This window comes from Sphingomonas sp. UNC305MFCol5.2 (assembly GCF_000712135.1).
Lineage (GTDB): Bacteria > Pseudomonadota > Alphaproteobacteria > Sphingomonadales > Sphingomonadaceae > Sphingomonas.
The window spans coordinates 615900-670390 of record NZ_JOOE01000003.1 but is presented as its reverse complement, the minus strand read 5'-3'; the positions used below and the strand labels follow the sequence as shown (position 1 = coordinate 670390).

59 protein-coding genes and 1 tRNA gene (2 of these 60 cut by a window edge) are annotated in these 54491 nt (G+C 67.1%); 26 read left to right on the top strand and 34 right to left on the bottom strand.

What is annotated here, in order from left to right:
- The 3 genes in view from BR78_RS0114975 to rpmF are tightly spaced (at most 29 nt apart) and all read right to left on the bottom strand, a layout consistent with a single transcriptional unit that may run on beyond the window.
- On the bottom strand, window positions 1–346 hold the start of the coding sequence (locus BR78_RS0114975; RefSeq protein ID WP_029936898.1) for a beta-ketoacyl-ACP synthase III. It extends 626 nt beyond the left edge of the window; only the first 346 of its 972 coding nucleotides appear in the window; it begins with the start codon at window positions 344–346; its stop codon lies off the left edge, out of view.
- Window positions 343–1371 carry a phosphate acyltransferase PlsX gene (gene plsX / locus BR78_RS0114970; RefSeq protein ID WP_029936897.1) on the bottom strand — a complete coding sequence of 343 codons (1029 nt, stop codon included), beginning with the start codon at window positions 1369–1371 and terminating at the stop codon, window positions 343–345. The genes BR78_RS0114975 and plsX overlap by 4 nt, the downstream gene beginning before the upstream one ends.
- A gap of 29 nt (window positions 1372–1400) precedes the next feature.
- On the bottom strand, window positions 1401–1580 hold the full coding sequence (gene rpmF / locus BR78_RS0114965) for a 50S ribosomal protein L32 (RefSeq protein WP_029936896.1): 180 nt from the start codon (window positions 1578–1580) through the stop codon (window positions 1401–1403).
- A gap of 193 nt (window positions 1581–1773) precedes the next feature.
- On the opposite strand from rpmF, the gene BR78_RS0114960 reads away from it, so the two are divergent.
- Complete coding sequence (locus tag BR78_RS0114960; protein ID WP_029936895.1) at window positions 1774–2175, top strand: MAPEG family protein; 402 nt, start codon at window positions 1774–1776, stop codon at window positions 2173–2175.
- Here BR78_RS0114960 and BR78_RS0114955 read toward each other — a convergent pair.
- Window positions 2159–2824, bottom strand: coding sequence for an MBL fold metallo-hydrolase (locus BR78_RS0114955; RefSeq protein ID WP_029936894.1), 666 nt, complete (start codon window positions 2822–2824; stop codon window positions 2159–2161). The two genes, BR78_RS0114960 and BR78_RS0114955, sit on opposite strands and share 17 nt — an antisense overlap.
- 66 nt (window positions 2825–2890) lie before the next feature.
- On the opposite strand from BR78_RS0114955, the gene pabB reads away from it, so the two are divergent.
- Genes pabB through msrA form a run of 3 tightly spaced genes read left to right on the top strand, consistent with a single transcriptional unit; the run spans window position 2891 to window position 6587 of the window.
- Window positions 2891–4669: an aminodeoxychorismate synthase component I gene (gene pabB / locus BR78_RS0114950; protein WP_231478271.1), complete on the top strand. Its 1779-nt coding sequence runs from the start codon at window positions 2891–2893 to the stop codon at window positions 4667–4669.
- 35 nt (window positions 4670–4704) lie between these two features.
- Window positions 4705–5904: a pyridoxal phosphate-dependent aminotransferase gene (locus BR78_RS0114945; protein ID WP_029936892.1), complete on the top strand. Its 1200-nt coding sequence runs from the start codon at window positions 4705–4707 to the stop codon at window positions 5902–5904.
- A 26-nt stretch (window positions 5905–5930) separates the two neighbouring features.
- Complete coding sequence (gene msrA, locus BR78_RS0114940) at window positions 5931–6587, top strand: peptide-methionine (S)-S-oxide reductase MsrA (protein ID WP_029936891.1); 657 nt, start codon at window positions 5931–5933, stop codon at window positions 6585–6587.
- A gap of 43 nt (window positions 6588–6630) precedes the next feature.
- Here the strand turns inward: msrA and BR78_RS0114935 are convergent, their stop codons facing one another.
- Complete coding sequence (locus BR78_RS0114935; RefSeq protein ID WP_029936890.1) at window positions 6631–7032, bottom strand: DUF1489 family protein; 402 nt, start codon at window positions 7030–7032, stop codon at window positions 6631–6633.
- Window positions 7033–7246: 214 nt separating this feature from the next.
- Window positions 7247–8650: a magnesium transporter gene (gene mgtE / locus BR78_RS0114930; protein ID WP_029936889.1), complete on the bottom strand. Its 1404-nt coding sequence runs from the start codon at window positions 8648–8650 to the stop codon at window positions 7247–7249.
- A gap of 132 nt (window positions 8651–8782) precedes the next feature.
- On the opposite strand from mgtE, the gene BR78_RS0114925 reads away from it, so the two are divergent.
- Entirely contained in the window at window positions 8783–9238 is a 456-nt protein-coding gene (locus tag BR78_RS0114925) for a peptidylprolyl isomerase (protein WP_029936888.1), read from the top strand.
- A 37-nt stretch (window positions 9239–9275) separates the two neighbouring features.
- Here the strand turns inward: BR78_RS0114925 and BR78_RS0114920 are convergent, their stop codons facing one another.
- Window positions 9276–10166: a LysR substrate-binding domain-containing protein gene (locus BR78_RS0114920; protein ID WP_029936887.1), complete on the bottom strand. Its 891-nt coding sequence runs from the start codon at window positions 10164–10166 to the stop codon at window positions 9276–9278.
- A gap of 300 nt (window positions 10167–10466) precedes the next feature.
- On the opposite strand from BR78_RS0114920, the gene BR78_RS0114915 reads away from it, so the two are divergent.
- The gene (locus BR78_RS0114915) at window positions 10467–12755 is read left to right on the top strand and encodes a CDC48 family AAA ATPase (protein WP_029936886.1); all 2289 of its coding nucleotides are present in this window, start codon (window positions 10467–10469) and stop codon (window positions 12753–12755) included.
- Here the strand turns inward: BR78_RS0114915 and BR78_RS0114910 are convergent.
- Together BR78_RS0114910 and BR78_RS0114905 are read right to left on the bottom strand one after the other, a co-directional pair.
- On the bottom strand, window positions 12706–14070 hold the full coding sequence (locus BR78_RS0114910; RefSeq protein WP_231478270.1) for an MFS transporter: 1365 nt from the start codon (window positions 14068–14070) through the stop codon (window positions 12706–12708). The genes BR78_RS0114915 and BR78_RS0114910 overlap by 50 nt on opposite strands.
- Entirely contained in the window at window positions 14013–14333 is a 321-nt protein-coding gene (locus tag BR78_RS0114905) for an antibiotic biosynthesis monooxygenase family protein (protein WP_029936884.1), read from the bottom strand. Before BR78_RS0114905 ends, BR78_RS0114910 begins: the two co-directional genes overlap by 58 nt.
- Before the next feature lie 72 nt (window positions 14334–14405).
- Between BR78_RS0114905 and BR78_RS0114900 the strand changes: the two genes are divergently transcribed.
- Window positions 14406–15158: a sulfite exporter TauE/SafE family protein gene (locus tag BR78_RS0114900; protein WP_029936883.1), complete on the top strand. Its 753-nt coding sequence runs from the start codon at window positions 14406–14408 to the stop codon at window positions 15156–15158.
- Window positions 15159–15162: 4 nt separating this feature from the next.
- On the opposite strand, the gene BR78_RS0114895 is transcribed toward BR78_RS0114900, so the two are convergent.
- A complete protein-coding gene (locus BR78_RS0114895; protein WP_029936882.1) occupies window positions 15163–16098 on the bottom strand; it encodes a ribose-phosphate pyrophosphokinase in 936 nt (311 codons plus the stop codon).
- Window positions 16099–16203: 105 nt separating this feature from the next.
- Between BR78_RS0114895 and gltX the strand changes: the two genes are divergently transcribed.
- From gltX to BR78_RS0114855, 8 genes are all read left to right on the top strand, one after another.
- Window positions 16204–17538 (top strand): glutamate--tRNA ligase, encoded by a 1335-nt coding sequence (gene gltX / locus BR78_RS0114890; protein WP_029936881.1) that lies wholly within the window; start codon window positions 16204–16206, stop codon window positions 17536–17538.
- An 83-nt stretch (window positions 17539–17621) separates the two neighbouring features.
- Window positions 17622–18287 carry an energy transducer TonB gene (locus tag BR78_RS0114885; protein WP_029936880.1) on the top strand — a complete coding sequence of 222 codons (666 nt, stop codon included), beginning with the start codon at window positions 17622–17624 and terminating at the stop codon, window positions 18285–18287.
- An 80-nt stretch (window positions 18288–18367) separates the two neighbouring features.
- Window positions 18368–18715 (top strand): hypothetical protein, encoded by a 348-nt coding sequence (locus BR78_RS0114880; protein ID WP_029936879.1) that lies wholly within the window; start codon window positions 18368–18370, stop codon window positions 18713–18715.
- A 14-nt stretch (window positions 18716–18729) separates the two neighbouring features.
- Window positions 18730–19656, top strand: a complete 927-nt coding sequence (gene ribD / locus BR78_RS0114875) for a bifunctional diaminohydroxyphosphoribosylaminopyrimidine deaminase/5-amino-6-(5-phosphoribosylamino)uracil reductase RibD (protein ID WP_029936878.1) — start codon at window positions 18730–18732, stop codon at window positions 19654–19656.
- Window positions 19656–20264 carry a riboflavin synthase gene (locus BR78_RS0114870; RefSeq protein ID WP_029936877.1) on the top strand — a complete coding sequence of 203 codons (609 nt, stop codon included), beginning with the start codon at window positions 19656–19658 and terminating at the stop codon, window positions 20262–20264. Before ribD ends, BR78_RS0114870 begins: the two co-directional genes overlap by 1 nt.
- Window positions 20251–21399 carry a 3,4-dihydroxy-2-butanone-4-phosphate synthase gene (gene ribB, locus BR78_RS0114865; RefSeq protein WP_029936876.1) on the top strand — a complete coding sequence of 383 codons (1149 nt, stop codon included), beginning with the start codon at window positions 20251–20253 and terminating at the stop codon, window positions 21397–21399. Before BR78_RS0114870 ends, ribB begins: the two co-directional genes overlap by 14 nt.
- Complete coding sequence (gene ribH, locus BR78_RS0114860) at window positions 21399–21818, top strand: 6,7-dimethyl-8-ribityllumazine synthase (protein WP_029936875.1); 420 nt, start codon at window positions 21399–21401, stop codon at window positions 21816–21818. The genes ribB and ribH overlap by 1 nt, the downstream gene beginning before the upstream one ends.
- Before the next feature lie 2 nt (window positions 21819–21820).
- Entirely contained in the window at window positions 21821–22282 is a 462-nt protein-coding gene (locus BR78_RS0114855) for a hypothetical protein (RefSeq protein WP_231478269.1), read from the top strand.
- Here BR78_RS0114855 and BR78_RS0114850 read toward each other — a convergent pair.
- Window positions 22270–23379 carry an alkene reductase gene (locus BR78_RS0114850; RefSeq protein WP_029936873.1) on the bottom strand — a complete coding sequence of 370 codons (1110 nt, stop codon included), beginning with the start codon at window positions 23377–23379 and terminating at the stop codon, window positions 22270–22272. The two genes, BR78_RS0114855 and BR78_RS0114850, sit on opposite strands and share 13 nt — an antisense overlap.
- 53 nt (window positions 23380–23432) lie before the next feature.
- Here BR78_RS0114850 and BR78_RS0114845 point away from each other — a divergent pair, with 53 nt between their 5' ends.
- From BR78_RS0114845 to feoB, 4 genes are read left to right on the top strand one after another with little or no spacing between them, the layout of a single operon-like run.
- Window positions 23433–24368, top strand: coding sequence for a DMT family transporter (locus tag BR78_RS0114845; RefSeq protein ID WP_051683349.1), 936 nt, complete (start codon window positions 23433–23435; stop codon window positions 24366–24368).
- Window positions 24368–25024 carry a COQ9 family protein gene (locus BR78_RS0114840; RefSeq protein WP_037566744.1) on the top strand — a complete coding sequence of 219 codons (657 nt, stop codon included), beginning with the start codon at window positions 24368–24370 and terminating at the stop codon, window positions 25022–25024. The genes BR78_RS0114845 and BR78_RS0114840 overlap by 1 nt, the downstream gene beginning before the upstream one ends.
- A gap of 46 nt (window positions 25025–25070) precedes the next feature.
- Entirely contained in the window at window positions 25071–25358 is a 288-nt protein-coding gene (locus BR78_RS0114835) for a FeoA family protein (RefSeq protein WP_443027680.1), read from the top strand.
- Window positions 25355–27211, top strand: coding sequence for a ferrous iron transport protein B (gene feoB / locus BR78_RS0114830; RefSeq protein ID WP_029936869.1), 1857 nt, complete (start codon window positions 25355–25357; stop codon window positions 27209–27211). Before BR78_RS0114835 ends, feoB begins: the two co-directional genes overlap by 4 nt.
- On the opposite strand, the gene BR78_RS21395 is transcribed toward feoB, so the two are convergent.
- Window positions 27208–27381: a DUF4169 family protein gene (locus tag BR78_RS21395; RefSeq protein ID WP_081855798.1), complete on the bottom strand. Its 174-nt coding sequence runs from the start codon at window positions 27379–27381 to the stop codon at window positions 27208–27210. The two genes, feoB and BR78_RS21395, sit on opposite strands and share 4 nt — an antisense overlap.
- 55 nt (window positions 27382–27436) lie before the next feature.
- Between BR78_RS21395 and ssb the strand changes: the two genes are divergently transcribed.
- Together ssb and BR78_RS0114815 are read left to right on the top strand one after the other, a co-directional pair.
- Window positions 27437–27982 carry a single-stranded DNA-binding protein gene (ssb, locus tag BR78_RS0114820; RefSeq protein ID WP_029936868.1) on the top strand — a complete coding sequence of 182 codons (546 nt, stop codon included), beginning with the start codon at window positions 27437–27439 and terminating at the stop codon, window positions 27980–27982.
- Window positions 27983–28017: 35 nt separating this feature from the next.
- Window positions 28018–28464, top strand: coding sequence for a hypothetical protein (locus BR78_RS0114815; protein ID WP_029936867.1), 447 nt, complete (start codon window positions 28018–28020; stop codon window positions 28462–28464).
- On the opposite strand, the gene BR78_RS0114810 is transcribed toward BR78_RS0114815, so the two are convergent.
- The 5 genes from BR78_RS0114810 to BR78_RS0114790 all read right to left on the bottom strand — a co-directional run bounded on the left by BR78_RS0114810 (window position 28461) and on the right by BR78_RS0114790 (window position 33434).
- A complete protein-coding gene (locus tag BR78_RS0114810; protein ID WP_029936866.1) occupies window positions 28461–29321 on the bottom strand; it encodes a pirin family protein in 861 nt (286 codons plus the stop codon). The genes BR78_RS0114815 and BR78_RS0114810 overlap by 4 nt on opposite strands.
- A complete protein-coding gene (gene metW / locus BR78_RS0114805) occupies window positions 29318–29911 on the bottom strand; it encodes a methionine biosynthesis protein MetW (protein ID WP_029936865.1) in 594 nt (197 codons plus the stop codon). The genes BR78_RS0114810 and metW overlap by 4 nt, the downstream gene beginning before the upstream one ends.
- Window positions 29908–30327, bottom strand: coding sequence for a GNAT family N-acetyltransferase (locus BR78_RS0114800; protein WP_029936864.1), 420 nt, complete (start codon window positions 30325–30327; stop codon window positions 29908–29910). Before BR78_RS0114800 ends, metW begins: the two co-directional genes overlap by 4 nt.
- Window positions 30324–31445, bottom strand: coding sequence for a homoserine O-acetyltransferase MetX (gene metX / locus BR78_RS0114795; protein ID WP_029936863.1), 1122 nt, complete (start codon window positions 31443–31445; stop codon window positions 30324–30326). Before metX ends, BR78_RS0114800 begins: the two co-directional genes overlap by 4 nt.
- A 423-nt stretch (window positions 31446–31868) precedes the next feature.
- The gene (locus BR78_RS0114790; protein WP_029936862.1) at window positions 31869–33434 is read right to left on the bottom strand and encodes a flavin monoamine oxidase family protein; all 1566 of its coding nucleotides are present in this window, start codon (window positions 33432–33434) and stop codon (window positions 31869–31871) included.
- 69 nt (window positions 33435–33503) lie between these two features.
- On the opposite strand from BR78_RS0114790, the gene hisC reads away from it, so the two are divergent.
- Both hisC and BR78_RS0114780 read left to right on the top strand, forming a co-directional pair.
- A complete protein-coding gene (gene hisC, locus BR78_RS0114785; RefSeq protein ID WP_029936861.1) occupies window positions 33504–34598 on the top strand; it encodes a histidinol-phosphate transaminase in 1095 nt (364 codons plus the stop codon).
- Window positions 34598–35506, top strand: a complete 909-nt coding sequence (locus BR78_RS0114780) for a prephenate/arogenate dehydrogenase family protein (protein WP_029936860.1) — start codon at window positions 34598–34600, stop codon at window positions 35504–35506. Before hisC ends, BR78_RS0114780 begins: the two co-directional genes overlap by 1 nt.
- Window positions 35507–35694: 188 nt before the next feature.
- On the opposite strand, the gene BR78_RS0114775 is transcribed toward BR78_RS0114780, so the two are convergent.
- The 4 genes from BR78_RS0114775 to ftsE are packed head-to-tail and all read right to left on the bottom strand — an operon-like array spanning window position 35695 to window position 38511.
- The gene (locus BR78_RS0114775) at window positions 35695–36390 is read right to left on the bottom strand and encodes a lysophospholipid acyltransferase family protein (protein ID WP_029936859.1); all 696 of its coding nucleotides are present in this window, start codon (window positions 36388–36390) and stop codon (window positions 35695–35697) included.
- A complete protein-coding gene (locus BR78_RS0114770) occupies window positions 36390–36932 on the bottom strand; it encodes a YdcF family protein (protein ID WP_029936858.1) in 543 nt (180 codons plus the stop codon). The genes BR78_RS0114775 and BR78_RS0114770 overlap by 1 nt, the downstream gene beginning before the upstream one ends.
- The gene (locus BR78_RS0114765; RefSeq protein WP_029936857.1) at window positions 36929–37813 is read right to left on the bottom strand and encodes a cell division protein FtsX; all 885 of its coding nucleotides are present in this window, start codon (window positions 37811–37813) and stop codon (window positions 36929–36931) included. Before BR78_RS0114765 ends, BR78_RS0114770 begins: the two co-directional genes overlap by 4 nt.
- The gene (ftsE, locus tag BR78_RS0114760; RefSeq protein ID WP_029936856.1) at window positions 37810–38511 is read right to left on the bottom strand and encodes a cell division ATP-binding protein FtsE; all 702 of its coding nucleotides are present in this window, start codon (window positions 38509–38511) and stop codon (window positions 37810–37812) included. The genes BR78_RS0114765 and ftsE overlap by 4 nt, the downstream gene beginning before the upstream one ends.
- A 173-nt stretch (window positions 38512–38684) precedes the next feature.
- Here ftsE and BR78_RS0114755 point away from each other — a divergent pair, with 173 nt between their 5' ends.
- On the top strand, window positions 38685–39551 hold the full coding sequence (locus BR78_RS0114755) for a zinc-ribbon domain-containing protein (RefSeq protein WP_029936855.1): 867 nt from the start codon (window positions 38685–38687) through the stop codon (window positions 39549–39551).
- Here the strand turns inward: BR78_RS0114755 and BR78_RS0114750 are convergent.
- Window positions 39523–40881: an MATE family efflux transporter gene (locus BR78_RS0114750; protein WP_029936854.1), complete on the bottom strand. Its 1359-nt coding sequence runs from the start codon at window positions 40879–40881 to the stop codon at window positions 39523–39525. The two genes, BR78_RS0114755 and BR78_RS0114750, sit on opposite strands and share 29 nt — an antisense overlap.
- 143 nt (window positions 40882–41024) lie before the next feature.
- Between BR78_RS0114750 and BR78_RS0114745 the strand changes: the two genes are divergently transcribed.
- Together BR78_RS0114745 and BR78_RS0114740 are read left to right on the top strand one after the other, a co-directional pair.
- Window positions 41025–41111 (top strand) — tRNA-Leu (locus BR78_RS0114745).
- A 132-nt stretch (window positions 41112–41243) separates the two neighbouring features.
- Window positions 41244–44309 carry a hypothetical protein gene (locus BR78_RS0114740; protein WP_029936853.1) on the top strand — a complete coding sequence of 1022 codons (3066 nt, stop codon included), beginning with the start codon at window positions 41244–41246 and terminating at the stop codon, window positions 44307–44309.
- A 9-nt stretch (window positions 44310–44318) separates the two neighbouring features.
- On the opposite strand, the gene BR78_RS0114735 is transcribed toward BR78_RS0114740, so the two are convergent.
- The 12 genes from BR78_RS0114735 to flgC all read right to left on the bottom strand — a co-directional run.
- A complete protein-coding gene (locus tag BR78_RS0114735) occupies window positions 44319–45275 on the bottom strand; it encodes a flagellar motor protein MotB (RefSeq protein WP_081855797.1) in 957 nt (318 codons plus the stop codon).
- Window positions 45276–46139 carry a flagellar motor stator protein MotA gene (motA, locus tag BR78_RS0114730; protein ID WP_029936851.1) on the bottom strand — a complete coding sequence of 288 codons (864 nt, stop codon included), beginning with the start codon at window positions 46137–46139 and terminating at the stop codon, window positions 45276–45278.
- 96 nt (window positions 46140–46235) lie between these two features.
- Complete coding sequence (gene flgL, locus BR78_RS0114725) at window positions 46236–47132, bottom strand: flagellar hook-associated protein FlgL (protein WP_029936850.1); 897 nt, start codon at window positions 47130–47132, stop codon at window positions 46236–46238.
- Between the two features lie 8 nt (window positions 47133–47140).
- Entirely contained in the window at window positions 47141–48481 is a 1341-nt protein-coding gene (gene flgK / locus BR78_RS0114720; protein WP_029936849.1) for a flagellar hook-associated protein FlgK, read from the bottom strand.
- The gene (locus BR78_RS0114715; RefSeq protein ID WP_029936848.1) at window positions 48478–48813 is read right to left on the bottom strand and encodes a rod-binding protein; all 336 of its coding nucleotides are present in this window, start codon (window positions 48811–48813) and stop codon (window positions 48478–48480) included. Before BR78_RS0114715 ends, flgK begins: the two co-directional genes overlap by 4 nt.
- Window positions 48810–49895: a flagellar basal body P-ring protein FlgI gene (locus BR78_RS0114710; protein WP_029936847.1), complete on the bottom strand. Its 1086-nt coding sequence runs from the start codon at window positions 49893–49895 to the stop codon at window positions 48810–48812. The genes BR78_RS0114715 and BR78_RS0114710 overlap by 4 nt, the downstream gene beginning before the upstream one ends.
- 197 nt (window positions 49896–50092) lie before the next feature.
- Entirely contained in the window at window positions 50093–50788 is a 696-nt protein-coding gene (locus BR78_RS0114705) for a flagellar basal body L-ring protein FlgH (protein ID WP_029936846.1), read from the bottom strand.
- 10 nt (window positions 50789–50798) lie between these two features.
- Window positions 50799–51587, bottom strand: coding sequence for a flagellar basal-body rod protein FlgG (flgG, locus tag BR78_RS0114700; protein ID WP_029936845.1), 789 nt, complete (start codon window positions 51585–51587; stop codon window positions 50799–50801).
- Window positions 51588–51603: 16 nt separating this feature from the next.
- Window positions 51604–52344, bottom strand: a complete 741-nt coding sequence (locus tag BR78_RS0114695; RefSeq protein ID WP_029936844.1) for a flagellar basal body rod protein FlgF — start codon at window positions 52342–52344, stop codon at window positions 51604–51606.
- A 26-nt stretch (window positions 52345–52370) separates the two neighbouring features.
- A complete protein-coding gene (locus tag BR78_RS0114690; RefSeq protein WP_029936843.1) occupies window positions 52371–53651 on the bottom strand; it encodes a flagellar hook protein FlgE in 1281 nt (426 codons plus the stop codon).
- A gap of 26 nt (window positions 53652–53677) precedes the next feature.
- A complete protein-coding gene (locus tag BR78_RS0114685; RefSeq protein WP_029936842.1) occupies window positions 53678–54367 on the bottom strand; it encodes a flagellar hook assembly protein FlgD in 690 nt (229 codons plus the stop codon).
- 2 nt (window positions 54368–54369) lie between these two features.
- Window positions 54370–54491, bottom strand: the 3' end of a protein-coding gene (flgC, locus tag BR78_RS0114680) for a flagellar basal body rod protein FlgC (protein ID WP_029936841.1). Its footprint extends 286 nt past the window's final position; 122 of the gene's 408 nt are visible here — the last part of the coding sequence; its start codon lies beyond the right edge, outside the window; the stop codon is at window positions 54370–54372.

Sequence of the window (54491 nt, the reverse complement as noted above, 5' to 3'; positions counted from 1 at the left end):
CCGAGCACACCGCGGCGACGTCGAACGCGACGCAGTCATCGATGCCGAGTGCAGTCTGCACGCGAGTCGCGCTCGCCGGGAAGGTCTGATCGGGCGTGGCTGTCGCCAGCACGATCAGGTCGATTCCGGTCGCGGCAATTCCTGCCGACTCGAGCGCGGCGCGCGCGGCGCCGGTCGCCAGCGTGCTGGTGGTCTCGTCATCTCCGGCGATGTGGCGGAAGCGGATTCCGGTGCGCTCGACGATCCATTCATCGGTCGTGTCGACGCGCTCCGCCAGCTCGGCATTGGAAACGCGTCGTTCCGGCAGGAAGGAGCCGGTACCCAAAATCACCGAACGGATTGTCACGCAGCCTTTGCCTCGAAATTCCCGAGATCCTCGGCGATTCGCCGATTGAGGTCGTCGCGCAGCATCTTCGCCGCGAAGCCGATTGCCGTGTCTACGCCCAGTTCGTTCGCGCTGCCATGGCTCTTCACGACGATGCCGTTGAGCCCGAGGAAGATGGCGCCATTGTGGTTGTTGGGATCGAGATGGGTGCGCAGCAGTTCGGTGGCGGGGCGCGAGATCAGGAAGCCGATCTTCGAGCGCGTCGAGCTGGAGAAAGCGCGCTTGAGCAGGTCCGCGACGAAGCGTGCGGTGCCTTCGATCGTCTTCAATGCGATATTGCCCGAGAAACCGTCGCAGACGATTACGTCGACTTCGCCGCGCGAGAGCTTGTTGCCTTCGATGAAGCCCTTGAAGTCGAGCCGGAGATGCTTCGCGGCACGAAGTTCGGCGGCCGCCTCCCGGATCTTGTCGGTGCCCTTCATCTCTTCGGTGCCGATGTTGAGCAGTGCGACGCGGGGATTTTCGAGGTCGAGCGCAATTCGCGCATAAGCGGCGCCCATCACCGCGAACTGGACGAGATTGCGCGCATCGACTTCGGTATTGGCGCCGAGATCGAGCATGACGGTGTCGTTCTCGCCCAAAGTCGGCATCAGCGCGGCGAGCGCGGGGCGATCGATGCCGGGCATCGTTCGCAGCGACAATTTGGCCATCGCCATCAGCGCGCCGGTATTGCCCGAGGAAACGGCCGCGCCGGCCTTGCCCTGCTTCACCAGATCGATGGCGATTCCCATCGAAGTGGTCTTGGCGCGGCGAATCGCGGCACTGGGCTTTTCATCGGACGCGACGACGCCGGCCGCGTGGACGATCTCCGACGCAGCCGTCAAATTGGGATGATTCTCGAGACCCGCGCGAATCTGTGCTTCGTCACCGACGAGGATGAATTCCATCCCCTCGAAACGACGACGTGCACGCGCAACGCCCGCGAGCATGACCGCGATCCCCTCGTCGCCGCCCATCGCGTCGACGGCGATTCGCGTCGTGGTCATGCCTGCTGGCCCTGGGTCGCGCGCGTGGCTCAGCCCTCGACGGAGACGACTTCGCGGCCGTTATAATGGCCGCACGCCGTGCACAGATTGTGCGGGCGCTTCAGTTCGCCGCAGTTCGAGCATTCCTGGAACGCATCGACCGTGAGCGCGTCGTGCGCCCGGCGCATGCCACGCCGCGAGGGCGAGGTCTTTCTCTTGGGAACGGCCATTCAGGCACCTTTTACTTCGAAGAACACGTGAATCAGGTCGCGATACGCCCGCATAGGTGTCCGGGCAAGCGACGGTTAGGCCGGCTGCCCGCCGGACCAACGGGGCAGGTCACGAAGCGAGGCCGCGCGTATACCGATTCTTGCCCGAGTTGCAAGGGCGTGCCACGTACGGGCGATCCAAAGGGGGTCGCTCATGTTTTTCCTGCCCATCGCTCTCGTCACTGCGGGCGCCGCCGCATTGCTCAATTTCTGGCTCGGGCTGCGCGTCAGCCGGCTGCGCATATCCGAGAAGATCCTGGTCGGTGACGGCGGCAATCCGCGCCTGCTCGCGCGGATGCGCGCGCAACTCAATTTCGCCGAATATGCGCCCCTGGTGCTGATCCTGATCGCATTGGTCGAACTCGCCCGCGGCACGCAGGCCTGGCTGTGGGGCGTCGCATTGGTCTTCATCGTCGGCCGAATCCTCCATGCCTTCGGGATGGACGGCTGGCGGCCCGGACGCATGATCGGCATCGCGACCACGATGCTGACGATGCTCGGGCTTGCCGCTTACGCGGTCTATCTCGGCTATACCGGACTCAATCCGCTGCGCTGAGCGCCGCGTCGCTCACGAACGGATTGGTGCGGCGTTCGTGTGCGAAATTGCTCGGTTGGCCGTGACCGGGGACGAACACCGTCTCGCCGCCCAGCGGCCATAGCCTGCCGGTGATCGCGTCGATCAGGTCCTGATGGTTGCCCTTCGGAAAGTCGGTCCGGCCGATCGATCCCAGGAACAATACGTCGCCGACGATCGCCAGCTTCGACGGCGCATGGTGGAAGACGACATGGCCCGGCGTGTGGCCGGGGCAATGGTAGACGTCGAGCATCAGTTCGCCGACAGTCACTTGGTCGCCGTCGACCAGCCAGCGGCCGGGCTCGAACGGCACTCCCCGCACACCATATTTGCGGCCGTCCTCTTCGAGCCGGTCGATCCAGAAGCGATCGGCCTCGTGCGGGCCTTCGATCGGCACGCCCAGCTCGGCGGCGAATTCGCCCGCCATCCCACAATGATCGATATGGCCGTGAGTGATCAGAATCTTCTCGATTCCGACCTGATGCTGCGCAGCCGCCGCGCGGAGGCGATCGAGGTCGCCGCCCGGATCGACAAAGGCGCCGCGCATGGTGCGCGTACACCAGAGCAGGCTGCAATTCTGCTGGAGCGGGGTGACCGGGACGATCGCCACGCGCATCGGAGGGTTCGACATGCGCCGCTGATAGGTGGCGGCGGGTCCAGCGGCAACACGGGCTTGCCGTGCGGCGACGGCGGCGGCATGCGCAGCGCGATGGCGTTGCCCGCTCCTCCCTTCGTGCTGCTCGACGACGCCCGCCCGAGCGGCGCGGCTGCGCGGCTCTATGCCGATCCGGTCGAGATCGTTCGCGCCGACCGGCCCGAACAGGTCCGGCCCGCGCTCGACGCGCTGCGGGCCGCCCGCGCACGCGGGCTCGAGGCGGCAGGCTATATCCGGTACGAGGCGGCGGCGGGGCTCGAGCCGAAGCTGGCGCATCTCGCCGGGCAGGGTCCCTTGCTCTGGTTCGGCCTGTTCAACGGCTATAGGGAGGTCGACCTCGCGACGATCCTGCCCGATCCCGCAGGGGCGTGGGCAGGAGCGCCGCAACCGCGGATCACGCGCCGTGACTATGCCGACAGCTTCGCGCGCGTCGCCGAGCTGATCGCGGCGGGCGACATCTATCAGGCCAACCTCACTTTCCGCGCCGAAGTGCCGACGGCGGGCTCTCCGGCCTCACTCTATGCTTTGGTGCGCGGACGCGCGGCGGCGGGCTATGGCGCGCTCGTCGCCACCGGCGAGGAATGGCTGCTGTCCTTCTCGCCCGAGCTCTTCTTCGCGCTCGAGGGCGGCACGCTCACTGCGAAGCCGATGAAGGGCACTGCGGTGCGCGACATGGACCCGGTGCGCGATGCGGCCAATGCCGCGGAACTGCGGGCCGATCCCAAGCAGCGCGCCGAGAATCTGATGATCGTCGATCTGATGCGCAACGATCTCAGCCGCGTGTCGCGCGCCGGCAGCGTCGCAGTGCCGCAGCTCTTTCATGTCGAGCATTATCCGACGGTCCATCAGATGGTGTCGACGATCACTGCCGATCTCGACCAAGGCCGCGATGCGATCGACGCATTGGCGGCTCTATTTCCCTGCGGCTCGATCACCGGCGCGCCCAAATTGCGCGCGATGGAAGTCATCGCCGAAACCGAGAATGCGCCACGCGGCATCTACACCGGGGCGATCGGCCGGCTCGACGCCAATGGCGATGCGATGTTCAACGTCGCGATCCGCACGCTGACCCTTGCCGGGGGCGACTCGCGCGCGGTTTTGGGTCTAGGGTCGGGCGTGGTTGCCGATTCGGACCCGGAGCAGGAATGGCAGGAATGCCTCGCCAAGGGCGCATTCGTGACGGCGGGTGAGCGTCCGTTCGACCTGATCGAGACGATGCGCTTCGATCCGATGGAGGGCATCCCGCTGCTCGAGCGTCACCTTTCGCGGATGAAAAGCAGCGCGGAGGCGCTGGGCTTCGTCTTCGACCGCCATTCGGTACGCAACGAGCTTCAGGCCGCGACTTTCCGGTTGCGCGCCGCCTCGAAGGTGCGGCTGCTGCTCGGGCCCTCCGGCGCGATCTCGATCGGTATCGGCCCCTTGCCCGAAGCCCCCGATCAGCCCCTGCGCGTCGCGATTCGCCCGCTGGAAGTCGCGCCGGACGACTTTCGCCTGCGCCACAAGACCAGCCGCCGCGGTTTCTATGATCGCGCGCGCGCAGCGGCGGCGGCGCCGGAAGTCGTGTTCACCGACGCGCAAGGCTTCCTGACCGAAGGCAGCTTCACCAGCATTTTCGTCGAGCGTGATGGCATGCTGCGCACGCCACCACTCGCACGCGGACTGCTGCCCGGCGTGCTCCGCGCCCAGTTGATCGAGAGTGGCCGCGCGGTCGAGCACGATCTGCGTCCCGAGGATCTCGCGGGCGGTTTCCAGCTCGGCAATGCGCTGCGTGGACTCGTATCTGCCGTTACAGTTGCGGAGCCCGCGAAGGCAGACGTATAGGCGCGGCCATTCCCTACCGGAAAAGGCCCAGGACCATGCAGACCTCCGCCGCGCTCCAGCGCATCCAGCCCTCCGCCACGCTCGCGATGACGAGCCGCGTGTTCGAGCTGAAGCGGCAGGGCATCGACGTGATCGGCCTCGGCGCCGGCGAGCCCGATTTCGACACGCCCGATTTCGTCAAGGAAGCGGCGATCGAGGCGATCCGCGCGGGCAAGACGAAGTACACCAACGTCGACGGCACCCCCGAATTGAAGCAGGCGGTCGTCGCCAAGTTCGCGCGCGACAACGGCCTGACCTATGCCGAGAACCAGATCAGCGTGAACTCGGGCGGCAAGCACACTTTGTTCAACGCCTTCTGCGCGACGATCGACGCCGGCGACGAAGTCATCGTCCCCGCGCCTTATTGGGTGAGCTATCCCGACGTGGTCGAATTCGCCGGCGGCAAGCCGGTGTTCATCGCGGCGGGCGCCGACCAGAACTACAAGATCCGTCCCGAACAGCTCGAGGCCGCGATCACTGCGAAGACCAAATGGGTGGTGCTCAACTCGCCCTCGAACCCGACGGGTGCGGCGTACAGCGCGGCCGAACTGAAGGCGCTGGGCGAAGTGCTCGAGCGGCACCCGCACGTACTGATCTATGCCGACGACATGTACGAGCACATCCTCTATGACGGTTTCGAATTCGCGACGATCGCGCAGGTCTGCCCGTCGCTCTACGATCGCACGCTCACCGCCAACGGCGTCTCCAAGGCGTACGCCATGACCGGCTGGCGGATCGGCTATGCCGGCGGCCCGGTTTGGCTGATCAAGGCGATGGGCAAGCTCCAGTCGCAATCGACCTCGAACCCGTGCAGCATCTCGCAGGCGGCGTCGGTCGCTGCGCTCAACGGCGACCAGAGCTTCCTCAAGGAGCGCGTCGCGGCGTTCCAGGGGCGGCGCGATCTCGTCGTGTCGATGCTCAACCAGATCAACGGCATGACCTGCCCGCGGCCCGAGGGCGCCTTCTACGTCTATCCCGAATTCGCCGGGCTGATCGGCAAGACCACGCCCAAGGGGCTGACGATCACCACCGACGAGGAGATGATCTCCTATCTGCTCGACGAGGCCAAGGTCGCCGCGGTGCACGGCGCCGCCTTCGGCCTCTCGCCGGCGATGCGGATCAGCTATGCGACGTCGGAGGCTTTGCTGACCGAGGCGTGCACGCGCATCCAGACCGCCTGCGCGGCCTTGCGCTGAGGCGCGGGACGCACGATCTTGCGCCCATGCTGAAATGGGCCCTCCCCCTCGGTCTCGCCGGAGCGGTTTTGCTGCTGCCGGCGATCGCCGCCCCCGCCGCCGAACGCGCGGTGCCGATCCCGCCGCCGGCGCAGGACGTCACCGGCGGTAAGAACGAGCAGGTCGCCGTCCTTGCCGGCGGCTGCTTCTGGGGGATGGAGGCGGTCTTCCAGTCGGTGAAGGGCGTGCATTCGGTGACCAGCGGCTTTGCCGGGGGGACCAAGGGCACCGCCAGCTACGGCCAGGTATCGACCGAGCGCACTGCGCATGCCGAGGCGGTGCGCATCGTCTATGATCCGACGAAGGTCAGCTACGGCACGCTGCTGCGCGTCTATTTCTCGGTCGCGCACGATCCGACCCAGCTCAACCGCCAGGGCCCTGACACCGGCCCCAGCTATCGTTCGGCAATCTTTCCGCAGGACGCCGCCCAGCGCCGTGTCGCCGCCGCGTACATCGCGCAACTGAGTCGCACCAAGGCATGGGCGAAGCCGATCGTGACGAAGATCGAGAGCGGCGCCTTCTATCCAGCCGAAGCGTATCACCAGGACTTCTTCTGGCGGAACCCGACGCACCCCTACATCGTGCGCTGGGACAAGCCCAAGGTCGCCGCCTTCCGCAACGCGTTTCCACAACTCGCGAACTAGTTCCCTCTTAGCCCTCTCCCGCTTTCGCGGGAGAGGATGGGATTCAAATCAGCCCCATCGCGGCCAGCTCGCCCACCAGCCCCGCAGGCATCTCGGCAACGCCCGCACCCGCCTCGCCCAGGTCCACCGGCGCGTCCTTGCCCTCCAGATAACGCCAGCCCTGGTGCGCGCGCTTGGGCCGCGCCTGGACGAGCACCAGTTTCGGCTCGAGATAGATCGCGATGCGCCCGCCCTCGGCCTCGCCGAAGCCCAGGATCGGCGAGCGCCCGATCAACTGGTGCTTGATGATCCAGAACAGCGATCCGCCCGCGATTTCCGCATGCCGCTTGGGCATATAACGTGTGGTCAGGAAAGCGGGCTGGTGCGCCGCCTTGAGCGCGAGGCGTTCCTGGAGATATTCGATGCTGTCGCAGCCATAGGCGACTTTGGTCAGGTGTAGCGGCACGCGACCAATCTGGGGCGGCGGCCAAGGCAGGGCAAGCGCCGGAGCCGGGATTCGTTCTGGCTTCCAAAATAGGATTTGGCGTGAGACGATCCTGCCGCTCTTTGAAACCCGTGAATCGCGCGGCGTCGTTTGCGCAATATTCTTGCTGGACGGCGCAACGAAATTAGCGAATCCGCGGGAAAAGTGCGAAGTTAAGCGCGGCAAATCCTACAAACTAACCGACCAGCCCGCTCGCGGTCGCCAGTCCAAGGAACGCGAGGAATCCCATCGAATCGGTCACCATGGTGACGAACACCGAGGACGCCACCGCCGGATCCTGCTCGAAACGCTCGAGCGTCAGCGGCACCAGCACCCCCGCCAGCCCGGCGATCAATATGTTGGCGAGCATCGCCGCCGCGATCACCATTCCCAGCCCGGCGTCGTGAAAAGCCGCACCGATGCCCAACCCGATCACCGTCGCGACGGTCAGTCCGTTGAGCACGGCGATCGAGATCTCGCGCCGGATCGCGCGCAGTGTGTTCGATTGGGTGAGCTGGTTGGTGGCGAGCGCGCGCACCGTCACTGCCAGCGTCTGCGTCCCCGCGTTGCCGCCGACTCCGGCGACGATCGGCATCAACGCGGCGAGTACGGCTTTCTGCGCGATCGTCGCGTCGAAGAAGAACACGATCGTCGCTGGCACCAAAGCGGTGACCAGATTGGTGAGCAGCCAGCGGACGCGTCCCCGATAGCTGTCGACCACGGGTTCGTTGATGTCGCCTTCGCCCGCGCCCGACAGATGGAGGATGTCTTCGCCCGCCTCTTCGGAGATGATGTGGACCACGTCGTCGACGGTGATCATGCCGACCAGCCGCCCATTCGAATCGATCACCGCGGCCGAGATCAGCGCGTATTTCTGGAAGCGGAGCGCCACTTCCTCCTGGTCCATATCGGCTGGGATCAGCGTCTGCTCGCGCTTCATCACGTCGGCGATCGAAACCGCGCGCGGCGTCCGCAATATCCAGCTCAGATGGCAAGTGCCCACCGGATGGTGTGCGGGATCGACGACGAAGATTTCCCAGAAATCGGTGGTCAGTTCCTCTTCGCGCCGCAGATAGTCGAGCACGTCGCCGACGGTCCAATGCTCGGGCACCGCGATCAGCTCGCGCTGCATCAGGCGGCCGGCGGTCTCTTCGGGATAAGAGAGCGCTTCCTCGATCGCGGCGCGATCGTCGGGGTCGAGCGCGCGAAGCACTTCGCGCTGGTCCTCGACATCCATATCCTCGATGATCGCTACGGCGTCGTCGGTATCGAGTTCGGCGGCGATATCCGCCACCTGGTGGGGCTCGAGCGCGTCGACCAGCGCCTCGCGCACCCAGTCGTTCATTTCGGCGAGCACGTCGCCATCGATCAGGTCGCTGATCGCCGCCGCCAGCGCCGGACGCAACTCGGCGGGAGTCAGCTCGACGAGATCGGCGATGTCCGCGGGATGTAGGGGGGCGACGCGCGCGCGCGCGGTCTCGGCATCGCCTGCGGCGACTGCTTCCAGCACGGCGCTGACGAATTCGGGCTTGAGCCGGTCGTCCTCGTCGAGCTCGCTCTCGGGTGCCCGCGACTCTGGATGAAGTTCGGTCTCGCTCATCGTCCGACCTCCCTGTTGCGCCCGGTCGCGCCGCTCCTAGCGCGCGCGGTTCCAACTGCCAATGCAGCGCGCGTGTTGCAAGCCACTGGCAAGGTGCTTAGGGCCGCAGGCAAAGTTCCATCGGAGTAGTCTATGTCCACGCCCAGCACGCTCGTCCTGACTCTCGATACCGGCGATGTCCGGATCAAGCTTCGTCCCGATCTGGCGCCGAAGCATGTCGAGCGCATCGTTAAGCTGGCCGGGGACGGCTTTTATGACGGCGTCGTCTTCCACCGCGTGATCGACGGTTTCATGGCGCAGGGCGGCGATCCCTCGGGCACCGGCATGGGCGGCTCGAAGGAGCCCAACCTTTCGCAGGAATTCAGCGCCGAGCCGCATGTCCGCGGCATCTGCTCGATGGCGCGGACCAACGATCCGAACAGCGCCAATTCGCAATTCTTCATCTGCCTCGACGACGCGACCTTCCTCGATCGCCAGTACACGGTGTGGGGCGAAGTGACCGAAGGCATGGAGAATGTCGACGCGCTCCCCAAGGGCGAGCCGCCGCGCAATCCGGGCAAGATCGTCAAGGCGACTGTCGAAGCTTGAACGTCACCCCGGCGAAAGCCGGGGTAACTGTCTTCGCTCAGACGCTGTCCGCGCCCAGCGACTCGATCAGCCAGTCGTGGAAGATCCGCACCGGGCGCTGGCTCAGCGCGCGCGGGCGGCAGACGAACCAATAGCTGTAATGGCTCTCCACCGTCAGGTCGAAAAGCTGGACGAGCCGCTCGTCGCGCGCCGCTTCGAAATGCGATTCGAGCATGAAGGCGACGCCCAGCCCCTGCGCCGCAGCCTCGAGCATCAGATTGCCCGAATCGAAATGGTCGATCGCCAGTGGCTCGAGATCCGGGAAGCCCGCCGCCGCGCGCCACGCGGTGAAGGTCTCGGGCATGTCGCGATGGACCAAAGCGGTGAGCTTCGAAAGCTGTTCGGGGCGAGTGATCGGATCGGGACCTTCGCGCAGGGTCCGTGCCCCGATCACATGGACGCGGTTGCGATCGAGCCGGCGCGAATAGAAACCCGGATCGATGTCGCGCGCGATGACGATCGCCGCGTCGAGCCCGTCGCCTAGCCGCGCGACGCCATAGCCCGCAGTGTCGACGTCGAGGTGCAACTCGGGGTGCCGGCGCTTGAGTTCGGGAAGGCGCGGCAGCAGCTGCTGCGTCGCATAGAGCGGCAGCACGCCGAGCCGTAGTCGCAGCAACTCGCTGCCGCTGGTCATCGCTTCGACGGCGTCGGTCATCGCATCGAGCGCGGGCGCGATCAGCCCAAGCAACCGATCGCCATCATCGTTGAGCCGCAGCGCCTGGTGACGGCGCTCGAACAACGGCTTGCCGATGAATCGCTCGAGCGATTGCACCCGGCGGCTCAGCGCCGGCGAGGACAATGCGAGCTCCTCCGCCGCGGCCTTGATCGAGCCGAGTCGCGCGACCTGGACGAATGCCTCGATGGCGGTGAGGGGCGGTAGCCTACGCATGGTCTTTCTTTTGTGCACTGCAGTACGAGCTTCGTCGAGAGCGTGCGCGGGTGCAAGCCCCCAATGTGCCTGTGCAGCTACTATCGTTCGATGACATTACGATTGCAACCCTTGCAACTTGGCCAAGTATATTTCGCACTTGCACAAAAATTCGCCGCACTGCACATAGAGCGTGCCTTTCAGGCATCCTCTCCTAAAACTTTCCCGGCGGGTCCTTGTGGCCCGCCATTTTTTTTGCCCCCTCGCGGCACGGAAAGTCCGTTCCTATGTTCCCGTTTCATTGCCTGAAGGAAATGAAGCGTGGCGGACGACGAAACGAGAGGACGCAAGTTACAGGTTGCCAACAGCCGGCCCGAGGATAGCGGCCGCGGCATCGCGCATATCCCGCGCAGCCAGATGGCGGCGCTCGGGATCACCGAAGGCGACGTGATCGAGATCGTCGGCAAGCGTGCCACGCCTGCGCGCGCGGTGCTGCCTTATGCCGAGGACGAAGGACTCGAATTGCTCCGTATCGACGGGCTCCAGCGCGCCAATGCCGGCGTCGGCTCGGGCGATTTCGTCGAGGTTCGGGCGGCGGTGTCGAAACCGGCGACTCGCGTCGTGTTTGCGCCTGCCCAGGCCAATTTGCGGCTCCAGGGTTCGGCGCAGGCGCTCCAGCGCACCTTTTACGGCCGCCCGCTTGCGCAGGGCGATATCGTCGCCACCGCGGGGCATCACCGCGTCGTCGATCCCAATGTCCAGCGCTGGGTCAATGCGCCGGCCTATGCGCTGCAGGAGATCCGCCTCGCAGTTGTCTCGGCAACGCCCAAGGGCATCGTCCATATCGACGAGAATACCGAAGTCGAGCTGCGGCCCGAGTTCGAGGAGGCATCCGAGAGCCGGCGCGCCGACGTGACCTATGACGATATCGGCGGGATGGCCGCGACGATCGATCAGCTTCGCGAAATGGTCGAGCTGCCGCTGCGCTATCCGGAGCTGTTCCAGCGGCTCGGCGTAGATCCGCCCAAGGGCGTGCTGCTCCATGGCCCGCCCGGAACCGGCAAGACGCGGCTGGCGCGTGCCGTGGCGAACGAGAGCGACGCCACCTTCCACTTGATCAATGGCCCGGAGATCATGGGCTCGGCCTATGGCGAGTCTGAATCGCGCCTGCGCCAGGTGTTCGAGGAAGCGGCCAAGTCGGCGCCGTCGATCGTGTTCATCGACGAGATCGATTCGATCGCGCCCAAGCGCGGCCAGGTCTCGGGCGAGGCCGAGAAGCGCCTCGTCGCGCAGCTGCTGACCCTGATGGACGGGCTGGAGGCGCGCGCCAACATCGTGGTGATCGCAGCGACCAATCGGCCCGACGCTATCGATGAAGCGCTGCGCCGTCCGGGCCGCTTCGATCGTGAGATCGTGGTCGGCGTGCCCGACGAGCGTGGCCGCCGCGAGATTCTCGGCATCCACACCCGCGGCATGCCCCTGGGCGACCGCGTCGATCTCGGCGAGCTCGCGCGCACCACCTACGGGTTCGTCGGCGCCGATCTAGCCGCGCTCACCCGGGAGGCGGCGATCGAGGCGGTCCGCCGGCTGATGCCGCAGCTCAACCTCGAGGATCGCAGCATCCCCGCCGAAGTGCTCGACACGCTGTCGGTCACGCGCGAGGATTTCCTCGAGGCGCTCAAGCGCGTTCAGCCTTCTGCGATGCGCGAAGTGATGGTCGAGGCGCCACGCGTCCGCTGGGAGGATGTCGGCGGGCTCGACGACGCCCAGATGCGGCTCAAGGAAGGCGTCGAGCTGCCATTGAAGGATCCCGACGCGTTCCGCCGCCTGGGTATCCGTCCAGCCAAGGGCTTCCTGCTCTATGGCCCGCCCGGCACCGGTAAGACCTTGCTCGCCAAGGCGGTCGCGCGCGAGGCGGAGGCGAACTTCATCGCCACCAAGTCGAGCGACCTGCTCAGCAAATGGTATGGCGAGAGCGAGCAGCAGATCGCGCGCCTCTTCGCCCGCGCACGGCAGGTCGCGCCGTGCGTGATCTTCATCGACGAGCTCGATTCGCTGGTACCCGCACGCGGTGGGGGCTTGGGCGAGCCGCAGGCGACCGAGCGGGTGGTCAATACCATCCTCTCGGAGATGGACGGGCTCGAGGAACTACAATCGGTGGTGGTGATCGGCGCGACCAATCGGCCGAACCTGATCGATCCGGCGCTGTTGCGCCCCGGGCGGTTCGACGAATTGGTCTATGTCGGCGTGCCCGACAAGGCTGGGCGCGAGCGCATCCTCAAGATCCAGACCGCGAAGATGCCGCTCGCGAGCGATGTCGATCTCGGCGCGGTGGCCGAGGAGACCCAGCGCTATACCGGCGCCGATCTCGAGGACGTGGTGCGCCGCGCCGGCCTGGTCGCGCTCCGCAAATCGCTGGGCGCCAGCGAAGTCTCGATGGCCGATTTCGAGGAGGCCCTGGCCGACTCCCGCGCCACGGTGACGCCCGAGATGGAGGACGAGTACGAGGCCATGTCGGGGCGGCTGAAGCAGCAGGCGTCGGCCATCCAGCCGATCGGCTTCATTGCGCCGGGGATGCTCCACGGTCGGGGTCCGAAGGGCGAAGATTGAGCCAGCCATAAACGAGCAGGCACGCGAGTGCGGCGGCCGCTGTCAGATAAGGCAGCGGCCGCCACAGCTCGTATAGCCCCACGCCGATCGACGGCCCGAGCACGAACGCCGCGCCGTTGACCGAAGTGACCTTGCCCGCCACCGAACCCTGCGCCTCGGCGCCGACCGCGAGCGACGATCCCGCGGTGAATCCCGGCCGCGCCAGCCCCATGCCGAGCGAAGTCAGCGCATAGCCCAGCGCGATCCCGTACAGCGACGTCGCGCTGCCGACCGCGATACAGCCGAAAACTCCCAAAGCCGCGCCGGCGAGGATCAGCGCGCGCGGCTTGAGGTCGAGCAAGGGAATCAGTCCCCATTGCGCGAGCAGCGCCGATCCCGCGCCCATCATCAACACGAGACCGGTGGGCTGAAGCGCCTCCATCGGCGACACCGCCAGCCGATCGATGATCAGGAAACCGATCGCCTGCCCGGTCATCGCCTGGGCATGGCCGATCACCAGCCCGCTGATGATCCACGCGCGCACCCGCAGGTCGAAATAGCCCACTTTCTCGCTGGTCTCGGCCATCGCCGCGGTCACCGTCGCGCCGGTGCCCTGCCCGCCGATCGACGGGTAGCTCGATGCCGCGCCATGGCCGATGCCTTCGTCCTTTGGCAGCATCCGCACCACCGCGATCCAGATCACCGCGCCGATCGCCGCCGCCACGAAGGCCGGGCCCGCCAGCCCGATCTCGGGCCCGCCGCTCCAGAGATGCCCGAGCACCAGATAAGGCGCGACGGCCGGGCCGAGGATCGTGCCGAGCCCGAACGCCGAGGCGAGCAAGGTCAGCGCTCGCGTCCGCTCCTCGCGCGTCGTCCGCCCCGCGACGATCGCCTGCACCGCCGGCGGTGCCGCCGAACCGAACGTTCCGTAGATCACTCGACCGATGATGAAGGCGATAAAGGTCGCCAGCGGCCCGAGCACGCCGTTGATCCCCAATGCGAGGAAGACGCCGCACAACAGCAGCGACACGGTGAAGCCCGCCACGCCGACCAGCACCATCGCGCGCCGCCCATGCCGGTCGGAGCGATTGGCCCAGAAGGGCGCGGCGATCACCCAGAGCAGCGCGGATACCGAAAACACCGCCGCCACCGCGCTGTCGGCGGCACCGAGCGAGCGACCGAGCGCAGGCAATACCGATTGCAGCGCGGTGTTCCCCGCCGCGATCGTCAGCATCACCGTGAAGAGCAATGCGAAGGTGCGATCGAAGCTCCGGACTCTCATTCGCGAGCCCAGGAATAGCTGCGATTGATGTCGGCAACGTGCAGCCGGTACCATTTGTACCAGCGCCCGCGGCCTGCCTCGCGCGTCGCGGCATGATCGGGATGCTTGCGCCACGCCACTGCGCTCGCCTCGTCGGCCCAATAGCTGAGCGTGATGCCGAGTCCCCCAGCCGACACGCTGTCGATGCCGCGATAACCGGGTTGGCGCGCGGCGAGCGCGTCCATCGCGTCGGCGGCGGCGGCATAGCCTTCCGAGTCGTCGCCGGTCCGCTCGGAGATGAACATCACCACCAATTGCCCCGTCCGATCCTCGGCCATGTCAGCGTCTCCCTGTGTATCCGGTCGATAGGCACTTTGGTGCCGCGCGCAAACCCGCTACCGCGCTGCGCGATGCTCACCGACTGGCACTTCTACGCGCTCGCCATCCCCGCCGTGATCCTGCTTGGTCTCGCAAAGGGCGGGTTCGCCGGCATGGGCGCGCTGTCGCTGCCGATGCTGACCTTCGCGATCGATCCGGTGCGCGCAGCGGCGATCCTGCTGCCGATCCTGATCGCACAGGACGTGGTCGGCGTCTGGGCGTTCCGCCGCACCGTCGAGTGGAAGCTGCTCGGCTGGATGATGCCCGGCGCAGTGCTCGGAATCTGGCTCGGCTATGCCTTCGCCGCCAGCGTCTCGCCGCTTGGCGTCATGGCGGCAGTAGGGGCTATCTCGATGATTTTCGGCGCCTATCGCCTCTGGGCCGCGCGCCACGCCGCCGCCCCGCGCGAGGCGGCGCGCTGGCCCTTATGGGTGGGGTCGCTGTTCGGGATCGCTTCGGGCTTCACCAGCCAGATCGCGCATGCCGGCCAGCCGCCGTTCCAGCTCTGGGTGCTGCCGAGAAACCTGGGCCGCGACATGCTGATCGGCACCACGGCGCTGTTCTTCGCCGCGATCAACTGGATCAAGGTGCCGGCCTATGCGGCGCTCGGCCAGTTCACGCGCGCCAACCTGCTGACGGCGGCGGCATTGCTCCCGCTCGCTTTGGCCTCGACCCTCGCCGGCGTATGGCTGGTCCGCCGCATCGCCCCCGAGCGCTTCTACACGACGATCTACTGGCTGATGATCCTTGTCGGCGCCGCGCTGATCTGGGAAGCGCTGGCCTAGAGCCTCAATCGAACAGCGAAGAAACCGAGCTCTCGTCCGCGATCCGCTTGATCGCCTCGGCGAGCAAGGGCGCGATCGTCAGGTGCCGCGTCTTGGCGCTTTCGGCGATCACCGCGTGGTTGCCGATCGAATCGGTGATCACGAGTTCGGTCAGCGCGGACCCGTCGACTCGCGCCACTGCGCCGCCGGAGAGCACGCCGTGGGTACAATAAGCGACGACATCCTCCGCTCCGGCCGCCTTCAGCGCCGCCGCTGCGTTGCACAGCGTCCCCGCCGAATCGACGATGTCGTCGATCAGGATGCAGAAGCGGCCTTCGACATTGCCGATGATGTTCATAACTTCGGATTCGCCTGGGCGTTCGCGGCGCTTGTCGACGATCGCCAGCGGCGCGTTGTCGAGCCGCTTGGCGAGCGCGCGCGCGCGGACCACGCCGCCGACGTCGGGTGAGACCACCATCCACTGTTTGCCCGGAAAGCGCGTCTGGATGTCGGCCGACATCACCGGCGCGGCGAACAGATTGTCGGTCGGGATGTCGAAAAAGCCCTGGATCTGCCCCGCGTGAAGATCGGCGGAGAGCACACGGTTGGCGCCCGCGGTGGTGATCAGATTGGCGACCAATTTGGCAGAGATCGGCGTGCGCGGACCGGGTTTGCGGTCCTGGCGGGCATAGCCGAAATAGGGGAGCACCGCAGTGATGCGCTTGGCCGATGCGCGCCGCAGCGCATCGATCATGATCAGCAGCTCCATCAGGTTGTCGTTGGCCGGATAGCTGGTCGACTGGAGCACGAACACGTCCTCGCCGCGCACGTTCTCCAATATCTCGACGAAGATCTCCTCGTCGGCGAAGCGGCGGACATTGGCCTGGGTCAGCGGGATCTCGAGATAATCCGCAATCGCGCTGGCAAGCGGCATGTTCGAATTGCCGGCCATCAGTTTCATAGTGTGCTTCCCGTCGACCTTGGTCCCTGGCCCACCCCTTAGAGCGCGGATCGGGAGAGGCAAAGGGGCATTGCCGCTCGGCCGCGTGCGGCCTAGGTCGCGACCATGATCGTAACCACGCGCTTTGCCCCCAGCCCGACGGGGACGCTCCATGTCGGCAATCTGCGCACCGCGCTCCACAACTGGATGTTCGCGAAGGCCAATAATGGGCGATTCCTGTTGCGCATCGACGACACCGATCGCGCGCGTTCGGAGGAGCGGCACGTGGATTCGATCCGCGCCGATCTCGCCTGGCTCGGGCTCGCTCCGGATGGCGAGGAACGCCAGTCCGCGCGCTTCGATCGCTACGAGGCGCGTTTCGCCGAGCTGGTCGCCGCCGGCCGCGTCTATCCGGCGTACGAGACCGCGCAGGAGCTCGATCTCAAGCGCAAGATACTGCTCGGGCGTGGCCTGCCCCCGGTCTATGATCGCGCCGCGCTCGCGCTGAGCGAGGCCGATCGGGCCAGGGTGGAAGCCGAAGGCGTCCGCCCGCACTGGCGCTTCAAGCTCGATCACGATGCGCCGATCGAATGGGACGATCTGGTCCGCGGCCATCAGCGCTTCGATCCGAAGACGATGAGCGATCCGGTGATCCGCCGCGCCGATGGCTCGTGGCTCTATCTCTTCCCCTCGGTGGTCGACGATATGGACATGGCCGTCACGCACGTCGTGCGCGGCGAGGATCATGTCTCGAATACCGCCACGCAGCTCCAGATGTTCGACGCGCTGGGGAGCAGCCCGCCTGCCTTCGCGCATGAGGCACTGCTGGTCGGCAATGAAGGCAAGCTCTCCAAGCGGCTCGGCTCGCTCGGCGTCGATCATTTCCGCGATGCCGGCATCGAACCGCAGGCGCTGGTCGCGTTGCTCGCGCGGCTCGGCACCAGCGATCCGGTAGAGCCGTTCGCCGATCCGGCGCCGCTGGTCGCCGGATTCGATTTCGCCCGTTTCGGCCGCGCGCCGGCGCGCTTCGACGAGGCCGAGCTTGCTCAGCTCAATGCGCGGATCGTCCACCAACTCGGCTTCGATGCCGTTGCTGCGCGGCTTCCCGACGGCATGACGCCAGCCGCCTGGGAGGCGATTCGCCCCAATCTTTCCACGATCGCCGAAGCCGGCGACTGGTGGCGCGTGATCGAAGGCCCGATCGATCCCGCCGATCTGCCGGACGAGGATCGCGCTTATCTTGCACAGGCGGCGGATGTGGCGGCGCGGATCGATTGGTCCGCCGATCCGTGGCATGCGCTCACCGGCGCGCTCAAGGAAATGACGGGGCGCAAGGGCAAGCCGCTGTTCCTGCCGCTGCGACTCGCGCTCACCGGGCGCGAGCACGGCCCCGACATGGCGGCTTTGTTGCCGTTGATCGGCCGCGACGCCGCGCTCTCCCGCCTCGGCGCGGAGAGCTAGCGGCGCTCTATTTACGCATTGAATGAGACGTTGTATCATCACTAACGCCGGCATCGAGACCGGTGGAGATGGAGAGCAACGCCATGTATGCCGAACATCGCTATGCCGCGCCCAAATCGCGCACCGTCAGCCTGGGAGGTGCGTTTCTGATCAACGGCGCGCTGATCGCCGGGCTGATCTTCGCCGCACCCAATGTCATTCCGAAAGGGCCCGAGGACGGCATCACCGTGATTCCGATCCGCAATCCAGTCGAGCCTCCGCCCATCGATCTGCCGAAACCGAAACCGGACAATCGCGCCGCGCAGAACCCTACGCCCACCGCTCCCGATCCGTTCATCAAGAGCGAGAGCGACAATGAGACGAAGACGACTCCGGTGATCGGCGATCCGCCCCTCCCGCCGCTGCCCAAGGCCGAAGACGGGCCAATCTTCGTCCCCGAACCGTCCCCTCCGCTGCCGCCGCTGATCGGCGCTGAGCAGGACCTTCGCTTCGCGAGAGATTTCCAGCCCGGTTATCCCTCCGCCGAACTTCGCGCCCAGCGTGATGGCATGGTCAAGATCAGGGTACTGATCGGCGTCGACGGCCGCGTGAAGGCCGCCGAATCGGTCAGCGCGACCAGCGACGCCTTCTTCGAGGCGACTCGCCGTCAGGCGCTCTCGAAATGGCGCTTCAAGCCGGCGACCCGCGGCGGAATCCCGCAGGAGAGCTGGAAGACGATGAGCGTCCGGTTCGAGATCAAGAACCAATAAGGCGTGCGCCGGCCGCTTCGGCGGCCGGCCGGCGCGGGGGTTTGCCCTGGAGCCCCCGCGCCCTTATCTTGGGCGGCGACATGACCTTCCTCAAATTCTTCTCGCCAGTGGCTGCTTATCGCGATCTGCGCCTCTTCCTCGCGACGCGCCGGCGCCACGAGCTGTGGTTCATGGCGCTTTCGCTGGCCGTCACGACGCTGATCATCTTCGTTTTCTTCAAGGATGCGAACTTCCAGAAGCCGTACGAACGCAACATCATCTATGTCGAGCAATGGCCGATCACGCGCACCGACGAGCAGATTCGCGCGCAGCAGAAGATCGATCAGGCGAAGAAGGCCATTCAGCTGGCCGAGCTGAAGAAGAAGCGCGAGGCCAAACAGGCCGAGTTCAAGCGACTCGACGACAAGCTCGAATCGTGGGGCTTCTGAGCGACGCGCGCTGGATGAGCGCTGCGCTGGCGCTTTCCGAACGCACGCGGGGGCGCACCGCCCCCAATCCCAATGTCGGCTGCGTGCTGGTGAAAGAGAGTCGCGTGGTCGGCCGCGGCTGGACCCAGCCCGGCGGGCGTCCCCACGCCGAGGCGATGGCGCTGTCGCAAGCCGGCGAAAAGTCGCGCGGCGCGACTTGCTACGTCACGCTGGAACCCTGCGCGCACGCCTCGCCGCGTGGCCCCGCTTGTGCCGACCTGTTGATCGCTGCTGGCGTCGCCCGCGTGGTGATCGCGCTCGGCGACCCCGATCCGCGCACCAATGGCCAGGGCGTGGCGCGCCTGCGCACGGCCGGGATCCACGTCGTCGAGGGCGGGGCCGAAGCGCCCGCGCGCGCGGCGATGGCGGGCTTCCTCACTCGGCGCGCCAAAGGCCGACCTTTCGTTACGCTCAAGCTCGCCACCTCGCTCGACGGCCGCATCGCGCTTGCCTCGGGAGAGAGCCGCTGGATCACCGGTCTTGAGGCCCGCGCCCACGCGCATCTCGAACGCGCGCGGCACGAGGCGATTCTCGTCGGGCGCCGCACTGCGGAGATCGACCGACCGAAGCTCGATGTGCGTCTGCCCGGACTCGAGTCCCGTTCGCCCCGTCGCCTGATCCTCTCGTCCGCCGGCGATCTCTCTCGTCCGTCCGACATCGCAGACCTCGAAGGCGTCGATCATCTGCTCGTCGAAGGCGGTGCCGAGACCGCTGCCGCGTTCCTGTGCGAGGGACTGGTCGATCGCCTTCTCCTCTATCGCGCGCCGATCCTGATCGGTGCCGGCAAGGCGGCGCTCGGCGATCTCGGCCTCGCCGATCTCGCATCGGCGCACGGCCGTTGGCGCCTCACCGACACGCGGATGCTTGGCAGCGACCGCCTCGAAGTCTACGCGAGCTCCTGATGTTTACGGGAATCGTCACCGATATCGGCACCGTCACTGCCGCGACGCAACAGGGCGACCTGCGCGTCGAGGTGGCTACCCGCTACGACGTCGACACGATCGACTTGGGCGCGTCGATCTCCTGTTCGGGCGTCTGCCTGACCGTGGTGGACAAGGCCCCCGGGCGCGTCGCGTTCGACGTTTCGGCCGAGACCGTCTCGCGCACCGCTGCGGATATGTGGGCAGAAGGCCGGCGCCTCAATCTCGAACGCGCGCTCCGGCTTGGCGATGAGCTCGGCGGACATATCGTCACCGGCCATGTCGACGGCATCGGCACCGTCGCCGAATGGCGCGAGGAGGGCGGATCGCACCGGCTGACGATTGCGGCCGGCAAGGACCTTGCCCCTTATGTCGCCGCCAAGGGCTCGATCACCATCGACGGCGTCTCGCTCACCGTGAATGCAGTCGAGGACACCACATCAGGCGTAAATCTGATGCTCAACATCATTCCCCACACCGCCGCCGTCACTACATTCGGGTCAATGCAACCCGGGCAGGCGGTCAATCTCGAGATCGACGTGCTTGCCCGTTATCTCCAGCGCATGGAGGCGCTCCGTGGCAAAGCCTGAACAATCAAGTCCCTTGTCCCGCCTCAAGCACGGTTTCCTGTCCTCGCCCGAGGAGTTGATCGACGAGGCCCGCAACGGCCGCATGTTCATCCTCGTCGACGACGAGGACCGCGAGAATGAAGGCGATCTCGTCATCCCCGCCCAAATGGCGACGCCGGACGCGATCAACTTCATGGCGCGGTTCGGCCGCGGGTTGATCTGTCTCGCGCTCACCAAGGAACGCGTCGACCAGCTCGGGCTCGATCTGATGTCGCGCAACAACGGCACCCGGCACGAGACTGCCTTCACTGTCTCGATCGAGGCGCGCGAAGGCGTGACCACCGGGATTTCCGCCGCCGATCGGGCGCGCACCATTTCGGTTGCGATCGACGCATCGAAGGACAGGCACGCGATCGTCACGCCCGGCCATGTCTTCCCGCTCGTCGCCCGCGACGGCGGCGTGCTGGTCCGCACCGGGCACACCGAGGCCGCGGTCGATGTGGCCCGGCTCGCGGGGCTCAACCCTTCCGGCGTGATCTGCGAGATCATGAAGGACGACGGGACGATGGCGCGGATGGACGATCTCGTCTCCTTCGCGCAGTTCCACAATCTGAAGATCGGCACGATCCGTGATCTGATCGCCTATCGCCGTCGCCACGATCACCTCGTCGAGAAGCGCGCCGAAGCCCGGTTCGAAAGCGACTGGGGCGGCGAATGGACCGCCTACACTTTCTGGAACAAGGCGACCGAGAGCGAGCAGGTGGCTTTGGTCAAAGGTCGGATCGACTCGTCGAAGCCGACTCTCGTCCGCATGCATGCGCTCTCGCCGTTCAGCGATATTTTCGGCGAGGGCGGCAGTCGCGGCGGCCTGCTGCGCCGCTCGATGGAGATCATCGGCGAAGAGGGCGCGGGTGTTGTCGTCGTGATCAACAAGCCGCGGCCCGACCAGTTCAGCGTCGCGCTGCAGGCGCGGGCGGGAACGCTCCAGCCCAAGGATATGGACGAGTTGCGCGATTACGGCGTCGGCGCCACGATCCTCACCGAACTCGGCGTGCAGGACATGATCCTGCTCACCAACACCCACCACACGCTTGTCGGGCTCGACGGCTACGGCCTGTCGATCGTCGGCGAGCGTGCAATCGATCTGGAGAGTTGATGGCCCGCGTTCTGATCGTCGAAGCCCGTTTCTACGCGCATTTGAACGACATGCTGCTCGACGGCGCGCGCACCGCGCTGCAGGAGGCAGGGCATGACTATGAAGTCGTGACGGTCCCCGGCGCGCTCGAAATCCCGGGCGCGGTGGCGATGGCGCTCGAGACCGGGCAGTACGATGCCTTTGTCGCGCTCGGCGTCGTGATACGCGGCGAGACATATCATTTCGAAATCGTCGCGGGCGAGAGCGCGCGGGGACTGATGGCATTGGCGCTCGACGGAACGCCCATCGGCAACGGCATTCTGACGGTCGAGAACGAAGAGCAGGCGCTGGTCCGCGCCGACCCGACGCAGAAGGACAAAGGCGGCGAGGCCGCCAGCGCGGCGTTGGCCATGCTCGCGCTCAAGGCCAGGTTCGCCTGATCATGCGGCCGCCGCCCACCCGCTACAAAGTGGTGGAGCGCGGCCGCCGGCTGGAAGTGATCGACACGTTGACCGGCGAACCGGTCTCGCGACCTTCCGTCCCTCTTCCGCTTGTGGGAACGAGGGGAGGGGAAGGCGGGCTCGGCCCGCGCGACTTGCCGGCCCCTCCCGCAAGCGGAACGCGAACGGGGACCGCTGGAATCGATTCGAACAGCTTCGTCACCAGGCGCTGGTACGACGACAGGGCGCCCCGCACGATCCGCTTGAACTACGCCACCCGGAGCCGGTTCACCCAGCTGCGATATGGCGCGGCGATCGCAATTGCCCTGCTCGTGGTGCTGAGCTTCCTGTTCTGGCCCATCGCCATCTTCCTCGTCTTCGCGCTGGCCGCGGGCCCGAAGCTGCGGGCGCAACTCCGGGCCGCCAGCACCAGCTGGATCGACGGCCTGGATCAGGCTGCCTGAGCCGCGTCCCATCGCGGATAATCGATATAGCCCTCGGCTCCGCCGATATAGAACAGGTCCTCGCGCTGCGGATTGAGCGGCAGCTTCTCCGCCAGCCGCGCCGGAAGATCGGGATTGGCGAGGAAGGGACGGCCGAAAGCGATCGCATCGGCCTCGCCGGCATCGAGCGCCGCCTGCGCGTCGTCGGCATGATAATCGGCGTTGAGCGCCAGCGGGCCCTTGAACACCTTTCGGATCACGGGGTGCACCGGCGGATGGTCAGGCAGCCCACGGGTACCGCCGGGACGCGGCTCGCGCATCTCGAGGAACGCGATGCCGATGTCGTCGAGTGCAGCGGCGGCGGCTTCGAACAGCGCGTGCGGATTGCTGTCATTGACGCCCTGCACTTCCCCATTGGGCGAGAGGCGCACGCCGGTGCGATCGCCGCCGACGGTGTCGACCACGCGCTGGGTCACTTCGCGGAGCAGCCGGATGCGGTTGGGGATCGAGCCGCCATAGGCGTCGTCGCGGAAGTTGGAATTGTCGCGGAGAAACTGGTCGATCAGATAGCCATTGGCGGCGTGGATCTGGACCCCGTCGAAGCCCGCACGGATCGCGTTGGCGGCGCCGCGGGCATAATCGTCGAGAATGCCGGGGATTTCGTCGGCGCGCAGGGCGCGCGCCTGGCTATAGGGCCGCTTGATCTCGCCGCTCTCCTCCGCCGGATAGGTGCGCACCGTCCCGGGCGCAGTGGTCGCCGAAGAAGAGACCGGCGGCTCGCCACCGAGAAAGTCCGAATGCACCAGCCGGCCCATGTGCCAGAGCTGCGCGACGATCCGGCCGCCTGCTTCGTGCACTGCCGCGACTACGGGCTTCCATGCCTCCACCTGCTCTTCGCTCCACAGCCCCGGTGCATAGGCCCAGCCCAGCCCCTGCGGGCTGATCCCCGTCGCTTCGGAGATGATCAGACCGGCACCGGCACGCTGGGCGTAATAATCGGCCATGATCGGCGTGGGCACGTGCGCGCGAGTCGCGCGGCCGCGCGTCAGCGGCGCCATCAGGATGCGATTGGGCGCGGCGATCGCGCCGAGCTGGATCGGATCGAACAGGCTGGGCATAAAGAAAGAACCCTTTCTTGTGACCGCGAGCAGATAGGGCGTTACAGGGCGCCATGCAGCAAGCCCGCACCCCAAGGAAAACTATTCCCGTCAGAAGCCATGCCGCGACTGCGCTCGCCGCTTTGGTGATCGCCAACATCGCGCTCGCTTTCGGTCCGCTGTTCGTGCGCTTTTCCGACGTCGGGCCGGTGGCGGCGGGGTTCTGGCGGATCGCGCTGGCGGCGCCGGTGCTGCTCGCAGCCTCGATGCTGATGGGGGAGCGGCCGGTCCGCGCCTCGCGCGGCCTGTGGGGTGTGCTCGCATTGGCGGGGCTCGCCTTCGCCGCCGATCTTGCGAGCTGGCACATCGGCATCGGCCGTACCACGCTCGCCAATGCCACTCTGTTCGGCAATTCGGCGACATTCATCTTCCCGATCTATGGCTTCATCGCAGCGCGGATGTGGCCTTCGCGTGTGCAAGCGCTCGCGCTCGCGCTCGCCACGGTCGGCGCGGGGTTGCTGATGGCGCGTTCGGCGAGCCTGTCGCCGCGCAATTTCGGCGGCGATCTGTTCTGCCTGCTCGCGGGCGTGCTCTATGCGATCTATTTCGTCTTGATGACGGGCGTGCGCGAACGGCTCGCCCCATTTCCGGCCTTGGCGCTGTCGTCGCTCGCGTCGATCCCGCCATTGCTGCTCCTCGCCTTCGTGCTCGGCGAGCAGGTCTGGCCGGGCAATTGGTGGCCGTTGCTCGCAATGGCGGTGCTGAGCCAGCTGATCGGGCAGGGGTGTATGATCTACGCGCTGGGGCATCTGACTCCGCTCGTCGTCGGCATCGCGCTGCTGATCCAGCCGGCGGTCGGCGCGGCGCTGGGGTGGGTGATCTTCGACGAGCGGCTTGCGGCTGCCGACGCCGTGGGCGCGGTGCTGGTCGCGCTGGCATTGGTACTGGTACGCGGCGGCAACAAGCCGCAGCCGCTTGCGCCCGGCGCCGGGGAGCCTAAATCGGCATGATGGACCTCGCCGATGCCACGCTTGACGAACTCCGCGAGGCGCTCGCGCCGGCGGTTGCCGCCAACGCTGCGTTCGATGGCTGGAAGACGGTCGCGCTCGATGCCGCCGCCGACAGCCTCGGCGTCGATCGTGACGTTGCGCGGCTCGCTTTCTCGGGCGGAGCAGTGGCGATGATCGATGCGTGGTTCGCGAGCGTGGATCGGGCGATGGCGGCGCGCTTCACACCCGAGGCGCTCGCCGCGATGAAGATCCGGACACGGATCACAGCCCTGGTCGAGACGCGGCTCGAGATCCTCGCCGCCAATCGCGAAGCGCTGCGCCGCGCCGCCGCAATTCTCGCCATGCCGCAGAATGTCGCGCGCGCCGCGCAGCTCGGCTGGCGCTCGGCCGACGTCATGTGGCGCCTCGCCGGCGATACCGCGACCGATTACAACCATTACACCAAGCGCGCTTTGCTCGGCTCGATCTATGCCGCGACGATCGCAATATTCCTCCAGGACGACAGCGAGGGCCATGCCGATACCCGCGCGTTCCTCGGCCGGCGAATCGAGGACATCATGAGGTTCGAGAAGACCAAGGCCGGCTTCCTCGCCCGCGCCTCGCACCGCCCCAGCCTTTCGCGCTTCATCGGGCGGCTGCGCTACCCGGTGGTCTGAGTTACCCCGCACATCCCCCACTAGCGCACTCGGCAGGTTATTGATAATGACTCGCAGCATGAACGTCGCCGCTGCGATTCCCCAGCCTGTCCGGCTTGCCCAATTGCCTCGCCTCGAACCCGGAACGGTTGCGGCGGTCGACTGGCACCTGCTTTCCGAACCCGAGGGACGACGCCTGCGCGAGCTGGGGCTCGACGAGGGCGTCGAAGTCGAATTGCTCCATCGCTCGTTTCTCGGGCGCGGGCCCGTCGCCTGCCGGATCGGCCGCATGACCGTGGCGCTGCGCCGCCATGTCGCTGCCGCGATCCACGTCTCGCCGAACCCGGCACCATGAACCAGGCCCCTTTGGTAGCGCTGGTCGGCAATCCCAATGCCGGCAAGAGCGCGCTGTTCAACGCGCTGACCGGCGCGCGGCAGAAAGTCGGCAACTATCCCGGGGTGACCGTCGAACGGCATGCCGGACGCATGGCGTTGCCGGACGGCCGTCCGGTCGAACTGCTCGACCTGCCCGGTGCCTACAGCCTCGATCCCTCCTCGCCCGACGAGCAGGTGACACGCGACGTGCTCGTCGGCCGCCAGGCGGGCGAACGGCTTCCCGACGCGATCATCACGGTGGTCGACGCCTCCAACCTCGACAATCACCTCCGTTTCACGCTCCAATTGATCGCGCTCGGCCTGCCGATCGTCGTCGCGCTCAACATGGTCGACCTCGCCGAGCGGGATGGATTGAAGCTCGATCCGGAGGCGCTCGAGCGTGAGCTCGGCGTGCCGGTGGTGCCCACCGTCGCGGTGCGCAAGCGCGGGCTCGATGCGCTCAAGGAGCGGCTCGGCGAAGTCGTCCGCAACGTCCATGCGGTGCGCCCCGGCGCCGGCGTCGTCCACGACATCGTCGTCCTCCAGCGCCGCGCGCGCCAGATCGCCACGGCGGTCACCATTTCGGAAACCGCCGCGCGCCGCTGGACCCACCGGCTCGACGCCGTCGCGCTGCACCCCGTGGCGGGGACGGTGCTCCTACTCGGCATCCTGTTCGTGATGTTCCAGGCAGTGTTCGCCTGGGCGACGCCTCCGGCCGACGCCATCGACGCGGGCTTTTCGTGGCTCCAGGGCGCGATCAAGGATCATATGGCCGATGGGCCGCTGCGCTCGCTGCTCACCGACGGGGTGATCGCCGGCGTCGGTGCGGTGGTCGTGTTCCTGCCGCAGATCCTGATCCTGTTCGCCTTCATCCTCGTGCTCGAAGCCTCGGGCTACATGGTCCGCGCCGCTTTCCTGATGGATCGGATAATGGCGAGCGTCGGCCTTTCCGGCCGCGCCTTCATTCCCTTGCTGTCCAGCTTCGCCTGCGCGGTGCCCGGCATCATGGCGACACGGACGATCTCGGACGAGAAGGACCGGCTCACCACGATCCTGATCGCGCCGCTGATGACCTGTTCGGCGCGCTTGCCCGTCTACACGATCATCATCGGCTCGCTGATCCCCGACAAGGCCGTGCTTCCGGGGATCGGACTGCAGGGCCTCGTGCTGTTCGGCCTTTACGTGATGGGCATTGCCGGCGCGTTCGGCGCGGCCCTGCTGCTCCGCCGGACGGTGACGAAGGGGGCAACGTCGGGCTTCATGATGGAGATGCCCAAATACCAGATGCCGCGGCTGCGCGACGTGCTGCTCGGGCTGTGGCAGCGTGCCGAGATCTTCCTCAAGCGCGCCGGCACGATCATCCTGCTGACCACGATCGTCTTGTGGGCGCTGCTGAGCTTCCCCAAGCCGCCCGAGGGATCGAATATCTCGCCGGTCGACTATTCGATCGCCGGCCGCATCGGCAACGGGCTCCAGACCGTCGTCGCCCCGATCGGTTTCAATCGCGATATCGCCCTCGCGCTGATCCCGGCGATGGCCGCGCGCGAAGTCGCCGTCGCCGCGATCGGCACCGTCTATGCGATCGACGATCCAGAGGGCGACGCGGGGCAAGAGGCCATTCGCGCCAATCTCCGCAAGAACTGGACCTTGCCGACAGCGCTCGCCTTCCTGATGTGGTTCGTGTTCGCGCCGCAGTGCATCTCGACGATCGCGGTGACCCGGCGTGAGACCAATGGGTGGAAATGGCCCGCCTTCATGGTCGGCTATCTGTTCGTGCTGGCCTATGTCGCGGCGGGGATAACCTATTGGAGTGCCGTGGGGCTGGGCCTCTAGTCGCGCTTCGATTCGTCGAGCAGTCGCGTCAACTTCGCGGTCTCGGCCGCATCCGCCTGCTTCTGTGCCCTGGTCCGCCCGAAACGCGTGCGGTTGGCTTCCGCCTGTGCGGACTTGTCCACACGTGCCTTCGCCTTGCGGGCCTTGTTCAGGTTGATGATCTCGGCCATCGATAGTACCCTGTTCGTTCACCCTCGCCATTATCGATATCACAGCGGAGTTTCCATGGCCGGCAGCGTCAACAAGGTCATTCTCGTCGGCAATCTCGGCCGCGACCCCGAATCGCGCTCGTTCCAGAACGGCGGCAAGGTGGTCGAGCTCCGCATCGCCACGTCCGAGAGCTGGAAGGACCGCAACTCGGGCGAGCGCAAGGAAAAGACCGAGTGGCACACGGTCAAGGTCTTCAACGAAGGCCTCGCCAACGTCGCCGAGAAGTATCTGCGCAAGGGCAGCAAGGTCTATATCGAAGGCGCCCTGACCACGCGGAAGTGGCAGGATCAGTCGGGCGCCGACCGCTATTCGACCGAAATCGTGCTCCAGGGCTTCAATTCGGTACTGACCATGCTCGACGGCGCGCCCGGTCAGGGCGGCGGCGCGGGCCGCAGCAGCGGTGGCGGCGGCGATGACTGGGGCGCCGGCGGTGGCGACGAATTCTCGGGCCAATCGTCGAGCCGCGGCGGCGGCAACTTCAACGGCGGCGGCCAGAAGAGCGGCGGCGGCAATTTCGGCGGCGGTTTCCCCGACGATCTCGACGACGACGTACCGTTCTGAGCATTTGCTGGCTGCGCCGCACCTGGGGGATGAGGATGCGATATTCGATTGTGAGCGCCGCCTTGCTGCTCACGGCCTGTGGTGGCGGGATCTCCAGCGAGACGACCGGCGATCCCGCCGGGCAGAACGTCGCCGCGGCGGCCGCCAATGGCACGCCGGCGGCGATCGCGGCAGCTGCCGATTGCTCGAACAAGCCCGATTTCGTGCCGGTCTTTGAAGGCGCTCAGATCACCACCTGCGTGTCGAGCGCGGACGGAACGCCGCGGCACGTCAGCGGGACGATCGTCTATCTGGTCAAGGCCGCGCCGGCCAAGGTGCTCAGCTGGTCGCGTGCGCAAGCCAATGCCTCGGGGCTCGGGCAGCGGCTGTCGACCGCGACGATGTATTCGGCCGGCGAGGCGACCAAGCGCAGCCTGATGATCCTGGTCGAGCCGATGAACGGGGGAACGCGCGCCACGGTCAATTGGGGCCGCGACGTCTAGCGTTCGACGATCTCGGCCGCGCCGAACCTGCCCGCCTGATAATCGGCGAACGCCTCGCGGATCTCCTCCATGCTGTTCATCACGAACGGCCCGTGCGCGACGATCGGTTCGGGAATAGGATCGGCATGCCCGAACAGGAACAGCGCCGGCTCGGGCGCGGCGATCGTCACGCTATCGCCTTCGCTCAATTGGGCGAGGTGGAATTGCGGAACCTGTCGCCCCGCAACCTCGATCCCGCCGCGAGCCGCGTAGAGGAACACGTCGCGGCCGCTCAGGCCATCGAAGGTGATGGATGCGCCCGGCTGGGCCTCGATCCAGCTCAGGAACACGCCGGTGAGCGACTCCACCGGTCCGTGTTCGCCGCGCCACGCGCCCGAGACCAGGCGCACCGTCGCGCCCTCGGCCGCGACTGCGGGGATGCCGTCGGCCTGCACTCCGACATAAAGCGGCGCGGTCATCTTGAGCCGGGCCGGGAGGTTCAGCCAGAGCTGGAGGATCTCGAGCCGCCCGCCGTCGCGCTTGAACGCCGCGGGCGAGACTTCGGCATGGACGATCCCGCGCCCGGCGGTCATCCACTGGACCCCGCCGGCGCGGATGACGCTCTCATGCCCGGCCGAATCGGTGTGCGCGAGCTCGCCTTCGAGGATGAAGGTCACGGTCTCGAAGCCGCGATGCGGGTGCGGGCCGAAGGGCAGTCCGCGGTTGCTCGGCGGATAGGGCTGCGGCCCGTGGTGGTTGAGGAACAGGAACGCGCCGACATTCCCGATACCGGGACCCGGCACCGGCCGCCGCGTGACGAGATCGCCGATATCGTCGCGATATGCCGGATGGACCGACAGGACCGCGCGGCCGGTCACCGGTCCTTCCTCAACAGGAACACGGCATGTTCGGCGAAGAAGTTGGCGAAGCCCGATCCGGTGCGCTGATCGCCCGACAGGAACCAGCTTTCCTCGACGGTGATCCCGCGGGCCTTCACCAGCGCGCGGAAATCGTCGACCGTCACATGGTGGATGTTGGGCGTGGCGTACCAGGCGATCGGCAGCAGCCGCGTCACCGGCATCCGTCCGCCGAACAGCAGGGACGTCCGCACCCGCCAATGCGCGAAATTGGGGAAGGAGACGAACGCGCGCCGGCCGATCCGCAGCAATTCGTCGAGCACCCGATCGGGCCGCCGCGTCGTCTGCAGCGTCTGGCTGAGAATGGCATAGTCGAAGCTCGCGTCGGGATAATCGGCAAGGTCGCTGTCGGCATCGCCCTGCACGACCGACAGGCCCTTCGCCATCGCCGCGGCGACATCGGTTGGGTCGAGCTCGAGCCCGCGCGCGTCGCAGCCGCGCTGGTCGCGCAAAGCCGCCATCAGCGCGCCGTCGCCGCAGCCGACGTCGAGCACGCGCGTCACCGGCTGGACGTTGGCGGCGATGATCGCGAGGTCGGGGCGCAGGGTCATCGTGTGTAGATATCCGGAATGTCGCGCACCATCAGCCGATCGGGATGCGGATAGGCTTCCCAACCGAGCTTTGCATAAAGCGGCTGCATGTCGCGCGTGAACAGCGCCCAGCGCCGCAGCCCCTGCAACTCGGGATGCGTGTCGAGCGCTTCGAGCATCGTCCGGGCGATTCCCTGGCCCCGATGGTCTTCGAGCACGAACACATCGGCGAGATAGGCGAAGGTCGCGCGATCGGTGATCAGGCGGGCGAATCCCACCTGCGCGGCTCCGTCGAATGCCCCGACGCAGAAGCTGTTGGCCACCGACCTCTCGACCACGGCAAGCGGAATGCTCTCAGCCCAATAGGAACGCGTCAGATAGCCGTGGATGACGTCGAGCTGCTGTTCGGCGGGATCGAAGGAGATGCGGATGCTCATCGGCCCTCTCCGGCGCGCAGGAAACCAAGGATCACGCGGTCGAGCTCCGGACTTTCCAGCAAGAAGGCGTCGTGGCCGAAGGGCGAGGAGAGCTCGACGAAGCTCACCGGCGCGCCCGCGGCGTTGAGCGCGTGGACGATCGTGCGCGATTCGCCGGTCGGGTAGAGCCAGTCGGTGTCGAAGCTGACGAGGCAGAAGCGCGTATCGCCGGTGAAGGCATTGGCCAGCGTGCCGCCATGCTCCTCGGCGAGGTCGAAATAGTCCAATGCTCGCGTAATGTAGAGGTACGAATTGGCGTCGAACCGGTCGACGAAGCTCAGCCCCTGGTGCCGGAGATAGCTCTCGACCTGGAAATCGGCATCGAAGCCGAAGGTCTTGGCGTCCCGGCTCTGCAGCTTGCGGCCGAATTTGGCGGTGAGCCCCGCTTCGGAGAGATAGGTGATGTGCGCCGCCATCCGCGCCACGGCGAGGCCCGAGGCCGGGGGATCGTTGTCGGCATAATAATCGCCGCCGCGCCAGCGATGGTCGGCCATGATCGCCTGCCGCCCGACTTCGTGGAAGGCGATGTTCTGCGCCGAATGCCGCGCCGCGCTGGCGATCACCACTGCCGACGCCACCCGTTCGGGGAAGGTCGCCGCCCAGCTCAGCGCCTGCATGCCCCCCATCGATCCGCCGACCACTGCGAACAGCCGTTCCACGCCGAGATGATCGAGCAGCATCGCCTGCGCGCGGACCATGTCGCGGATGGTGATGACGGGGAATGCCATCGCCCAGGGCCTGCCGGTGGCGGGGTTGATGCTCGCGGGCCCCGACGAGCCGAGACAGGAGCCGAGCACGTTGGCGCAGATGACGAAATAGCGGTCGGTGTCGATCGGCTTGCCCGGGCCCACCATGCGCGCCCACCAGCCGGGCTTGCCCGTCACCGGATGGTCCGAGGCGAGGTGATGGTCGCCGGTGAGCGCATGGCAGACGAGGATCGCGTTGCCGCCGTCGGGCGCCAGCGTGCCATAGGTCTCATAGGCGACATCGACCGGCGACAGCAGCACGCCCCCGTCGAGCCGCAACGGCCCCGGCAACGTCGCCGTGCGGCTCAGACCAAAACGCAGATCGTCAGACATGGGGACCGGTTAGGGGGTGTCGGGCGGAGTGGCAATGCATCGTGCGGAGGCGGGGTGCCGGATGGCGCGTGCGCGCCGCGAAGCCCGACTCAGGCCGACAACCAACCAAAAGGTTGGACGCGCCGATCGCCAACCTTCTGGTTGGTATCGAAAAGCGCACATTCGTGCGGTTTTCGGGCGGCTTTGGGAGAAGAAGCGGTTGACGAAGTTTACACATGCTTCGCGTGCGCGCGCGCTGGCAGATTGGAGGATGGATTCGTCGTGTGGGAACCGGGTTGGTCGCGCATGCTTCGAACGAAAGCAGAACAAATCCTATTTTACCAGCCTCATTCGAGGGCTGGCAGCAAGCCGATGTACACGAAGCCTCGATAAATTGGCCTGATCCAGGTCGCCGCCGAACGTCCTGCAATGTCGGCGGGTTGATCAGGCCGCTTTCGTCAGCCCCCGCCATCCGCCGATCGCCTGCGCCGCCACGCGGCCGGTCTGCGCGCCGCCGTTCATATAGCCCGGATAAGCTTCGGAGAGGTGTTCGCCGGCGAACCAGACCTGCCCGGCGCCGGGCACGTGACGTTCGGCGGGATCGTCCGATTCGACGCAGAGCAAGCGGGCGAAGCGGGTGATCTGGCCGGGGCGGAAATTGACATAGGCGCCGAGCGTCATCGCCTGGGCATGCCAGTTGGTGCGCGCGAAGGGGCCGGTGAAGGCCTCCGCCAGCCCGGGTATCGCGGGCGCGGCACCGCCGGCGAAGCGTGCGGCCAGCGCGGAAGGCGCCTCGGCTTCGGCGCGCCGCACTTCGTCGCCGCCGAGGAACCACGTCCAGACCGGCGCGACCCCGTCAGCGCGGTGGACGCTGCCGTCCCAGCCGAGCGCCCAGCCGGCATCGGCTTCGGTCTGCCACAGCTCGCCGCCCACCCCCATGGGCGCGCGCCACGGCGTGCCGTTCGAGCCCGCCTGGACCTTCTCATTATGGCCCAGCTCCATCTCGGCGATGAATGCACGCCAGATCGCGGGCAGCGGCACGCGCCAATCGATCTGGCGCAGCAAGGGTGCCGGCACCGCGACGATCACCGTCTCCGCCTCGGCCCGGGTTCCGTCGAGGAAGTCGAGGCGCACGCCGCCGCGCGACTGCGCGATGCGCGCCAGCCGTTTGCCGGTGGTGATGCGATCCGCATACTGCGCCGTCATCGCCTCGATCAGCGTGCTGCTGCCGCCCTGGATCACATAGCGCTCGTCGGATTCGCCCAGCACTTCGACGCGCTGGCCGTCGACCGTCGGCAGATTGAACACGAGTTCGACTGCCGATGCGTGCGCGGGTTCGACGCCATATTCGGTGCGGCTCGTCGCCTCCATCAGCCGGCGCACCCATGACGGCCCCATCAAGGCGCGGTGCTTGTCGAGATATCCCGCGATCGACATCCGGTCGAGCTCGGCCGCGACGCGCTCGAAATCCTTGTCCAGCCGAGTCGAATCCCGGTCGATCTGTGCCGCGATTCCGCGCAGTCCCTCGGCGAGTTCGGCATCGCCCAGCAGCCGGCCGTCGCCGAGGATCAGCGTGTCGTGCGGCTCGGCCTTCCGATCGACCAGCGGCACTTTGAAATGACGGCACAGCGCCTGCATGTCGTCATGATCGGTGTTGACGAGCTGTCCGCCCACTTCGAACGCCGTGCCGCCCGCGGGCCGATGCGTGAACATCCGTCCGCCGGTGCGCGTGCGCCCCTCATAGACATGCGCGTCGATGCCGGCTTCGCGCAGGTGATGGAGCGCGCTCAGCCCGGCGATCCCGCCGCCGATGATCGCAACGCGCCCGCCGGCAAAGGCGCGGGCAGGGCGTGGCAGCGCGGAGGCCATGCCTGCCGCCGCGATCCCCTTGAGCAATGCGCGCCGGGTCGCCCCGGGAGCCCCCGCAACCGGCGCCGCCTCGCCTGCGTCGGCAAGGTTGCGCGCCCGTGCCGCCGCCAGCGCCCGCCATACCGTGCTGCTTCCTCGCATCGCCCCCTCCCATATGCTCGCCCATACCGAGCTTGCCATCCGCAAGCCATTCCGCCAAGCCGCGCGGCCATGACCGCACCCGTTCCCAAGCCCTGGATCATGGAAATCGCCCCCTATGTACCGGGGCGCTCCACCACCGATGACGGCCGCAAGGTGACCAAGCTCTCGTCGAACGAGAATCCGCTCGGCACCTCGCAAAAGGCGCGCGACGCCTTCCTCACCGCAGCGACCAGCCTCGAGCGCTATCCCGATGCCAGCGCCGTGCAGCTGCGCGAGACGATCGCGGCGAAATACGGCCTCGATCCGGCGCGGATCATCTACGGCAACGGCTCGGACGAAGTGCTCCACCTCGCCGCCGGCGCGTTCGCCGGGCCGGGCGACGAGATCATCTACGTCCATTACGGCTTCACCGTATACCCGATCGCCACTCGCCGCGTCGGCGCGATCCCGGTGGTCGCGCCCGACAAGGACTATGCGACCGATGTCGACGCGATCCTCGCCTCGGTGACCGAGCGCACGAAGATCGTCTTCATCGCCAACCCCAACAACCCCACCGGCACCTATGCACCGCGCGCCGAGATCCTGCGCCTCCACGCCGGGCTGCCGAGCACCGTGCTGCTCGTGCTCGATCACGCCTATGCCGAATATATCGAAGGCGACGATGACGACGGCGGCATGGAGCTGGCGCGCACCGCGCCCAACGTACTGGTGACGCGCACCTTCTCGAAGATGTACGGCCTCGCCGCCGAGCGGATCGGCTGGGGCTATGCCTCGGCGCCGATCATCGAGGCGATGCATCGCATTCGCCTGCCCTTCTCGATCACCATCGCAGGCACTGCGGCGGCAGTCGCGGCGCTGGGCGACGAGGCCTTCGTCGCGCACACCAAGGCGCACAATGCCGAATGGCGTCGCTGGTTCGCCGACGAAATTGCCAAGCTCGGCAATGCCGGGCTGCGCGCGGTGCCGAGCCAGGCCAATTTCGTATTGGTGCTGTTCGAAGGCCAGCTCAGCGCCGAGACGGCGTATAAGGGGCTGATGGACGCGGGCTATATCGTTCGCTGGCTGCCGGGGCAGGGGCTTCCGCACGGCCTGCGCATCACGATCGGGACCGAGGACGAGACGCGCGGCGTGATCGCGGCGCTTCGCGCGCTGGCGGGCGCCTGATGCTGCCCTTCGCCCGCGTCACCGTCATCGGGCTGGGCCTGATCGGCTCGTCGATCGCGCGCGCGGTGCGCCAGCACATGCCCAGCGTCCGCGTCACCGGCTACGACATGGACCCGGCGGTGCGCGAGACGGCGGTGCGGATCGATCTGTGCGACGACGTGGCCGATACCGCGGGCACTTCGGTGATCGACGCCGATCTGGTGATCCTTTGCGTTCCCGTCGGCGCGATGGGCGCGGTCGCGGCGGAGATCGCCGCCGATCTCCCCGCCGATGCGATCCTGAGCGACGTCGGATCGTGCAAGGAAAGCGTGATCGAGGCGGTCCGCACTTCGCTTCCGCAAGCGACCTTCGTCCCCGCACACCCGGTGGCGGGCACCGAGAATAGCGGCCCCGAGGCGGGCTTCGCGTCGCTGTTCCACCACCGCTGGTGCATCGTCACGCCGCCCGAGGGCACCGACGCCCTCGCCACCGAGCGCGTGCTCGAGTTCTGGCGCCGACTGGGCGCCGAAGTCGAGACGATGGAGCCCGCGCATCACGATCGCGTGCTCGCGGTCACCAGCCATTTGCCGCATCTGATCGCCTATACGATCGTCGGCACCGCTTCGGACCTCGAGGAAGTCACGGCGTCCGAAGTGATCAAATATTCGGCCGGCGGCTTTCGCGACTTCACCCGTATCGCCGCTTCCGACCCGACGATGTGGCGCGACGTGTTCCTTGCCAATCGCGAGGCGGTGCTCGACATGCTCCAGCGCTTCTCGGAGGACCTGACCGCGCTCCAGCGCGCGATCCGCTGGGGCAAGGGCGACGAACTGTTCGAATTGTTCAGCCGCACCCGCGCCGTCCGCCGCTCGATCATCGACCAGGGCCAGGACGACGCCCGCCCGGACTTCGGTCGCTCGCACGATTGAGGCTGTCACCTGCCGACGGTTGCAAAGTAGGATTTCACCTGCTGCACTGGCGCGTTTCCGCATTTCCCGCGGACCTTCGCTCTTTGATATCGTCGAATAGCCCGCTTTCCTTGCGTAATATCATTTCACGTTTCGGAAATTTTTGTTCACGATTCGCGGGAAAAGTGCGAAGTTAAGCGACGGCAATCCTACAATGCCGCCTGGCGGTTCAGCGCATTGATCTCCGCATATACGCGCGACTCGATCTCGTCGCGCTTCAACCCCGGCGGAATTGCGGCTCCGAACCGGAAGGTCACTATGCCGGGCCGCATCGGCCCGTGCTTGGGCCACACGCGCGCGGTATCGAGCGCGACCGGCACCACCGGCAGGCCGACCGCGCGATACAGCCCAGCGAGCCCGGCCTGCATCGGCGGCGTCTCGCCCATTGCCGAGCGCGTGCCTTCGGGAAAGAGGATCACCGATCGGCCCGCGGCGCCCGCCGCCTTGGCCTCGCGCATCATCTGGCGCAGCGCCGAGGCCGCGCCGCTGCGGTCGATGATGATCACGCCGTAGCGCCGCGCCGCCCAACCCCAGACCGGGATGCGCGCGAACTCCTGCCGCATCACCACCGCGGGCGCGTCGAGCATCCGGACCAATTCGAAGGTCTCGAAAAAGGATTGGTGCTTCGATGCGTAGAGCGCGGGCGTGGCCAGCGGCGCGCCCTCCACACGAACGCGGATCCCCGCCAGATTCCGCGCGCACCATGCGTGATATTGCGTCCAGAACAGCACCCAGCGGCGGAATGCGCGCTGCCCGAACAAGGCCATCACCGGCGCGAGCAGCACGATCGGCACCGAAAGCCCGAAAAAGGCGACTGCGAACGACAGGGTACGAAGCCGGTCCATCAGCCCGCATGGGTCCACAGCGCGATCCGGCGCACCAGATATTTGTGATATTCGCGTAGCAGCACGCCCCAGCCGGGGCTGTTGGCGCCGCTGCGAACGCCGTCGCCGATCACTTCGACATCGCCGCCGATCGCGTTGGCCAGCTCCATGCGCGCGCGCGGCATGTGCCAGTCGGTGGTCACCAGCCGCACCGATTTATAGCCGTGGCGCTGCACCCATTTCGCAGTCTCGTCCGCATTCGAGCGCGTGTCGACCGCCTGCCAGCCGAGATCGATGCAGCATGCCATCAGCCGGCGGTCGATCTTGAACTGCACCGCGAGCTCGACGGGGCGAACGTCGGGATCGACTCCGCTCACCAGCATCCTTTTGGCGTCGCCTTTGCCGAGCACCGCCAACCCGCGATCGATCCGCCCCGAACCGCCCGTCAGCACGACGATCGCGTCGGTCTTGCGATTGTCGAGCGGCTTGCCGAGCGACATCAGGAAGAAGGCGAAGCCGAGCGCCCAGGCGACCAGCAGCAACAAGGCGATCCGCCAGATCACAGGCGCCTGCCCAGATTGCGCAGCACCGCGATCCGTGCCGCGATGGTGGCGAGCAAGGCGAAGCTCAGCGGCAGGAGCAGCAACAGGAACCAGTCGTGCCGTTGCAGCGCCACGCCGCCGAGCATCTCGGATCCGACCGCGCTCAGCCGTCCCTGCAGGAACCAGACGAGCACCAGAGCCGCCACGGTGCCGGCGAGCCCGCCCAGCAGCGTATCGAAGGCGATGCGCCGCTGGAACAGGCGGGCGATCTGGACGTCGGTGGAACCCAGCATGTGGAGCACTTCGATCGTGTCGCGGTGCGTGTCCAGTCCGGCGCGCGCCGCGAGCAGCACCACCGCGGCGGTCGCGCCCGCGATCAGCAGCATCAGGCTCACAGCCAGCCAGCTCATCGTCGACATGAAGCTGCGCACCGGGGACAGCCATTGTGCGTGCCGATCGAGCCGCACGCCCGGCGCGATCCGGCGCGCCGCCTGCTCCACCGCCGCAACGTCGCTGCCGCGCACCTCGACATCGATCATCGCCGGCATCGGCAGATCGGGATCGAGCCCGGCATCGCCGAGCCAGGGCCGCAGCAGTTCGGCGAGATGCGCGCGATCGACTTCGCGGACGCGCGCGACCGCCGGCAGCCTGCCGAGTTCGCGGACCATCGCCGCCGCCTGGGCGTCGCGCAGGCTCGCGACCGGCTCGACGATCTGCACCGTCAGGCGACCCGAAAGCTCGCGGTCGAGCTGGCCGGTCGCCGCGAACATGCCGAGCCCCAGCGCCCCCGCGAGCACGGTCAGGAACAGCATGATCGCCATGATCCACGTCATCGCCCGCGTGCGCCGGCCCTCGTCGAGTAGTCGCCGGTCGGGGGCATTGGGATTGAGGCTGAGGATCATGCCGCACCCGGCGGATTGCGCAGCACGCCGGTGGGGTCGCTCAATTTGCCATGCTCGATCCGCATCATCTGCGCGTTGGGGATGCGGTGGAGCAAGTGGAAGTCGTGCGTCGCGACGACGACGGTGGTGCCGAGCCGGTTCAGCGATTCGAACAGATAGAGCAGCCGCTCGGCCATTTCGGGATCGACGTTGCCGGTCGGCTCGTCGGCGACGAGCAACTCGGGGCGCGCTATCACTGCGCGGGCGATCGCGATGCGTTGCTGCTCGCCGCCCGAAAGCGTCGGCGGCTTGGCCCGGCCGCGATCGGTGAGGCCGACCCAGGCGAGCATCTCGCGCACCGGCGCCTCGACATCGTTCTCCTGCACCCCCGCCACACGGAGCGGCAGCGCGATATTGTCATAGGCCGAGAGGTGCGGGACCAGCCGGAAGTCCTGGAACACCACGCCGATCCGCCGGCGGAAGCCGGGAAGCCTCTGGCGCGGCAACCCCCCGGCATCCTCGCCGAACAGCCGGATCACGCCGCGCGTCGGGCGCTGCGCGAGGTAGAGCAATTTGAGCAGCGAGGTCTTGCCCGCGCCGGACGGGCCGGTCAGGAAATAGAAGGATCCGCTCTTGAGCGTGAAGCTGACGTCCGAGAGCGTCTCGGTTCCCGTGCCATAGCGCAAGCCGACATTCTCGAATTGGACGATATTGGCCATTCGCCGGCGCCGGCCGCTCCTTGCTTTCCAGTGGCGGACGGCATCGCACAGCCCGCCCGCGGGCTCAAGCGATGGTGGCACGGCGCGCGCAACCGAGACTCTTGTGGGGCCGATTCGTTACAGCTAGAATCACCATAACCGGCCAGTGGGCAGCCGGCGGGTGAGACGTTTAGATGATCCTCGAATGCAGCCAGTGTCGGACACGGTACCTCGTTCCCGACAGCGCGATCGGCGCCGAGGGCCGAACGGTGCGGTGCGCGAGCTGCAAGCATAGCTGGTTCCAGGCGCCCGCCATCCTCGATCGCACGACCCGCCCGGTGCCGGCGGAAAGTCATAGCGCGCCCGCGCCGGTTGTTGCGCCCGCCGGGCAATCGGGATCCGCGCCCCAGACGTTCAGCGTGAAGGTGGCGCCCCCGCGCGTGCAAATGGCCGAGGCGGAAGCGCCGGTGGCTGTCGCGGCGCGTCCCGCAGCGCGCGCGCCGTCGCCGGCACCCGCCCGGCCGACACCGCCATCGTCACCGCCGTCGTCACCGCGCGTCTATGAGGATCCGGTCGTCGCGGCTCCCGAATATGACCCCTTCGCGCCGCCGCCGCGCTTCAAGCCGCGCCGCAATCCGGCCAAACGCTGGACCGCCGCCGCAGTGATCGCCGGCTTGTCGATGCTGCTCGGCACCGGCGCCATCCTCTATTCGGGAGCGCCGGGCATCGCGGCGCAATTGGGCCTCGGCATCGGCCGCGAAGTCGAGACGCCGTTGCTCTTCACCGACAAGAGCGTCGAGCTTCGCCCGATGCCCAATGGCAGCGAGGCGTTCGTCGTTTCGGGCAAGGTGAACAACCCCACGGGAACCGGGCAGCGCATCCCCGATATCCGCGTCGAGCTGCTCGATGGCGCCGACGACATCGTCTATAGCTGGCGGATCACCCCCGAGAACCGTGCACTCGGTCCCAAGGCGGCGCTCGACTTTACCGGCGCCAAGCTCGACGTTCCGCGCAACGCCAAGACGGTCAAGCTCAGCTTCGCGAACGAAATCGGCGGCTGACCCAGCCGAGCCGTAGGCCGTGCAGCAGCGCGGCCGCGACCATTCCCAGTCCGGAGGCGAGGACGAGACCGTTCGGGCCAAAGCCACCCTGCACCAGCAGCACGCCCAGGCCGCCGGTGATGACGAAGAAGGCGATGATGCCGTTGACCCCCGCCGCCACCTGATCGCCGAGCGAGCGCAGCGCATAGACGAACACGACCTGCACGCCGTCGAACAGAATGAACGGCGCCCATAAGACGAGCATCGCCGCGGCGAGCGCGTGGACGCCGCCGGTCGCCGGGAAGACCGCGACCACCTGCAGCGCCAATATGATCAGCAACAGCGACAATGCGCCCGTCGCCAGCGCCGCGAGCAAAGCCGCGATTGCCGTGCGTCGTGCGGCGTCGTGGGGCACGCCCTCGCCAACGGCATTGCCCACGCGCACGCCGGCTGCCGAACCCAGCCCGAGCGCCACCGCGAAGGTGACGTTGTGGATCGAGAAGACGATCTGGAAGGCGTGTGCGGTCGTCTTGCCCAATTGGGTCGACAGCGCGATCAGGATCGCGAAGCCGATCAGCTCGAGCCCCGAGGCGATCGCCGGCACCAGTCCGAAGCGCGCGAGCCGCAGTGCGCCGGCCCAGGAAGCGCGGCTCCCCAGCGCGCCCAGATCGTGCACGCCGCGCGATCCCGCGCGCGGCAGTGTCCAGGCGGCGACCACCATGCCGACTGCACCGAGCGCGGATGCGATCGCAGTCGCCAGCGCCGCGCCGACTGCGCCCGTCACCGGGAATCCAAACTGGCCGGTGGCGAGCACCCAGGCGAGCAGCGCATTGAGCGGCAGGATCGACAGGTTGACCACCGTCACGCGCCGCGGCCTGCTCACGCCTTCGAGGAAGAAGCTCGCCGCGACGATGATCAGCTGGAAGGGATAGGCGATCGCCATCACCTGCACGACATCGGCGGCAGCAGGGGCGATGCCGGGCGCGACGCCGAGTCCGAGCAGCATCGGCTCGGGCCACAGGAACAGCGCCAGCCCGCTCGCCAGCCCCAGCATCAATGCGAGCAGCATGCCCTGATGGAACACGCGTCCGGTCTCGCGCAGATCCCCGGCGCCGTCGGCGCGCGAGACATAAACGAGGATGCCGGTCAGCCAGCCGAGCCCCACGACGATGCCCGGAAAGGTGAGCGATCGGCTCGCCCCCAGCGCCGCCGCCTCGCTGGTGCTCACCAGCCCGACCACCGCCACGTCGGTGACGTGCAGGATCGTCCAGTTGAGACTGGTCAGCACCACTGGCCACGCAAGGGCGAGGATGCGGCGCATCTCGGCGGTGAGGGCGGGGGAGAGCAGCATGGCGGGCCGCTGCGTCTACTGTGGTTTCAGCAAAGCGGAAACGGATTACGCGAAAGCGGGCGCAGGTGGCTTGCATGCCCCCAAACGCTTTGCTAGGGGCCGCGCCTTACCAGACGCCGGGGACCTCCCGGCGAGTTTCACGTGCGGTCGTGGCGGAACTGGTAGACGCGCAACGTTGAGGTCGTTGTGGCCGAAAGGCCGTGGAAGTTCGAGTCTTCTCGACCGCACCAGAAACCAGGGGGCGCCGCTTCGGCGGCGCCACAGTTTTTCCCAAGCCTGGCACAATTTTGCGACAAGTCGCCTGTAGCGAGCCATGAGACGCGGCCCCGTCATGCGGGAGCGTGGGTCTTGGGAGTAACAGGATGTTGAAGTGGGGATGCGCGATCGGTGCGCTGATGGTCGGCGCGCTGCCGGTGGCGGCACTGGCGCAGGATCAGGCGACGCCGGCCCCGGTTCCGACTCCGGTTCCGACTCCGGCTACCGTCGAGGCGACGCAAACTCCCGCGCCGCAGGCCGAGCCCGTTCCCGCGCAATCGGGCGCGCAGCAGGCGCCGGCACAGGACGATGCCGAGGCGGCCGGCGAGGATATCGTCGTGACCGGCCAGCTGCGCGGTGCGGTGCCCGGCGACGTCAAGCCCGAGGTCCAGCTCGGCCCCGCCGACATCCGCGCTTATGGCGCGTCGAACGTCACCGAGCTGATGACCGCGCTTTCGGCGCAGCTCGGCAGCGGTTCGGGCCGCGGCGACGAGCAGCCGGTGATCCTGCTCAGCGGCCGGCGTTCGAACATCGCCGAGATCCGCAACCTGCCCACCGAAGCGATCGAGCGCATCGACATCCTGCCTGAGGAGGCCGCGCTCCAGTTCGGCTACGGCGCCAACCAGAAGGTGGTCAATTTCGTCCTGCGCCGCCGCTTCATGGGGCTCACTTCGGTGCTCGAAGGTGCGATGCCCACCGCCGGCGGCAATTCGTGGCAGAGCGGCAACGTCAATCTCAACAAGATCCGGCGCAGCGAACGGCTCGAGCTCGACATCAAGTACAGCCAGAATTCAGGCATCCTCGAGAGCGAACGCGGCGTGACGCGCGCGCCGGTGACCTTGTTCGACACGGTCGGCAATATCGCCGGCGTCCCCCGTGTCGACCCTGTCACGGGCCTTATCAGCACCGAGATCGACCCTGCACTCAGCGCGCTTGCGGGAACCATGGTCACGGTAGCCGGCGCGCCGGACAGCGCGGTCGGTGCGGCGCCGACGCTCGCCGGTTTCGCGGCCAATGCGAACCGGGCCAATGCCGCCGATCTCTCGCCCTATCGTACGCTGACGGGCGGCGGCGGCGGCCCCGGCCAAGGACCGGGCTTTAGCGCGACACCGCAAAAGAACCTTGCGATCAGCGCCACCTACACGCCCGCGATCTCGGACAAGGTCAACGCCACCGCCACGGTCCAGTTCACGGCCAATCACACCGATTCGCTGCTCGGCCTGCCCGGCGCGACGCTGCTGCTGCCCGCGGGCAATCCTTTCTCGCCCTTCTCGAACGACGTGCGGCTCTTCCGCTATTACGACAATCTCGCGCCGCTGACGCGCTCGAGCGACAACCGGGCGATCAATGGCAATCTTACCCTCAACGGCACCACTTCGCCGTGGCTCGCGAGCTGGAGCTGGTCGCTCCAGGCAAGTTACAATTACGGCGAGACCAGTTCGGTCACCGCCACCGGCGTGGACGCCGTGCAGGCGCAGGCGCTGCTGGACGCGCGCGATCCGGGCTTCAATCCGTTCGGGCCGATCGCTCCGTCGCTGGTCAGCCTGCGTTCCGACCAGCTTGCCAAATCGAACTCGAGCAACCTCAATATCGATTTTGCGACCTTCGGGTCGTTGTTCAAGATGCCCGCCGGCGACGTGCGCGCGACCGTGCGCGTAGCCGGGCGGAGTCAGGACCAGCACAGCGAATCCTGGATCGCGAACCGATTCCAGCCGGGAGATGTCGCGCGCGACACGGGCAGCATACGCGGCAACATCACCGTTCCGCTCACCAGCCGCCGCCTGGCCGTGCTCGATGCGATCGGCGACCTGTCGATCACCGGCAATCTCGAGGTCGAGCAGCTTTCGGATTTCGGCCGGCTCACCAGCACCACTTATGGGCTGAACTGGTCGCCGATTCCGCAGATCCGCGCAAACATCAGCATCAGTGACGACAGCAACGCGCCAGATCCGGGCAGACTCGGCGATCCGGTGCTGGTGACGCCGAACCGCCGCGTATTCGATTTCGTCCGCAACGAGAGCGTCGACATCATCGCGATCACTGGGGGGAACCCGCTGCTGGTGGCGGACAGCCGCCATGCATTCAATGCGCGCGTTTCCATCAGGCCGTTCACCGAGACCAACCTCAACATCAGGGCCAGCTACAGCAACCAGCATTATCGAAACTCGACGGAGAGCTTCCCGGGCGCCACGGCCGAGATCGAGGCGGCGTTTCCCGACCGGTTCGTCCGCGACCGGGACGGGCGGCTGACCAGCATCGATTATCGGCCGGTCAACTATGCGAGCCGCGACACTTCCCAATTGCGCTGGGGCATCGACTTTTCGATCCCGATCTCCTCGCCACAGGCGACGCGCATGCGCGAACGCCGCACCGCATTCCAGGCGGCGATGGCCGAATCGCGCCGCACCGGCCAGCCGCTTCCACCCGAATTTACTGCGCAGCTCGAACAATTCCGCCGCCTCGGCCAGCAGCAGAGCCTGTTCGGTGGCAACCAGCGTCGCCAAGGGCAGGGGCAAGGCCAAGGCCAAGGCCAAGGTCAGGGGTCGGGCCAACCTCAGACGCAGGGCCAGCCGGATCAGGGGCGGGATCGCGGAGAAGGCCAGGGCCCGGGCGGGGGCGGCGGGTTCCGCGGCGGACAGGGCGGTGGCGGGCGCGGCTTCGGCGGCGGGGCGCGCGGCGGCTTCGGCGGCGGCGGCAATCTCATCCGTTTCACGCTCGATCATGCCTGGGTGCTAAGGGATGAGGCGCTGATCCGCCCCGGCCTGCCGGTCATCGATCGGCTCGACGGTTCGTCGGGACAGAGTGTCGCCGCGCACCGGATCGACGCGCTGGTCGCAGTGAAGCGCGACGCGTGGCTGCTTCAGGCCACCGCCAATTGGCAAAGCGGATCGCAGCGCATGACCGGCGCGCTCGGCAGCCAGACCCAGCTCAACTTCGGCAGCTTGGCCAAGATCGGCCTGCTGACTGAGTTCAACCCAGGTCAGGACATCGATTTCCTGCTCAAGAGTCCCTGGCTCCGCGGATCGCGTATCCAGCTGCGCGTCGACAATCTGTTCAATGCCAGACAGCGCGTGACCGATGAGAATGGCGTGGTACCGTCGGCCTATGTGCCGAACCTCGTCGATCCGCTGGGCCGTGTCGTCCGGCTGACCTTTCGCAAGCAGTTCTTCTAACCCGTCGCGTCAGCGTGCGGCGATCGCCTGCGGTCGCGGGCCCCGGCCGAAGCGCTCGTTCTTGTCCTGGTCCATGATCCGGCGGAACAGCAGCGTGATCGAGACGCGGCGGTTGCGCGGGTCGGTGGGGTTCTCGACGATCAGCGGCTCGCGGTCGGCGACGCCTTCGATCCGCTCGTAGCGCATCTCCGGCACGCCGCCCGAGGCGAGCCGGCGGCGCGTCGCTTCGGCGCGGCCGCTGGAGAGCATCCAGTTGTTCATGTTGCGGGGGTCGCCATAGCCGAGGCTGTCGGTATGGCCGCGGATCATGATCGGGTTCTCCATGTCCGCGATCGTCTCGGCGATCGTGCCGATCAGCGCGCTGGCATCGGGCACCAAGGCCGTCGTGCCCAGATCGAACATCGAATAATTGGCGTCGTCGAGCAGATCGATGCGCATGCCGTCGCGCGTCGCGACGAAGCGGATATGGTTGGCGAGCTTTGCCAGGCCGGGGCGCGAGCGCATCTTGGCCTGGATCTTCTTCGCGGTCTCGCTGAAGTTCTTCTGGTCCTGCTGGGTGAGCGCGCGCTGGTCCTTGAGCGTGCCCTTCTCGCCGGTGCCGACATCGTTGCCGCCGATCGCGCCGGCGGGGATCGTCATCGACCGGGTGCCGGTCTGCGAGGCTTTGCTGGGATAATTGTCGCGCGAATTGATCGCGTCGCCGCCCAGCAGCCCGTTCGATCCGGCGCTGTTCTGCTTGAAGTCGATCAGCGTCGGCGCGAAATAATCGGCAAGCGCCTTGCGCTGCTTCTCGGTGGTCGCGCCGAGCAGCCAGAGCAGCAGGAAGAACGCCATCATCGCGGTCACGAAATCGGCATAGGCGACCTTCCACGCGCCGCCGTGATGGCCGCCATGGCCTTCGACGAAGATCTTCTTGACGATGATCTTCGGCGGCTGGTTGCTCCCGTGCGGAGCGCGCGCCGCCATTTACCGGCCCCTTAGGCCGTCGAACACCTCGCCGAAGCCTGGCTGGTTCTGGTGCGCGATGCCCGAGCGTGCGGCTTCGATCACCAGAGGCTGCGGGTGGCCGTGGAGCGAGGCGATGATGATCTGCTTGACCGTGTGATAGATCGCCGCGTCGGCGTCGATCACCTGCTGGAGCCGGGTCGCGAGCGGGCCGACGATGCCGTAAGCCAGCAGCACGCCGAGAAAGGTACCGACCAGCGCCGAGCCGATCATCCCGCCGAGGATCGTCGGCGGCTTGTCGATCGAGCCCATCGTCTTCACCACGCCGAGCACGGCGGCGACGATGCCGAGTGCCGGTAGCGCATCGGCGAGGCTCTGCAGCGTGGTCTGCGGGCCCTGGACATGGTGATGGTGGGTCTTGATCGCGTTATCCATCACGTCCTCGACCGCGTGCACGTCGAGCGTGCCCGAGGAGACGACGACGAGACGCAGCGTATCGGTGATCAGGTTGATCAACGTGTGATCGGCGAGCAGCCGGGGATATTCGGCGAAGATCGCGCTGGATTTGGGATCCTCGACATGCGGCTCGAGTGCGATCGGGCCCTCGGTGCGCAGCATCTTCATCAATTTGGAGACGAGGAAGATCGTGTCGAGATAATCCTGCTTCTTGTATTTCGGGCCCTTGACGACCTTCATGAAGCCGCTGCCCAGCGCCTTCAGCTCCTTCATCGAATTGCCGATGATTAGCGCGCCCGCGGCCGCGCCGCCGATGATCAGCATCTCGTGCGGGAGCGCGTGCATCACGGGGCCGAGCGCGCCGCCGGTGATGACGAACCCGCCGAAGACCATCGCGATGAGGACGACAAAGCCGATCAACACAAACATGCGACTAAACTTCCCCCCGTGTCCGAGCGCCGGCACCTGTTGTGGTAAACGACCGCTTCGCCGTAACTTTCAGCGGAAAAAGCGTGCCCGCCGGGATCAGCGCAGATAATCGAACAGCGACAGACTGGTGAGCTTGGTGAAGCTCGCTTGCGTCGCCTGCAGGATCGTCAGCGTCTTCTGGAGCTGGGTCACCGCGGTGGTGATGTCGGTGTCCTCCAATGCCGTCCGCGCGGATTCGCGCGCCTCGCCCGCGTCGACGAGCCGCTCGGCATCGAGATCGAGCCGCGCAGCGCGCGCACCGGCCGATGCACGGGCGAGGTTGACGCTCTCCAGCGCGCCGTTGAGCCCCGTCATCGCCGCATCGGCTGCCGCCTTGACGTCGCCTCCGGCTTCCAGTGCCGCAGTGAAACCGGCGAGCACGGCGAACATGTCGCTGCTCCCGCTCGCAAAGGCGCGCACGCCGGTCACCGTTCCCTGGATGCTCGTGCCTTCGCCGATCGGGATCGCCGAAGGTTCGCCGGTTCCCGCGAAGCTGATCGTGCCGTCGGCGGCCTGGACATAAGCGACGTCGCCCGTCGCGCCGCCGAACAAAGGCTGGCCGCGCACGTCCCGGGTGTTCGAAAGCCCGAACAGCGCGTCGCGGATCGCGTTCAGCTCCTCGGCGATGGCGTCGCGATTGGCGTCCGAGAGCGTGCCGTTGGCGGCCTGGGTGGCGAGCTCGAGCGCGCGCTGGAGCTGCGATTCGACGCTGTCGAGCGTAGTGTCGGTCTGCGCGAGCAGCCCTTGCGCCATGCCGATATTCGCGGACCAGGCGCCGTCGTCGGCGGTCTGCTGCCTCATGGTTTGCAGGCGCAGATAGGCGGCGGGGTCGTCCGACGCGGTCTGGATCCGCTTGCCGGTGGCGATCTGGGTCTGGATCCGGTCCGCCTCGGCGCTCAGCTGGGTCATCAGCGACGCGGGGCGGTTGTAGAGCTGCGAAGTTGCGATGCGCATGGTCTGGATCACCGGATGTCGAGGATGGATTGCAGCGTCTCGCGCGCGACCTGAATCACGCGGGTCGATGCCTGATACGCCTGCTGGAAGCGGATCAGGTCGACCGCTTCCTCGTCCACGTTGACGCCGATCGCGGCGGTCCGCTCGGCAATGGCGGAATCGCGCATCGCCGACTGGGCCTGCGCGACGGTGGTGCGTGCCGAAAGCGCAGCGGCGTTGGCGGAAGTGAGCGTGGACACCCCGTCCTCGAACCTGCCTGAGCTGCGCAGCGTCTCGAACCCGGCGAGGTTGCCGTTGTCGCGCACGCCTGCGCCGGTCGCCGCGGCGGCGATGCCGCGCGGATCGTCGAGCACGAGCGTGAGCGTGGATGCCGGATCGCCGATCGTGAACATCGGAGCGCCGGCAGTGCCGGTCAGATCGTCGCCCGCGGCCTGCACCGTGTTGACGCCATTGGCGAAGGCGGTCGCCAGCCGGTTGATCTCGGCATGCGCGTCGGCGATCCGCTGCGCGCCCTCGGCAAAGCCCGCCAGCGCGCCGCCGTTCGGGAACACCGCGCTGCTCTGGCCCTGGAAATGCGCGGCATAGGCGACCAGCCCCGCATCGCTGCGCGCATAAGTCACCGCGCCCGCATTCTCGCCCTCGACGAGCACCGGCCCGGCGGGCCCGCCGACGCGGACCGAGGCCTTGCCGAACGGATCGGTGGTCACCGACACGTCGGTGATCGCGCTCATCTCCTCGAGCAATTTGTCGCGCTGGTCGAGCAGGGCCGCCTGGCCGCTGGTGCCGAGCGTCGAGCGCCCGAGCCCCGCATTGACCTTGGCCAGCGCCTGGGCGAGCCCGTTCAGCTGGGTCGCGGCGGCGCTGGCGCTGGCATCGAGATCCTCGGCCGCGCTGTCGAGCGCGGCGCCGGTGGCGGAGAAGGCGTAGGCCACGCTCGATGCCGCCTCCACCATCGTCGCGCGCGGCGCGAGCGAAGCGGGATCGGCGGCGACGCCCTTGGCCGCGTTGAAGAAGGCGGTGAGCCGGTCGCCCAGTTGCTGGCCGCTCAGCGAGCCCTCGATCCGTTGGAGCCAGGTCGCGCCGGTCTCGGTCTTGGCGAGATCTGCGGTTGCGGTGCGGACCTCGGCGGTCTTGTAGATGTCGGTCGCGCGCGAAATCCCGGTGACGACCACGCCCATGCCTTGCGCCGAGCCGGTGGTGAGCCCGCCGGGTGCCACGACTTCGCGCACCGGCGCGGTGCGGCGCGAATAGCCCGCATTGCCCGCATTGGCGATGTTCTCGGACGTGGTGGTCAGCGCGGCCTGATAGGCCCTGAGGCTCGACGCGCCGATCGACAGCATGTCGCTCATGGCGTGCTCCCTTCAGCGGCCGGTGCCGCAGCTTCGAGCGACTGCGACTTGGCGAGGAAGTCGGTCATCGCCTTGCCGATCCCGATCGGCGCGTGCGCGGCCATGCTCTGCGCGAGCTGCTGGTCCTGCATGTCGCGGAACTGCTGCCCCGCCTTGCTGTCGAACAGCCCTTCGCCAAGGCTCGCGGTGCGCATCGACTTGAGCATCATGCCGACGAAGATCGCCTCGAAGCGCTTGCCCGCGGCTTCGAGATTCTCGCTTGAGGCCAGCCGCGACGTATCCATCGACACGCCGCCGCCATTGCTCGTTGCGGGCGCATTGACTTGGGTCACAGGATGATCAGCTCGGCCTTGAGCGCGCCGGCTTCCTTGAGTGCCTCGAGGATCGCGACGAGATCGGCGGGCGAAGCGCCGATGGCGTTCACTGCCTTGACCACGTCGGCGAGCTTGGGGCCGGGCTGCATCAGGAACATCGGCTTCTTTTCCTCCTCGACGTTCACGCTGCTGTGCTGCTCCGTGACGGTCTCGCCCTTACTGAACGGCAGAGGCTGGCTGACATTTTGGGCCTCATCGATACGAACGGTGAGTTTACCATGCGTCACCGCGGCCGGACTGACCCGGACGGCCGAGTTTATGACCACGGTTCCGGTGCGCGCATTGACGATCACCTTGGCCGGCGCCTCGGCGGCCTCGACCGTGAGATTCTCGATTTCCGACATCAGTTCGGCGCGCACGTCTGCGCCGGCGGGTGCCTGCACTGCGATCGACACGCCGTCGATCGCGCGGGCGCGGGCGCTGCCGAAGCGGCTGTTGATCGCGTCCTGCACGCGCTGCGCCGTGGTGAAGTCGGCGCGGGCGAGGTTGAAGGTGAGCATCGGCGCCCGGTCGAACCCGGTATCGACGATGCGCTCGACGGTCGCACCCTCGGGGATGCGGCCGCTGGAGGGCGTGTTGACGACGATCTTCGAGCCGTCCGCGCCGTCCGCGCCGAGCCCGCCGACCGCGAGATTGCCCTGCGCCATTGCGTAGATCTGGCCGTCGGCGCCCTGCAGCGGGGTCAGGATCAGCGTGCCGCCGCGCAAGGACTTGGCCTTGCCCATCGACGAGACGGTGATGTCGAGCTTCTGGCCCGGCTTGGCGAAGGGCGGGAGCTCCGCGGTGATCATCACCACCGCTGCGTTCTTGAGGCTGGGGCTGACGCCGGGCGGTAGCTGGAAGCCGAAGCGCGAAGCGACGCCACGCATCGACTGGACGGTATATTCCAGATTGTCGTCGCCGGTGCCGGGAAGGCCCACGACGACGCCATAGCCGGTCAGCTGGTTGGTGCGGATTCCTTGGAAGCCACCCAGATCCTTCACGCGCTGCGCATGCGCGGGGGTGATGACAGTGAAAAGCGCGAGAAGGGCGAGCACCAGGGTTCCCCTCCCTGGAAGGGAGGGGTTAGGGGTGGGTTGCGCCGGACGGGGCTCGATGCCCCGGTCGGCGCTTCGACGCTGGGCGACAGAGTCTCTTAGGCGCGCAGACGCGCGCGCCCACCCCCAGCCCCTCCCTGCAAGCAGGGAGGGGAGCGGAGCTGGCCGAAGGTCGAAACGGATCATATCTGCGGCTCCGCTCAGAAGGGGCTGAGGATCTGGAAGAACCGGCTCAGCCAGCCCTGGCGGCTGGCGCGGGCGACGTCGCCCTTGCCGGTATAAGCGATGCGGGCATCGGCGACGCGCGTGCTGGCGACGCGGTTATACGCGTCGATATCGGCGGTGCGGACCAGCCCCTTGATCTGGACGAACTCGTCGCCGCGATTGAGCGTCACGCGCTTCTGGCCCTGCACCAGCATCGTGCCGTTGGGATAAACCTCGGCAACGGTGACGCTGATCTCGCCCGACAGCGCGTTGGCCTGGTCGGCGGTGCCGGTGCCGTTGAAGTTGCGGTTGCCGCTCATCGAGGCATCGCTTTTGTCGAACAGGTTGAGCGGCCCGGTGGTCGGCGGAGTCAGCGAGAAGCCGCCGCCACTGTCGAGCTTCGAGCTCGCCGACTTGGAGGCGCTGGTGCGCTCGACCAGGACGATCGTCAGCGGATCGCCCTTGCGGCGCGCGCGCTGGCCTTCGTAGAGCGCGGCATAGCCGTCATCCGGCTGGAAGATGCCGCCGTTCGCGGGCGCCACGACGGGTTCGGGCCGGGCAAGCGTCGCGGAGAAATCCTCCTTCGCCTTCTTCTTGCCGATACCGAGGAACTGCGCCTTGGCCGGTGCGGTGCTGAACGCCAAAGCGGCAACGACGAGCGCGCCGGTGGCGAGGCCGGTGAGGAACTTCATGGCGGCGGCCTCAGATGTTCTGATTGACATATTTGAGCATCTCGTCGGTCGCCGAGATCATCTTCGAATTGACCTCGTACGCACGCTGCGTCTCGATCATGTCGACCAGTTCCTCGACGACATTGACGTTCGAGGCCTCGAGCGCGCCCTGGCGGATCTTGGCGCGGCCGGTGTCGCCGGCGGCGCCTAGGCTCGCCGCGCCGCTCGCGGTGGTCTCGATCAGGAAATTGTCGCCGGTCGCCTGCAGCCCTCCCGGATTGGGGAAGGTCGCGACCTGGATCTGGCCGATCTGGCTGGCCTCGGTCTGCCCGGCGACGGTTGCCGAGACGGTACCGTCGGCGCCGATGGTGATCCCGGTGGTGCCTTCGGGGATCGTGATCCCCGGCTGCACCTGATAGCCGTCGCTCGTCACCATCAGCCCTTCGGCCGAGCGCGAGAAATTGCCCGCGCGGGTATAGCCGAGCTGGCCGCCCGGCATCTGCACCTGGAAATAGCCTTCGCCTTCCAGCGCGAGATCGAGCGATCCGCCGGTGTTCTGGAACGACCCCTGCGTCTCCACCCGCGCCGTGCCCTGGATGCGGACGCCGGTGCCGAGATTGAGCCCGGTGGCGTATTTGGTCTCCGCGGTGCTGGCCGCGCCCGGCGCCGTCACGACCTGGTAGGACAAGGTCTGGAACGAGGCGCGATCGCGCTTGAACGCGGTCGTGTTGACGTTGGCGAGGTTGTTCGAGATCACCCGCATGCGCATGTCCTGAGCGTCGAGCCCGGTGCGCGCGATGTGCATTGCCGAGGAACCCATCGTCTAAATCCTTTCGTTACGCGGGCATCCGCATCAGGGATGCGGCGCTCTCGTCCATGTTCTTGGCTTCCTTGAGCAGGCTGGCCTGCACTTCGTAGCTGCGCTGGTTCTCGATCATGTCGACCAGCGCCTGGGTGAGGTTGACGTTCGATTGCTCGAGCGCGCCGGATGCGAGCTTGCCGTCCATGTCCTCGGGCAGCACGCCGCCGCCTTTCACGTGGAGGAGGTTGTCGAGGCCCTTGGCGGTCTGCGTGCCCGCTGGGCTCGCGAGCTTGATCTTGTCGATCACCTGCGGCTGGGTCGGATCGCCGCCGGCGGGCACGATGGAGACGGTGCCGTCATCGGCGATGGCGATCGACTGATAGGGCGGCACGGTGATGGGGCCCCCCGACCCCATCACCGGGAAACCGTCGCCGGTTTCCAGCACGCCCGAGGCCGCGACCGAAAGGTCGCCGCGCCTCGTATAGGCTTCGCTGCCATCGGTCGCCTGGACTGCGATCCACGAATCGGAAGTCACCGCCACGTCGAGAGGGCGCGCGGTCTGGACGATCGTGCCGGCGCGGCGATCGAAATCGTCGACTTCCTCCGCCGCCAGCTGGCGCGTCTCGAGCCCGCCCGTCAGCACCAGCCGGTCGAAGCTGACGCGATCGGCGCGATAGCCGGTGGTCGACGCGTTCGCGATGTTGTTCGCGATCGTCGACTGCGCCGCCATCTGGCTGCGGAGCCCCGTGAGCGCGGTGTAGACGAGCCGGTCCATTGCCTAACCTTTTCTAACCTTTCGGCTCAGCTGCGGATGTTGAAGATGGTCTGCGAGATCTGGCTCGCGGTATCGAGCGCCTTGGCGTTCGCCTGGAAGGCGCGCTGCGCGGCGATGAGCCCCACCAATTCCTCGGTGATGTCGACGTTCGATCGCTCGATCGCGCCGGTCATAAGCCCGCCGAAACCCTGTGTGCCCGGCTCACCGAGGCGCGGATCGCCCGACAGGCCCGACGCCGACCAGGTGCTGCTGCCGAGCTGGCGCAGGCCGGTGGGGTTCGAGAAGCCGGCGAGCACGACTTTGCCGAGCGACTGGGTGTCGCCGTTCGAGAAGCTGGCGCGGACCAGGCCGTCCTCGCCGATCGCCACGCCTTCCAGCTGGCCGACGGGCGCGCCGTCCTGCGTGGCGACATCGACGTTGAACGGCTTGTAGACCTGCGTCGTCGCATTGCCGAAATCCATGGTGAGCACCTGGTCCACGGTCGAGCCGGGAGCGAGGAAGCCTGCGAAGGTGGTCGTGCCGGTCGGCGACGTCATGGCGCCGGTCGCGTCGAAGGTCATCGAGATCGGCGTGCCCGCATCGGGATCGGAATCCGCGCTGAGCTGCTTGTCGCCGACGAACGAATAGGCGCTCCAGCTGCTGGTCGGATCGCCGCTGCTCGGTGCGCTGTCGCGGACGAAATAGGTCGTCAGCGTCATTGCGTTGCCGCCGGCGTCGAAGATCGTCGTCTGGTTCGAATGATTATAGGTCGACGGATCGAAGCGATCGAACGCCGCGCTCGGCACGGTCGAATTGGCATTGAGGTTGAGCGACAGGTTCACGTTCGCGGTCGCCACCGGGATGCCGCTGGTCTGCGGCAGCTGGAGCGCGATGGTCGAGCCCAAGCCGGTCGCGACTACCGCGCCCGAACCGTCGACCGGATAGACCTGCAGCCGGTTGCCCTGCGCGTCCACGACATTGCGGTTCGAATCGACGAGGAAGCTGCCGTTGCGGGTGTAGGCGACGCCGTTGCCGCTCGCATCGGGGCTCTTCACCACGAAGAAGCCCTCGCCCGAGACCGCGACGTCGAGCGCCGAAGTCGACTGGGTGAAGCCGCCCTGGCTGAACTGCTGGCGGACCGACTTAACCACCGTGCCCGAACCGATCACGTTGGTCGGGTTGGTGCTGGCGGTGGAAGCGATCACGTCGGCGAACTGCGTCGTCGAGCGCTTGAAGCCGTTGGTCGAGACGTTCGCGAGGTTGTGCGAGATCGTCGACATGTCGGTCTGGGCAGCCTGGAGCCCGCTGAGCGAAGTGAAGAAGGACATTGGGGACTACTCCTTGGAACCTGGGATCAGCCGACTTGCCAGACGTCGGAGAGACCGATCTGGCCGATGCCGGGAAGCGTGAGGCGGGGCTGGCCGTCGGCGCCCATCGAGACGGTCGAGACCGGCGCCCAGACGAGCGGCGCGGCGCCGACTGTGCCGTCGGCGTTGCGTGCGCTGACCTTCACCGTGAACGGGCCGTCGCCGGCGGGATCGCCGCTTTCGGTGACGCCGTCCCAGTCGAACGCGACTGCGCCCTTGTCCTGTGCGCCGAGCGTCATGGTCTTGAGGATCTTGCCGTTGGGATCGCTGATCGTGACGCTCACGTCGGTGGCATTGTCTGCCAGCGCCACCGCACCGGCGATGCCGCCGCTCGTTCGCGGATAGGCGCTCGAGCCTTCGGTCAGCACGGTCTTGCCGACATAGCCGAGCGCATCGCCCAGCGACGTGCCCGCCAGCTTCTCGGAGATCGCCTTCAGCGTCGTGTTCATCTCGGTGATGCCCGAGAGCGACGAGAATTGCGCCATCTGCGCGACCATCTGGGTGTTGTCGACGGGCTCGAACGGGTCCTGGTTCTTGAGCTGCGCGGTCATCAGCGTCAGGAAGTCGGATTGGTCCATCTCGGTCTTGCCGAGGTTCGAATTATCCTTGGTGCCCGACTGGGACGACCCGCCGTAGCGCTTGATGCCCAGGGTCTGCAGCGTGCTATCGAAATCCATGATCAGCGGCCCAGCTTGAGGGTGTCGACGATCAGCTGCTTGGCAGTCTGCATGACCTCGACATTGTTCTGGTAGGTGCGCGACGATTCGAGCATGTCGACGAGCTCTCGCGTTTCGTCGACGG

Bases quoted from the DNA above. Each gene is read 5' to 3' on its own strand.
- BR78_RS0114690 (WP_029936843.1), bottom strand. From the start codon at position 53,651: ATGTCCTTCTTCACTTCGCTCAGCGGGCTCCAGGCTGCCCAGACCGAC.
- BR78_RS0114960 (WP_029936895.1), top strand. From the start codon at position 1,774: ATGTTTTTCCTGCCCATCGCTCTCGTCACTGCGGGCGCCGCCGCATTG.
- ribD (WP_029936878.1), top strand. From the start codon at position 18,730: ATGAGCGCTGCGCTGGCGCTTTCCGAACGCACGCGGGGGCGCACCGCC.
- BR78_RS0114925 (WP_029936888.1), top strand. From the start codon at position 8,783: ATGTCCACGCCCAGCACGCTCGTCCTGACTCTCGATACCGGCGATGTC.
- BR78_RS0114955 (WP_029936894.1), bottom strand. From the start codon at position 2,824: ATGTCGAACCCTCCGATGCGCGTGGCGATCGTCCCGGTCACCCCGCTC.
- metW (WP_029936865.1), bottom strand. From the start codon at position 29,911: ATGACCCTGCGCCCCGACCTCGCGATCATCGCCGCCAACGTCCAGCCG.
- BR78_RS0114740 (WP_029936853.1), top strand. From the start codon at position 41,244: ATGTTGAAGTGGGGATGCGCGATCGGTGCGCTGATGGTCGGCGCGCTG.
- BR78_RS0114735 (WP_081855797.1), bottom strand. From the start codon at position 45,275: ATGGCGGCGCGCGCTCCGCACGGGAGCAACCAGCCGCCGAAGATCATC.
- gltX (WP_029936881.1), top strand. From the start codon at position 16,204: ATGATCGTAACCACGCGCTTTGCCCCCAGCCCGACGGGGACGCTCCAT.
- BR78_RS0114850 (WP_029936873.1), bottom strand. From the start codon at position 23,379: ATGCCCAGCCTGTTCGATCCGATCCAGCTCGGCGCGATCGCCGCGCCC.
- BR78_RS0114855 (WP_231478269.1), top strand. From the start codon at position 21,821: ATGCGGCCGCCGCCCACCCGCTACAAAGTGGTGGAGCGCGGCCGCCGG.
- BR78_RS0114905 (WP_029936884.1), bottom strand. From the start codon at position 14,333: ATGGCCGAGGATCGGACGGGGCAATTGGTGGTGATGTTCATCTCCGAG.
- BR78_RS0114755 (WP_029936855.1), top strand. From the start codon at position 38,685: ATGATCCTCGAATGCAGCCAGTGTCGGACACGGTACCTCGTTCCCGAC.
- BR78_RS0114910 (WP_231478270.1), bottom strand. From the start codon at position 14,070: ATGGTACCGGCTGCACGTTGCCGACATCAATCGCAGCTATTCCTGGGC.
- BR78_RS0114920 (WP_029936887.1), bottom strand. From the start codon at position 10,166: ATGCGTAGGCTACCGCCCCTCACCGCCATCGAGGCATTCGTCCAGGTC.
- BR78_RS0114705 (WP_029936846.1), bottom strand. From the start codon at position 50,788: ATGAAGTTCCTCACCGGCCTCGCCACCGGCGCGCTCGTCGTTGCCGCT.
- BR78_RS21395 (WP_081855798.1), bottom strand. From the start codon at position 27,381: ATGGCCGAGATCATCAACCTGAACAAGGCCCGCAAGGCGAAGGCACGT.
- rpmF (WP_029936896.1), bottom strand. From the start codon at position 1,580: ATGGCCGTTCCCAAGAGAAAGACCTCGCCCTCGCGGCGTGGCATGCGC.
- BR78_RS0114780 (WP_029936860.1), top strand. From the start codon at position 34,598: ATGCTGCCCTTCGCCCGCGTCACCGTCATCGGGCTGGGCCTGATCGGC.
- BR78_RS0114815 (WP_029936867.1), top strand. From the start codon at position 28,018: ATGCGATATTCGATTGTGAGCGCCGCCTTGCTGCTCACGGCCTGTGGT.
- plsX (WP_029936897.1), bottom strand. From the start codon at position 1,371: ATGACCACGACGCGAATCGCCGTCGACGCGATGGGCGGCGACGAGGGG.
- ftsE (WP_029936856.1), bottom strand. From the start codon at position 38,511: ATGGCCAATATCGTCCAATTCGAGAATGTCGGCTTGCGCTATGGCACG.
- BR78_RS0114945 (WP_029936892.1), top strand. From the start codon at position 4,705: ATGCAGACCTCCGCCGCGCTCCAGCGCATCCAGCCCTCCGCCACGCTC.
- BR78_RS0114845 (WP_051683349.1), top strand. From the start codon at position 23,433: ATGCAGCAAGCCCGCACCCCAAGGAAAACTATTCCCGTCAGAAGCCAT.
- BR78_RS0114765 (WP_029936857.1), bottom strand. From the start codon at position 37,813: ATGATCCTCAGCCTCAATCCCAATGCCCCCGACCGGCGACTACTCGAC.
- BR78_RS0114695 (WP_029936844.1), bottom strand. From the start codon at position 52,344: ATGGACCGGCTCGTCTACACCGCGCTCACGGGGCTCCGCAGCCAGATG.
- hisC (WP_029936861.1), top strand. From the start codon at position 33,504: ATGACCGCACCCGTTCCCAAGCCCTGGATCATGGAAATCGCCCCCTAT.
- flgL (WP_029936850.1), bottom strand. From the start codon at position 47,132: ATGCGCATCGCAACTTCGCAGCTCTACAACCGCCCCGCGTCGCTGATG.
- BR78_RS0114880 (WP_029936879.1), top strand. From the start codon at position 18,368: ATGACCTTCCTCAAATTCTTCTCGCCAGTGGCTGCTTATCGCGATCTG.
- motA (WP_029936851.1), bottom strand. From the start codon at position 46,139: ATGTTTGTGTTGATCGGCTTTGTCGTCCTCATCGCGATGGTCTTCGGC.
- BR78_RS0114870 (WP_029936877.1), top strand. From the start codon at position 19,656: ATGTTTACGGGAATCGTCACCGATATCGGCACCGTCACTGCCGCGACG.
- BR78_RS0114750 (WP_029936854.1), bottom strand. From the start codon at position 40,881: ATGCTGCTCTCCCCCGCCCTCACCGCCGAGATGCGCCGCATCCTCGCC.
- BR78_RS0114685 (WP_029936842.1), bottom strand. From the start codon at position 54,367: ATGGATTTCGATAGCACGCTGCAGACCCTGGGCATCAAGCGCTACGGC.
- pabB (WP_231478271.1), top strand. From the start codon at position 2,891: ATGCGCAGCGCGATGGCGTTGCCCGCTCCTCCCTTCGTGCTGCTCGAC.
- BR78_RS0114800 (WP_029936864.1), bottom strand. From the start codon at position 30,327: ATGAGCATCCGCATCTCCTTCGATCCCGCCGAACAGCAGCTCGACGTC.
- BR78_RS0114900 (WP_029936883.1), top strand. From the start codon at position 14,406: ATGCTCACCGACTGGCACTTCTACGCGCTCGCCATCCCCGCCGTGATC.
- mgtE (WP_029936889.1), bottom strand. From the start codon at position 8,650: ATGAGCGAGACCGAACTTCATCCAGAGTCGCGGGCACCCGAGAGCGAG.
- ssb (WP_029936868.1), top strand. From the start codon at position 27,437: ATGGCCGGCAGCGTCAACAAGGTCATTCTCGTCGGCAATCTCGGCCGC.
- feoB (WP_029936869.1), top strand. From the start codon at position 25,355: ATGAACCAGGCCCCTTTGGTAGCGCTGGTCGGCAATCCCAATGCCGGC.
- BR78_RS0114835 (WP_443027680.1), top strand. From the start codon at position 25,071: ATGACTCGCAGCATGAACGTCGCCGCTGCGATTCCCCAGCCTGTCCGG.
- BR78_RS0114790 (WP_029936862.1), bottom strand. From the start codon at position 33,434: ATGCGAGGAAGCAGCACGGTATGGCGGGCGCTGGCGGCGGCACGGGCG.
- BR78_RS0114885 (WP_029936880.1), top strand. From the start codon at position 17,622: ATGTATGCCGAACATCGCTATGCCGCGCCCAAATCGCGCACCGTCAGC.
- ribH (WP_029936875.1), top strand. From the start codon at position 21,399: ATGGCCCGCGTTCTGATCGTCGAAGCCCGTTTCTACGCGCATTTGAAC.
- msrA (WP_029936891.1), top strand. From the start codon at position 5,931: ATGCTGAAATGGGCCCTCCCCCTCGGTCTCGCCGGAGCGGTTTTGCTG.
- flgK (WP_029936849.1), bottom strand. From the start codon at position 48,481: ATGAGCGACATGCTGTCGATCGGCGCGTCGAGCCTCAGGGCCTATCAG.
- BR78_RS0114840 (WP_037566744.1), top strand. From the start codon at position 24,368: ATGGACCTCGCCGATGCCACGCTTGACGAACTCCGCGAGGCGCTCGCG.
- BR78_RS0114775 (WP_029936859.1), bottom strand. From the start codon at position 36,390: ATGGACCGGCTTCGTACCCTGTCGTTCGCAGTCGCCTTTTTCGGGCTT.
- metX (WP_029936863.1), bottom strand. From the start codon at position 31,445: ATGTCTGACGATCTGCGTTTTGGTCTGAGCCGCACGGCGACGTTGCCG.
- flgG (WP_029936845.1), bottom strand. From the start codon at position 51,587: ATGGGTTCCTCGGCAATGCACATCGCGCGCACCGGGCTCGACGCTCAG.
- BR78_RS0114895 (WP_029936882.1), bottom strand. From the start codon at position 16,098: ATGAAACTGATGGCCGGCAATTCGAACATGCCGCTTGCCAGCGCGATT.